The 57671-nt window shown below is 47.9% G+C and carries 63 protein-coding genes, 7 tRNA genes and 1 pseudogene (1 of these 71 only partly in view); 4 read left to right on the top strand and 67 right to left on the bottom strand.

The annotated features are described in order from the left end of the window. The 49 genes and pseudogenes from mobP3 to DW931_RS15980 all read right to left on the bottom strand — a co-directional run. Positions 1–2327: the 5' portion of a MobP3 family relaxase gene (mobP3, locus tag DW931_RS12915; RefSeq protein ID WP_002593792.1), read on the bottom strand. 550 nt of this gene lie to the left of the window's left edge; only the first 2327 of its 2877 coding nucleotides appear in the window; it begins with the start codon at positions 2325–2327; its stop codon lies beyond the left edge, outside the window. Positions 2328–2437: 110 nt separating this feature from the next. After that, positions 2438–3037: an alpha/beta hydrolase gene (locus tag DW931_RS12910; RefSeq protein WP_002593793.1), complete on the bottom strand. Its 600-nt coding sequence runs from the start codon at positions 3035–3037 to the stop codon at positions 2438–2440. Between the two features lie 24 nt (positions 3038–3061). Next, on the bottom strand, positions 3062–3382 hold the full coding sequence (locus tag DW931_RS12905; protein ID WP_002593794.1) for a TfoX/Sxy family protein: 321 nt from the start codon (positions 3380–3382) through the stop codon (positions 3062–3064). 43 nt (positions 3383–3425) lie between these two features. After that, positions 3426–3842 (bottom strand): YjdF family protein, encoded by a 417-nt coding sequence (locus DW931_RS12900; protein WP_002593795.1) that lies wholly within the window; start codon positions 3840–3842, stop codon positions 3426–3428. Between the two features lie 195 nt (positions 3843–4037). Continuing rightward, a complete protein-coding gene (locus DW931_RS12895) occupies positions 4038–4457 on the bottom strand; it encodes a nuclear transport factor 2 family protein (RefSeq protein WP_002593796.1) in 420 nt (139 codons plus the stop codon). A 156-nt stretch (positions 4458–4613) separates the two neighbouring features. Continuing rightward, positions 4614–5027 (bottom strand): hypothetical protein, encoded by a 414-nt coding sequence (locus DW931_RS12890; RefSeq protein WP_002593797.1) that lies wholly within the window; start codon positions 5025–5027, stop codon positions 4614–4616. A gap of 405 nt (positions 5028–5432) precedes the next feature. Next, entirely contained in the window at positions 5433–5696 is a 264-nt protein-coding gene (locus DW931_RS12880; protein ID WP_002593798.1) for a DUF6103 family protein, read from the bottom strand. 69 nt (positions 5697–5765) lie between these two features. Then, positions 5766–6044: a hypothetical protein gene (locus DW931_RS12875; protein WP_002593799.1), complete on the bottom strand. Its 279-nt coding sequence runs from the start codon at positions 6042–6044 to the stop codon at positions 5766–5768. A 113-nt stretch (positions 6045–6157) separates the two neighbouring features. Beyond that, positions 6158–7183, bottom strand: a complete 1026-nt coding sequence (locus DW931_RS12870) for a C40 family peptidase (RefSeq protein ID WP_002593800.1) — start codon at positions 7181–7183, stop codon at positions 6158–6160. Between the two features lie 53 nt (positions 7184–7236). Further along, positions 7237–7758: a gamma-glutamylcyclotransferase family protein gene (locus DW931_RS12865; RefSeq protein WP_002593801.1), complete on the bottom strand. Its 522-nt coding sequence runs from the start codon at positions 7756–7758 to the stop codon at positions 7237–7239. A gap of 14 nt (positions 7759–7772) precedes the next feature. After that, positions 7773–8816, bottom strand: coding sequence for an amidoligase family protein (locus tag DW931_RS12860; RefSeq protein ID WP_002593802.1), 1044 nt, complete (start codon positions 8814–8816; stop codon positions 7773–7775). Between the two features lie 15 nt (positions 8817–8831). Further along, positions 8832–10595: a DUF87 domain-containing protein gene (locus DW931_RS12855; RefSeq protein WP_242828547.1), complete on the bottom strand. Its 1764-nt coding sequence runs from the start codon at positions 10593–10595 to the stop codon at positions 8832–8834. Positions 10596–10678: 83 nt separating this feature from the next. Then, positions 10679–11278, bottom strand: a complete 600-nt coding sequence (locus tag DW931_RS12850; protein WP_002593804.1) for a hypothetical protein — start codon at positions 11276–11278, stop codon at positions 10679–10681. Beyond that, the gene (locus DW931_RS12845) at positions 11275–11535 is read right to left on the bottom strand and encodes a hypothetical protein (RefSeq protein WP_038292378.1); all 261 of its coding nucleotides are present in this window, start codon (positions 11533–11535) and stop codon (positions 11275–11277) included. The genes DW931_RS12850 and DW931_RS12845 overlap by 4 nt, the downstream gene beginning before the upstream one ends. A 68-nt stretch (positions 11536–11603) precedes the next feature. Then, positions 11604–11954: a hypothetical protein gene (locus DW931_RS12840; RefSeq protein WP_008400380.1), complete on the bottom strand. Its 351-nt coding sequence runs from the start codon at positions 11952–11954 to the stop codon at positions 11604–11606. Between the two features lie 110 nt (positions 11955–12064). Then, positions 12065–13786 carry a DNA cytosine methyltransferase gene (locus tag DW931_RS12835; RefSeq protein WP_182429142.1) on the bottom strand — a complete coding sequence of 574 codons (1722 nt, stop codon included), beginning with the start codon at positions 13784–13786 and terminating at the stop codon, positions 12065–12067. Further along, positions 13783–14157 carry a DUF4406 domain-containing protein gene (locus tag DW931_RS12830; protein WP_008400384.1) on the bottom strand — a complete coding sequence of 125 codons (375 nt, stop codon included), beginning with the start codon at positions 14155–14157 and terminating at the stop codon, positions 13783–13785. Before DW931_RS12830 ends, DW931_RS12835 begins: the two co-directional genes overlap by 4 nt. A gap of 15 nt (positions 14158–14172) precedes the next feature. Beyond that, positions 14173–15075, bottom strand: coding sequence for a conjugal transfer protein TrbL family protein (locus DW931_RS12825; RefSeq protein WP_008400385.1), 903 nt, complete (start codon positions 15073–15075; stop codon positions 14173–14175). Positions 15076–15092: 17 nt separating this feature from the next. After that, positions 15093–16112 (bottom strand): DUF4259 domain-containing protein, encoded by a 1020-nt coding sequence (locus tag DW931_RS16500; protein WP_008400386.1) that lies wholly within the window; start codon positions 16110–16112, stop codon positions 15093–15095. A gap of 10 nt (positions 16113–16122) precedes the next feature. After that, positions 16123–16455, bottom strand: coding sequence for a DUF3852 domain-containing protein (locus DW931_RS12815; RefSeq protein ID WP_008400387.1), 333 nt, complete (start codon positions 16453–16455; stop codon positions 16123–16125). A gap of 16 nt (positions 16456–16471) precedes the next feature. Then, entirely contained in the window at positions 16472–16942 is a 471-nt protein-coding gene (locus tag DW931_RS12810; protein ID WP_008400388.1) for a hypothetical protein, read from the bottom strand. Positions 16943–16950: 8 nt separating this feature from the next. Next, positions 16951–18654 (bottom strand): hypothetical protein, encoded by a 1704-nt coding sequence (locus DW931_RS12805; protein WP_044944801.1) that lies wholly within the window; start codon positions 18652–18654, stop codon positions 16951–16953. A 96-nt stretch (positions 18655–18750) separates the two neighbouring features. Next, positions 18751–19359 carry a DUF6550 family protein gene (locus tag DW931_RS12800; protein WP_008400391.1) on the bottom strand — a complete coding sequence of 203 codons (609 nt, stop codon included), beginning with the start codon at positions 19357–19359 and terminating at the stop codon, positions 18751–18753. Between the two features lie 74 nt (positions 19360–19433). After that, positions 19434–19979: a hypothetical protein gene (locus DW931_RS12795; protein ID WP_008400392.1), complete on the bottom strand. Its 546-nt coding sequence runs from the start codon at positions 19977–19979 to the stop codon at positions 19434–19436. Between the two features lie 22 nt (positions 19980–20001). Next, complete coding sequence (locus DW931_RS12790; RefSeq protein ID WP_118482085.1) at positions 20002–20412, bottom strand: DUF4320 family protein; 411 nt, start codon at positions 20410–20412, stop codon at positions 20002–20004. Positions 20413–20429: 17 nt separating this feature from the next. Then, positions 20430–21302 carry a secretion protein F gene (locus DW931_RS12785; RefSeq protein WP_008400394.1) on the bottom strand — a complete coding sequence of 291 codons (873 nt, stop codon included), beginning with the start codon at positions 21300–21302 and terminating at the stop codon, positions 20430–20432. A 2-nt stretch (positions 21303–21304) separates the two neighbouring features. Continuing rightward, entirely contained in the window at positions 21305–22234 is a 930-nt protein-coding gene (locus DW931_RS12780) for a hypothetical protein (protein WP_008400395.1), read from the bottom strand. Beyond that, entirely contained in the window at positions 22231–23676 is a 1446-nt protein-coding gene (locus DW931_RS12775; RefSeq protein ID WP_337367182.1) for an ATPase, T2SS/T4P/T4SS family, read from the bottom strand. Before DW931_RS12775 ends, DW931_RS12780 begins: the two co-directional genes overlap by 4 nt. Positions 23677–23870: 194 nt before the next feature. Continuing rightward, positions 23871–24683, bottom strand: a complete 813-nt coding sequence (locus tag DW931_RS12770) for an AAA family ATPase (protein WP_008400397.1) — start codon at positions 24681–24683, stop codon at positions 23871–23873. Between the two features lie 3 nt (positions 24684–24686). Beyond that, positions 24687–25547, bottom strand: coding sequence for a Flp pilus assembly protein CpaB (cpaB, locus tag DW931_RS12765; protein WP_008400399.1), 861 nt, complete (start codon positions 25545–25547; stop codon positions 24687–24689). A 149-nt stretch (positions 25548–25696) separates the two neighbouring features. Continuing rightward, positions 25697–26155: an A24 family peptidase gene (locus DW931_RS12760; protein ID WP_008400400.1), complete on the bottom strand. Its 459-nt coding sequence runs from the start codon at positions 26153–26155 to the stop codon at positions 25697–25699. Between the two features lies 1 nt (position 26156). Further along, positions 26157–26354, bottom strand: a complete 198-nt coding sequence (locus DW931_RS12755; protein WP_333491461.1) for a DUF6133 family protein — start codon at positions 26352–26354, stop codon at positions 26157–26159. Between the two features lie 90 nt (positions 26355–26444). Continuing rightward, positions 26445–26771: a SpoVG family protein gene (locus DW931_RS12750; RefSeq protein ID WP_002593823.1), complete on the bottom strand. Its 327-nt coding sequence runs from the start codon at positions 26769–26771 to the stop codon at positions 26445–26447. A gap of 87 nt (positions 26772–26858) precedes the next feature. Further along, entirely contained in the window at positions 26859–27419 is a 561-nt protein-coding gene (locus DW931_RS12745) for a YodL domain-containing protein (RefSeq protein ID WP_008400404.1), read from the bottom strand. A gap of 16 nt (positions 27420–27435) precedes the next feature. Further along, positions 27436–27996, bottom strand: a complete 561-nt coding sequence (locus DW931_RS12740) for a hypothetical protein (RefSeq protein WP_008400406.1) — start codon at positions 27994–27996, stop codon at positions 27436–27438. 4 nt (positions 27997–28000) lie between these two features. Next, the gene (locus DW931_RS12735; protein ID WP_002593826.1) at positions 28001–28279 is read right to left on the bottom strand and encodes a hypothetical protein; all 279 of its coding nucleotides are present in this window, start codon (positions 28277–28279) and stop codon (positions 28001–28003) included. Continuing rightward, entirely contained in the window at positions 28276–28476 is a 201-nt protein-coding gene (locus DW931_RS12730; RefSeq protein WP_243036951.1) for a hypothetical protein, read from the bottom strand. Before DW931_RS12730 ends, DW931_RS12735 begins: the two co-directional genes overlap by 4 nt. A 56-nt stretch (positions 28477–28532) precedes the next feature. Next, positions 28533–29513 carry a DNA adenine methylase gene (locus DW931_RS12725; protein WP_084770634.1) on the bottom strand — a complete coding sequence of 327 codons (981 nt, stop codon included), beginning with the start codon at positions 29511–29513 and terminating at the stop codon, positions 28533–28535. Between the two features lie 50 nt (positions 29514–29563). Further along, a pseudogene (locus DW931_RS16310) lies at positions 29564–30556 on the bottom strand (DUF5688 family protein). Positions 30557–30628: 72 nt separating this feature from the next. Further along, positions 30629–32302 carry an antirestriction protein ArdA gene (locus tag DW931_RS12710; RefSeq protein ID WP_008400411.1) on the bottom strand — a complete coding sequence of 558 codons (1674 nt, stop codon included), beginning with the start codon at positions 32300–32302 and terminating at the stop codon, positions 30629–30631. Then, on the bottom strand, positions 32289–32852 hold the full coding sequence (locus DW931_RS12705; protein ID WP_118482084.1) for a hypothetical protein: 564 nt from the start codon (positions 32850–32852) through the stop codon (positions 32289–32291). Before DW931_RS12705 ends, DW931_RS12710 begins: the two co-directional genes overlap by 14 nt. Next, a complete protein-coding gene (locus tag DW931_RS12700; protein ID WP_008400413.1) occupies positions 32821–33477 on the bottom strand; it encodes a hypothetical protein in 657 nt (218 codons plus the stop codon). Before DW931_RS12700 ends, DW931_RS12705 begins: the two co-directional genes overlap by 32 nt. Positions 33478–33509: 32 nt before the next feature. Next, a complete protein-coding gene (locus DW931_RS12695; protein ID WP_008400414.1) occupies positions 33510–33776 on the bottom strand; it encodes a hypothetical protein in 267 nt (88 codons plus the stop codon). 652 nt (positions 33777–34428) lie between these two features. After that, on the bottom strand, positions 34429–35613 hold the full coding sequence (locus DW931_RS12685) for a hypothetical protein (protein ID WP_243015270.1): 1185 nt from the start codon (positions 35611–35613) through the stop codon (positions 34429–34431). Positions 35614–35658: 45 nt separating this feature from the next. Next, positions 35659–36441, bottom strand: a complete 783-nt coding sequence (locus DW931_RS12680; protein ID WP_243015269.1) for a type II secretion system F family protein — start codon at positions 36439–36441, stop codon at positions 35659–35661. After that, positions 36392–37600 (bottom strand): CpaF family protein, encoded by a 1209-nt coding sequence (locus DW931_RS12675; RefSeq protein ID WP_347559450.1) that lies wholly within the window; start codon positions 37598–37600, stop codon positions 36392–36394. The genes DW931_RS12680 and DW931_RS12675 overlap by 50 nt, the downstream gene beginning before the upstream one ends. A gap of 120 nt (positions 37601–37720) precedes the next feature. After that, positions 37721–38725, bottom strand: coding sequence for a hypothetical protein (locus DW931_RS12670; protein ID WP_118626992.1), 1005 nt, complete (start codon positions 38723–38725; stop codon positions 37721–37723). A 35-nt stretch (positions 38726–38760) separates the two neighbouring features. After that, positions 38761–39336, bottom strand: coding sequence for a prepilin peptidase (locus DW931_RS12665; protein ID WP_182427989.1), 576 nt, complete (start codon positions 39334–39336; stop codon positions 38761–38763). Continuing rightward, on the bottom strand, positions 39333–39491 hold the full coding sequence (locus tag DW931_RS15980) for a hypothetical protein (protein ID WP_207664452.1): 159 nt from the start codon (positions 39489–39491) through the stop codon (positions 39333–39335). The genes DW931_RS12665 and DW931_RS15980 overlap by 4 nt, the downstream gene beginning before the upstream one ends. Before the next feature lie 375 nt (positions 39492–39866). Here DW931_RS15980 and DW931_RS12655 point away from each other — a divergent pair, with 375 nt between their 5' ends. The 4 genes from DW931_RS12655 (at position 39867) to glgB (ending at position 44126) form a co-directional block, all read left to right on the top strand. Then, positions 39867–40280: a metalloregulator ArsR/SmtB family transcription factor gene (locus DW931_RS12655; protein ID WP_243015268.1), complete on the top strand. Its 414-nt coding sequence runs from the start codon at positions 39867–39869 to the stop codon at positions 40278–40280. A gap of 81 nt (positions 40281–40361) precedes the next feature. Continuing rightward, positions 40362–40604, top strand: coding sequence for a YaaL family protein (locus DW931_RS12650; RefSeq protein WP_118482082.1), 243 nt, complete (start codon positions 40362–40364; stop codon positions 40602–40604). A 23-nt stretch (positions 40605–40627) separates the two neighbouring features. Continuing rightward, positions 40628–42175, top strand: coding sequence for an alpha-amylase family glycosyl hydrolase (locus tag DW931_RS12645; RefSeq protein WP_243015267.1), 1548 nt, complete (start codon positions 40628–40630; stop codon positions 42173–42175). Positions 42176–42179: 4 nt separating this feature from the next. After that, complete coding sequence (gene glgB / locus DW931_RS12640) at positions 42180–44126, top strand: 1,4-alpha-glucan branching protein GlgB (protein WP_118482081.1); 1947 nt, start codon at positions 42180–42182, stop codon at positions 44124–44126. Between the two features lie 116 nt (positions 44127–44242). On the opposite strand, the gene DW931_RS12635 is transcribed toward glgB, so the two are convergent. The 18 genes from DW931_RS12635 to DW931_RS12550 all read right to left on the bottom strand — a co-directional run bounded on the left by DW931_RS12635 (position 44243) and on the right by DW931_RS12550 (position 57671). Next, positions 44243–45415 (bottom strand): MalY/PatB family protein, encoded by a 1173-nt coding sequence (locus DW931_RS12635; RefSeq protein WP_118482080.1) that lies wholly within the window; start codon positions 45413–45415, stop codon positions 44243–44245. 260 nt (positions 45416–45675) lie between these two features. After that, positions 45676–46821, bottom strand: coding sequence for a PLP-dependent aspartate aminotransferase family protein (locus DW931_RS12630; protein ID WP_022360405.1), 1146 nt, complete (start codon positions 46819–46821; stop codon positions 45676–45678). A gap of 556 nt (positions 46822–47377) precedes the next feature. Next, positions 47378–47956 carry a pyridoxal 5'-phosphate synthase glutaminase subunit PdxT gene (gene pdxT / locus DW931_RS12625; RefSeq protein ID WP_118482597.1) on the bottom strand — a complete coding sequence of 193 codons (579 nt, stop codon included), beginning with the start codon at positions 47954–47956 and terminating at the stop codon, positions 47378–47380. Between the two features lies 1 nt (position 47957). After that, the gene (pdxS, locus tag DW931_RS12620) at positions 47958–48833 is read right to left on the bottom strand and encodes a pyridoxal 5'-phosphate synthase lyase subunit PdxS (protein WP_118482598.1); all 876 of its coding nucleotides are present in this window, start codon (positions 48831–48833) and stop codon (positions 47958–47960) included. Positions 48834–49197: 364 nt separating this feature from the next. Continuing rightward, a complete protein-coding gene (gene rsmI / locus DW931_RS12615) occupies positions 49198–50049 on the bottom strand; it encodes a 16S rRNA (cytidine(1402)-2'-O)-methyltransferase (RefSeq protein ID WP_118472982.1) in 852 nt (283 codons plus the stop codon). Positions 50050–50064: 15 nt separating this feature from the next. Beyond that, entirely contained in the window at positions 50065–50796 is a 732-nt protein-coding gene (locus tag DW931_RS12610; RefSeq protein WP_107001771.1) for a tRNA1(Val) (adenine(37)-N6)-methyltransferase, read from the bottom strand. Beyond that, a complete protein-coding gene (locus DW931_RS12605; protein WP_022360400.1) occupies positions 50786–51697 on the bottom strand; it encodes a stage 0 sporulation family protein in 912 nt (303 codons plus the stop codon). Before DW931_RS12605 ends, DW931_RS12610 begins: the two co-directional genes overlap by 11 nt. A 4-nt stretch (positions 51698–51701) precedes the next feature. Continuing rightward, positions 51702–52691 carry a DNA polymerase III subunit delta' gene (holB, locus tag DW931_RS12600; RefSeq protein ID WP_118482599.1) on the bottom strand — a complete coding sequence of 330 codons (990 nt, stop codon included), beginning with the start codon at positions 52689–52691 and terminating at the stop codon, positions 51702–51704. A 260-nt stretch (positions 52692–52951) separates the two neighbouring features. Then, entirely contained in the window at positions 52952–53569 is a 618-nt protein-coding gene (locus DW931_RS12595; protein WP_117796591.1) for a guanylate kinase, read from the bottom strand. Between the two features lie 98 nt (positions 53570–53667). Next, positions 53668–55260 (bottom strand): aminotransferase class I/II-fold pyridoxal phosphate-dependent enzyme, encoded by a 1593-nt coding sequence (locus tag DW931_RS12590; protein WP_243036950.1) that lies wholly within the window; start codon positions 55258–55260, stop codon positions 53668–53670. A gap of 92 nt (positions 55261–55352) precedes the next feature. Next, positions 55353–56456, bottom strand: a complete 1104-nt coding sequence (locus tag DW931_RS12585; RefSeq protein ID WP_147353631.1) for an MBL fold metallo-hydrolase — start codon at positions 56454–56456, stop codon at positions 55353–55355. 334 nt (positions 56457–56790) lie between these two features. Beyond that, positions 56791–56863, bottom strand: a tRNA-Lys gene (locus DW931_RS12580). A 3-nt stretch (positions 56864–56866) separates the two neighbouring features. Further along, positions 56867–56939 (bottom strand) — tRNA-Phe (locus tag DW931_RS12575). Between the two features lie 198 nt (positions 56940–57137). Continuing rightward, a tRNA-Met gene (locus tag DW931_RS12570) sits at positions 57138–57211 on the bottom strand. A 70-nt stretch (positions 57212–57281) separates the two neighbouring features. Beyond that, positions 57282–57363 (bottom strand) — tRNA-Tyr (locus DW931_RS12565). Between the two features lie 9 nt (positions 57364–57372). Then, positions 57373–57445: transfer RNA gene (locus DW931_RS12560), tRNA-Thr, on the bottom strand. Between the two features lie 18 nt (positions 57446–57463). After that, a tRNA-Val gene (locus DW931_RS12555) sits at positions 57464–57536 on the bottom strand. A 61-nt stretch (positions 57537–57597) separates the two neighbouring features. Beyond that, positions 57598–57671 (bottom strand) — tRNA-Asp (locus tag DW931_RS12550).

Below are 57671 nucleotides of genomic sequence, written 5' to 3'. Positions count from 1 at the left end.
GCATACGGATTTCCTTTTTCCGCTGACAGGCTGAGCCACTTCACAGCCGCTTCCACATCCTTCGGTATTTCCTCCCCCAAAAGCAACAAACATCCCATCCGATATGCAGCATATTCATTTCCAAGTTCCGCTGCAGAGCGGAACCATTTCATGGCCTGATCCATATCTTTATTAAAATACACACCATCCTGGTATAATTTCCCCAACACATACTGGGCAGCTGAGTGCTCTGCATTTGCTGCTTTTGTAAGCCATTCCACTGCCTGGCCGCTGTCTCCACTTCCCGTTTCCAGCCAGAGTGTTCCAAGTGCATACTGAGCATTGATATTCCCCAGCTTTGCAGACTTTTCCCAATACCTGGCCGCCCCCTCATCATCTTTGCTGGTTCCCGTTCCAGTATGAAGCATCTGACCAATCCGGTACTGGAGTTTATCATCATGACTTTTTTCTTCCAGAACCACAAAACCGGAATACGCATTCTGAAATCTCCACTCTGCCTGCTGTAAATCCGGCTCTGTACCCAAACCATCCCTATACATCTTCGCCAGTTCCAGGCTGGCATAAGGATTTCCCTGCTCTGCTGAACTCATATATAGAGAAAACGCCCGTATATCATTTTGCTCCACCCCCCGGCCCCGCCGGTAAAGCCCAGCCAGCGAATACTGGGCATACTTATGATCCATTGCAGCCGCCTGAGAAAACCAGTGTGCCGCCTTTTCATAATTTTGTTCTGCTCCCAAACCAGAAGCATACATTTTCCCAATACGATATTGCAGATAGGGTTTCTCCTTTTTCTTTACGGATTCTTCTCTTACAAGAAATGCTTCCAATGCTTTCTCATACCATTTCTGTGCCAGCCCAACATCCGCATCCCGTCCCAAGCCATCCGCAAACATCCGGCCAAGGTCGTGCATGGCAAACCCATTCCCCTGCTCTGCTTCCTGAAGGAACTTCTGATATGCCTTTTCAAAATCCTGTAATGTAGAATCGCTGCCATACAAATAATTCCTAGCCTGTATATATCCATCTGTCCACCAGTTGGAACTGGATTTTTCTTTTCTGCCATTAGGAAAAAGCTCTTGCTTGAGTTCCTCCTCCGCATAGTCCGAATCTAGTTCCCCTGTCAGCTCTGCTACCGGATTTGGTTCTTGTATAAAAAAATCGTCCTTTGGTTCTGAGTATCCATCTTCATTCTCTTCAAACAAAAAATGATGACTGCCAAGCCTCAATGCTTCTGCAATCACCATATTTTTGATACTTTTTAATTTAGGCTGTTTTGATAAAGGCGGTAATTCTTCCGTCTGTTTTCGGTAGGTCTTCACAATCTCATCCTGCCATAGCCCCCATTCCCGGTACAGGGCAGACACCCGGTCATCTTTCTCCAACTCGTCTACGATGTGATCGACCAGATCCTTCACATCTCTCTTCAGGTAGCCATAAACCTTTTTCCCACCTGTATTCTGCAGCCGTTTAGAAAGCTGCATCATACTGGTTTCAATTTCCGAACTCTTAAGCGTCCCCGCCCGTATTTCATCTATCCATGTCTTCATTACAACTTCCGACCGTTCCTTTAAATCCATACGAGACTGCGCCTGTTCCTCATAAATATTTGCAAAATCCTGACGGAAAATATCATGCGCCAGCTCAGAACGCATGGCCTCAATCGACTGCTTTGTCAGATACCCTTCTCCATCTTTTACTGAGTACACCAATAGATGAACATGGGGATGATGGCTTTCATTATGAAATGCAGCGTACCATTTCAGATTGGCGCTGTCAATTTTCATATGCTTACACAGCATTGCCCGTTTGGAACGCAGCAATGCCATCCACTGAACAGCACTGTCATACCCTAACCGGGCTGCATCCTCGCGCCGAAGGGAAATCACATGGGTCCACACAATTCCCTTGTGATCTGCCACTTGATTCTGCACCTGTCCAAGAACCACCGGTTCTCCCTCATCTGTAAACAGACCATGCTCACCAATCTTTTCTACACGGGGACGATGCGCCAGATAATCCACATAATTTTTTCGCGTCGCTGCTATATCAAGATTTTGTTCCAATGCACAGAAAATAAATTCCGAGGCATTTTCGATTGTTGGTTTTCTTTGATAATCTTCATACTCCAGCATTTCTTTTGTCGCCGGAAAATCCTGCAGGAGCTGATGCACTAACTTCTTTTGACTCACCGTTGCTGGGAGGTGCTTTTTACTTGTATCAATTTTCTCTACCCCTTTCCGCGTTCCAATGTAATGGACATAATTTTCTTTCTGAGATGGTTTTGCATCTTTTAAATATCGGGAAGTAAAAATAAGTTTTGTCATGTTACTCCTTTTTAGAAAGCAAAAAGGAACCTATGGCTTATCACACACCATGGCTCCTTTTACTTTTTATCACATCTTCTTCCGTTACATAGTTTCAATATTTGAACATATCATGTACATTGCTTGATCCAGTCAGAAAGAAAGTCCATCTGCTCTTTCGTATGAAACCAGTGCTCCCCGTTTTCCATAACTGTAAGTGTTGCTCCGATTCTATCTGCAAACTCAGCTATTGTTTCATACGATGTCAGGTTATCCTTTTCTCCATACAGAATGTGCGTTGGAACAGTCCAGGTAACAGGATGCTCCCTCACATAACAAAGATAAGCCCAGGAAAGTGTTTCCCCAAAGGATGTCGGGATTTCTTTCTGTTTCTGCAAGTCATCTTCGGTCACATTCGCCCACTGCATCATATTCCGAATCAATCTTTCCATGTCTACAACCGGAGAAATAAAGTATGCCTTCTCTATTTTGCTGTCTGCCAAAGCACTCATAGCAAAGAAAGCACCAATGCTGTTCGCAATCACTGTTACCGTTTCATATGTTCCGCATAGGTTATCAAACAATCTGGGGAACTCTTTTTTCGCTTCCCAAGGTGACTGTGAGGAATAGTCAAAACCAATTACATCATATTCTTCAAAGAGCGCTTTATAATACTCTGCCTCTTTCGGATTTCCACCTTTACCATGTATATACAAAATTGCCTTGTCCATTTATTTGTTTTCCCTTCGCAATACCTATTTTTTCTTTTTGGGTTTGGGCAGCGGCAGTTCATCATACATCGCGTGGAACAGTCCTGTCAAAAATTCTTTCTGATCAACCTCCTCTACCAGCAGCATCTCTTTTGCTCCCTCATAAGGTACTTCATATACCGGATCTGTCATATAGGCAATTGCTGACTTTGTGGGTTTTACAAGCAGTCTGTCATCATAAATGCCTCCTACAATCTTGCCACGATAATAAATAATAAACTCTCCCATCATCGTCCGATATGTAATTTCATCCAACTCGGACAGCTGCTCTAAAACAAATTGTAAATAATTTTTACTTGATGCCATCGTTTACCTCAAACCAAATTTTGTGTAAGAATACATTACATTCTTAATGCCCTCGATGTTTCTCTTTTTTCTTTTTTTGTTTTAAATCAAACATTTTTTTCTCTTCTGCCAATTTGTCTTCCCGGCTTTTAGACTTACGCTGCTGTTTCCTTTGTTCCTGCTGCAGCTTTAGTGCTTGCTGAGATTTTGTTCCAACGCCCCTATCCAACATTTGTTTATGAATTTCACGCTGGAGCTTCTTTGGGTTTTTTGTTAGTTCCTTTGCAGTAACCTCCACAGATGGACTAAATTGCAAACGATCATATTCCTTTAGCACAAACTCCCAAATCTCATAGTCCTTTGGTTCAGTTCCAAATGTTACTTTGGAAACGGAAAGTTTCCCATTTTCAACTCTCTCAAAAATACCTACCCAAAATGGTTCCTCAAAAAACACTGTCAGCTTGCCTGTCCTTATACTCATGGCAATCCCTCCTTAATGATTGAAATGAGCAAAGAATGGACAACCCGGAGGGGCAGGTTACTTACCCTAATATGCAGGACGGCCGGGCTACCTACCGGCTCTGGTATGCATCACTGCATACGTTGCGTTTTTATCTTTACTTTTATAATCAAGCCTCCTCGGCCAGATTAACACATATAATTTTTCTGTTTCTGATTAAAACCAACTAGTCTTTTCATCTCTAAATTTAGGCGTATCACTATCCTCATAAGGATTATAATTGTTTAAGTTACATCCAAACTCCTTTAATGATTTTATTTTATTATCTGCTGTCCATACAATCAAGGACATTCCGTCAAATTCCTCTATATTCCCATTATTCATTTCATTTTTAAAATACCACTCTACAACCGTCTGGTTATCTTTATGAAAGAACTGCTTGATCTTCCACTCCATCACCTTGCCACGTGTATTCCATTCATTAAACCAATGTTTTACAACTTGACGGTTATTATATTTTGGACTCCAGCTTTCAGTATAAATCACGTCTTCCGCAAAAATGTCATCCATACCAAGATCCTGTTGTGTAAGCCACATTTTGAACCATAGTTGAATGATTTGTTCTCTCTCATTCAAAATTCTACACCTCGATTCATTTCTTAGTATATTATAATCGATGAGTTATTGCATCGTAAAGGACAAATCTATTTTTTATCTCTTCTGAAAATTCATCACACAACTAGAGGGAAGTACAAATAAATTCTCTTTCCATCGTTTCCTTTCCAACAATATCTACACATCCCGCTTTTGATAATGATACGCATCTTCAAACTTCACAGTTCCATTGATCCGTCTCACTTCATCAACACATTTTACGTGCAGCCTGTTTAAAGATTCTTCATCCACATCATGGGTGTAGGCAATTACCTGTGAGAGCTTGGACAATTCCACTGCTATCTTAAAGTCCATCCTGGCCAGACGGTTCTCACTATCCTGAACGGTTCCCGTAAGCACAGAAGCCAGTGACTGCAAAAAATAATTTTCTGCTTTTCCTGCAAGAAGATACCCCATATAGAATTTAAGTGCTTCTGCTACAAATTCGTTTCTGGAACGCACATTGGCAGTCTCCAACAACCCGTCTGCCTGTTCTAATATAGCTTTTTCAATATAAATCCCAACACGGACTTTCGCATTTTCGCTCCCCATCGTTCCCTCCTTACCAGGTATTCACAAAATCTCTCTCATTTCCTCCAAAATCCTGCCACTTTCAAAAATCCAGCACCATTCTTTCGACCGCCTTTTCCAAAAGTATTCAAACCAGATTTCCCGAACGGCTTTGCCGGTCGGTGTTTTCCAGGGGTAGGCTGCCAAAAGCAGCATACCCCCTTTAACCTGCACACGTTTCGACCCTGCCAACCACTCAGGAATCCCATATCCCCCGTGTTCTTGCTGTTTCCATAACCTTCTCTCACATTTGCCCAACACCGCTTAAAATCCTCGTATGGGTACCACGATGCCACCTAGCTGTCCAAAGCCCGACACAGGGGCACACAGGGGGCTACACGGGGATGTCATGGATGACTGGGGATTCCGTTTTCTTTATTCTGGTTATCATACGATTTCTGATTCTTCCAGCTGGGACTCCTCCCGTCTTACAGTCCGATCAGCTCTACGGGTACGTTCTCTGGTGGATATTTCTCTTGCCACCTTGTCATCAATATATTCACGGGTAGCCTGCGGGACATATTTTTCATACAGTTTCTGTACTGTATCATTTAATTCCCCCTGAAGATCGGTGTCCCTTTTTTCCATGTGGAACTTTAACGCATCCAATTTTTCTGTGTTAAAACTGACATTGATCGTAGTATTTCTCATTTCAAATCTCCTTTTTCTTTCAGAAAGCAAATCAGGCGGCTGCTCACACAGCCGCCCGATCTCGTTTCATCAGGTTCTTAAATAATGGATTAGTTCAATGGCATCTGCAAGACCCGCCTTATAATACCTCAAACGCTCCTGTTCCGGTATATCCATTTTAGCCATAAGCTGGTCATCCAACCATTGCCGGTCATCCTCTGAAAGGCTATTGAGAATTCGATCCATGCGGAGGACATGTTCCTTGGTCTCTGTGCAATAAGCGGGAACCTTGTCCTCTTCACTTTTTCTCTTCAGCTCCAGAACTCGTTCTTCGATTACCTGATTTAACTGATCCATAATCTCATCCATCGGTTACTTCCCTCCTTTCAGCCACACACAATACCGAACTTTTTTCTAAAAGTCGATATCACATATCCATAAACTGTCCAGGCAAATCTGCACAAATTTCATTTTTAGCTGCCTCATTCCGGAATAGTTGCCAGCCTTCCAAAAGCATACAGATGGCTGTTCCAGTAAGGAGAAGTAAGGTCCGCATAGCCAATAGGCGAACCACAATGCAGCATCCTAGAGCCTCCAACATAAATCCCCACATGGCTGACCGCCCCTGCAGATGCATAAGTTCCCGTAAAAAACACCAGATCTCCGGGTCTAGCTTCCTCTCTTGACACAATCGCACACTGGTCATAAATCCCCTGAGCTGTTGTTCGGGAAAGGTGATACACCCCGGATCTCGTGTAGACCCAACAGATATATCCACTGCAGTCGAAACTGGTGTCTGGAGAACTACCGCCCCATACATAGGGATAACCAATATAACGGGTTGCCTCTGCCATCAGCGCGGAAAAACTCCCATCTCCCATAGCCTGTCCGGGAGGAAGACCATTTCCACCTGGTACACTCACACCGTATTTTGCCAGCATATAGATGCGCTGTACATTCGTTTTATCTTCCAGAGAAACCTCCTGGTTTAATTCTGCAGCAAGATTTCCGTAGACCATATTCAGGCTTTGGATTGGAATTGCAACTGTATAGGTTTCTCCCTCTTCATCCTCCCTCTCCTCATACTCTACAAAACAATCTGCGAATGCCCGATAGTCCCCCTCATCCATCCGAGGGTACTCCTTACCAAAAAACAGGGCATAAAAAATCGCTTTTACCTGGTAGGGATCTACTTCTTCGGCTTCTGCCATACCATTAATTTCATTTAACACCCCATCCAGTTTTTCAAAACTGTCCTGCATATTTTCGATGTACATCCGATACTCTGCTGGCACCTTTGAGGACAAATACCCTCCATGAAAGGACAGCTGGACAGCAGAAATGTTATGGTCTACAGTCCCAGAAAGCGTGCACATAATCATGGTGGCAATTAAAATAACAGGGGTTACTAATGCTGCAATAACAGAAAAAACCACAGTCCGCCCATTCCGGTCAGATAGGGTAAGCGCTACCAGTTTTGCTGTCACAGCGGCAGCTGAGACGGCCATAAAATCACTCCTTCCACACTTTTTATCGAGATATTCATCTGACGCATCAGGATTTATTTCATTCCATCATAGCCCCCCATATGAAACAGGCTCTGCTGATAGAAGTCTCCCTCTCTTTCCTGTTTCTGTACAAGCTGATAAGCATGTTCGATTGCGTCCTCCAGAAACTGGGTTTCAAACCCTGCCGTTTCGTACCCTTGCCAGATTACATTGGAATAATAGTCAGAGGGAATTCCAAATGAATGCCCTGGTGTCATCACATAAACCATGGCCGGAACAATTTTTCCATCCAGTTCAATCTCCAGCATCTGCTTATCATAGAAATTCGGATACCCTTCATAAAGATCCAGCGATGCCTCGTCTTTCTTCTGAATCTCCCAGACCAGTATCGGCACAGTACTCCCTGCTTTAGGTTCTACGGTTGCCACAGCCCCCCTGCGGCCTCCCCGAAATAACAGTTCGTAATCCTTTAATTCACTCTTTCCTACTACCTTCGCAGTCGGACAACGAAATGCCATCTGCTCCAGATTCAGATTGCTCCCATAGGCAATATAAAGTCTTTGTTTTCCTTTCAATTTGCTTCCTCCTGTCACATTCGCATACAAAAAGCCGGGGATTCCTGTGCTTCCCCAGCTGATTCTAATTCCTCAATTGGATGAATGGTTTCCTGTCTCTGGATCCGTTCTGCCAATTCCTTCTCCCGCTTCTGTCGCATTCTTTCCTTTTGTGCTTCCGCCTGAGCCGGATCCTTCCAGGCAATACAGCCCGGCAGATTTGCCAGCAGATGTTGACGAGCTGTGGCGAATTCTTCCCCATTTAATCCTAGCCGTAAAAGCCAAGTGCGGAATGTATACTTCTCATTGCTGGTCTGAGTTTTTCTTCTGCTGGCGCAGGACTGATTCAGCGCTTGGGCGCCAATCGCCAGACAAAACTGGATATAGGCCTTAATCTTGCCTGCATGAAGCGTCCCATTGAACAGACGAAATTCCACTGTTCCTTTCTGAAAAACAGAATGAAGGTTCAGACAATGATAGCGGCTATCATCATAATGCTGGTCTCTGCGGCTCTCCCCGTTATACCAGATCCGTTCCACTGCCTCCATACTCTTTGGTTTTCTTCTGTTTAATTCTTCCAAAAATCGTGTGTCTACTGGCTGACACCACCGATGCTGTCGATCCACGGACACCCCCAGAGCTTTATAGATCAGATCTTCCTTGGCTGCCATGATATTAGTGATATTACGAAGGGTTCTGGCATCAAACGGTTCCGCATTGATATGCACATGGATACCGCAGCTTCCATTCGTCAGTGCCCCATGCTCTTTCAGCTTCCGGATGATCTCCTGAATCGTCACAATATCCTCATAGCGACAGATGGGACTTACCATCTCCGTCTGATATTCTCTCCCTGCATTGATCTTTCTCCCATTCGATTTTTTCTGCGCTGTTATACTCCCATCACTCATAAACTTCCACTGCCGCCCCTCCGTGTCAATGGCTGCATAGGTATCGTAATAGGTTCCCAGATATTTGACTCTAGTTCCAAAATACTCTGCCGTTACCTCAGCCGCTTTCGCACGGGTAATGCCGGTCATCTCAATCTCAATGCCAAATTTCTGCTCCTTTAACTCCATTCATAGTCTCCCCTTTTAGCGTCCTCCTGCCTTTCCGAACAGTCTGGCTTTGTGTTCCGGGGCATTTACCATTAAGTTATATCGCTCATTTCCACATTTATACAGGCAGACTCCCCGTTGTGGATACCGGATCAGGTTATACTCACTATCCTCCAGCTGCAGGGTATCCGTATAAAACTTGGCATCAATGCTCCCCGCATTGAACAGAAACTGATGCGTCGGGATGGAAAACAGCGGCTTGGTATACTCCCTCACGCCATCCAGATTAAAATCCTCTAGGTTCTGGCTGGCTATGATAACTGCAGAATCTTTTTTTCGCACACGCTTCATAAAATTTCTAACATACTCTACTGCAGTCAGGTTGGAAAGGAACAGATAAAACTCATCCAGACTGGCTGCCGTATTGCCTTGTGTCAAAAGAACATCGCTCATAAACGAAAGCACATTAAAAAGCAATGCATTTTTAAGGCTCCTGCTGGCCTGTAACAGTCCTTTTACCCCAAAGGTAATGAAGCCATCATCGGTGATATTGGTATGTCCATTAAAGAACTTGCTCTCAGCTCCCACACACATAGAATTCAGCCCAAGAAGAATACTCTGAATCATTTCTGCTGTATAAAGCTGTCTTCTGTTTTCGTCAAATCCCTGATATTCTTCCTCAATGAACGCATAAAGATCGGAGAGAACTGGGTAATCCTCCGCAGCCAGGCATTCAAAATCACTTTCGTCTGTAATCCCCCATCTGGTATATAACTTCTGCAGCATGATCTCAATCACATCGATTTCCCTGTCGGAAAAATCCTTGTAGCTTCGGAAAAAGTCCTTTAAGAAACTGATATGCTGGGATAATCTGGACCGGATGCGAAAGGTCTGAGGTGCATCCAGATCCTCCGGGCTTCCCGCTTCGTCCCAGGTTTTCGGTTCCAGAGGGTTGATAATGAACTCCCCACTCATTAAGTCGATAAAACACCCTCCCAGATTATTGGTCAGATCTTCATACTCCATTTCCGGATCCAGAGCGCAGATATGCATTCCGGACTCCCTTAAATTCGTCAGCAGCAATTTAAGCAGATAGCTTTTTCCCTGTCCGCTGTTTCCCAGAATCAGGATATTGGCATTCGTCTTATCATCTGCTCTCCGGTTAAAATCCACCAGTACATTACTCCCAAATTTATCTCTCCCAATATAGAACCCATGAGGATCCGTCTTTCCTGAATAGTTAAAGGGATACAGATTCGCCACACTGCTGGCCGGAAGCACTCTCTCAAACTGATCCTTAAACAGGTTATAACCGCTTGGCATTACACACCGGAACCCCTGTTGTTGACGGAGGATCAGTCGGTCTACATTCAATTTTGACCGGATCAGTTCCGTTAGTACTTCTGTTTGAAGAAGCTTCAAATGCTCCAGATCATGGGCACACAACTCCAGATATACTGCCGTATGGAGGAGGGGTTCTCGGTTACGGTGCATCTGGGCTACGATGGTAGTTACATCCTGTAAATTACTTTCAGCCAAAACAGTCTGCTGTAAATCACTGGTATTGCTCCGATCCATCCGGTTTTTGTTGGCTGCATTACTGATGATCTTCCGCTCCTCAACGGGTGTCACATGACGGGTATAGATCCGCAAGGTTACACCATCTTTCTCCCCTAAATGTGAAAGAATTGCCTGCTCTTCCGTAGCAGTCGGGTACTCCCGCAGTGCCCAGACACAACGATAGGTGTTACCGCAAATAAAATGATCTGTTTCAAATTTAATGACAGACGGGGCAATCATATCCAGAAATTCCTGGATACGCACATTATCTTCCCTGTCATCAACTGCTGTTCTTCCTTTTTTCAAGTCATCTCCTCCTCACTCTAAATCTCTGGTATGATCCACCGCTCCCCGTCAAAGTCTTCAAACTTCTCTGTGGTCACGTTCTGCTCATAGTAAACAGCCAGGATACGTTTGATATCCTCTTTATCTGCCCGTTTAACAGAAAAACTCTGTTCCTTCAGGGATTTTTCAATCCTGGAAAGGTACGGAAAAATATCCGATTCCTTTTCATCTTTTAACCGCAGCATAATCAGAAATTCACGGGCTGTCGCCATCTGCACCTGAATCCGGTCCAGATGGGTCTGATCCTGTTCCAAAAGACGGCGTATGACTGGATTCTCTTCCTGCTCCATCTGACTTTTCAGAAACCGCTTGTTGTCTTCAAAGCTTTCCCTGCTGTTTAGACACAGCATCTCAATCTCTGCCACTCCTTTTAGTACAGTCATAAGAGCATAGATTCTTGCCCCGACACTAGATTCGGACAAAACAGAAATATTCGTTGGTTTTACAATAAAATACACCAGCTCCCCCTGTCCGTAGGTCACCAGACTGTAGTCTGTAATCTCCTTTGCACCAATGAACTGCCGTGTGGAGAGGCGCTTCTCTGCCTCTTTTTTCGCTTTTCGTTTCTCCCTGCTCATTCATACCTCCACTCAAAAAATTGCTGACGCATAAAAAAATACGCACAGGCATACCGGATAAAATCCAGAATGCTGGTATCTTCAAAGCGGATCGTCAGAAATCCATATACCCCTGTCAGAACACAAGGGAACATAAATCCCGCCTGCGTAGCTGCTAAAATGGAGACCAATCCGCAAATACCAAGAATCCCAATGTCCCGAAGCTGCCATAACCAAAGTGTTGCTTTTGATTTCAAATGGTCCGGATAAATATACAACCGATCACCTCCAAATAATAACCGCCGGCATGATGAAGCTCTGCCGGCGGTATGTTCGATCCTTCCTCTTATTCAGTTTCCTCAAGTTCTGCCTTTCCCTCTGTCTCCTGCATCTCTCCAGATACTACATGTTCTTCCTGCGAAAGTACATCTTCAATCAGTCCGATCACAAATTCTTTCTGGCTCTGTCCTGTCTTTTTGAGGTATTTTTTTAACCTCTGAAAAAACTCCTCTGATACCTGAAATGCCAGTGTCCTGGTTCCGTTTGCCATCTCTCTTTCTCCCTTCTCAAAGTGGTCTTTTAGAATCCGTTCCATATACTCGTTCAGCTTGATTCCCCATTCTTCCTGTTCTTCCCGAACTTTCTTATGCAGGGATTCTGGAATCATGGCGCATAAATTTTTCTTACGCTCTTCCATTTGACTCTCCTTTCCTCGTTTTTACAAACCAAGTATATCCATAAAGAGATGAGATAGCTATGACGATACCCAACAAAGATTGCCTGAAAACGGAAGCAGAACTACCAATCTTATGGTTCTTTCTCCTCCTTCATCTTGCGCAAAAAATAAGCGATACCACGGAGAACAAAATCCACACACGGTATCGCTACGCTATTTCCAAGAGCTTTATAACGGGCACTGTCCGAGGCACCAGGGATATCTGTCCAGTGATCCGGAAAACCCTGCAACCGTTCACACTCCAAAGGCGTCAGTCTCCGGATCAGTTTCCGGTTCTCAACAATACATTTATCTTCGCTGACATATTGATTATTAATCCCCTTATGATCTGTATATCCAATGGTTCCTACCGTATTCTGATACGGCTCACACACCAGATCCGTAGCATCCTTATGCTGTCTGGCACTCTGAGTCGCTGTTACCCGATTTTGCAGAAATTCATCACTTCTCTGGCGGCTGAACACTGCATGACGGTCTGCGCTCGTAAGAGTATAGGATATATCCGGCTGGCATCCCAGACCATTTCCTCCATTTTGTACTTCCCGATCAATGATATTTCCGGCAATACAATAACTCTCCGGCATATCTGAAACCAGTGGGACATTGTTTCCTCCTGTTCCATACCGGGCTGACATGGTAGGGGCCACCTCATGCGGACCTGTATATCTGGCATCAATCCCGTGATTCTCAAACAGAATCTGGTAATTGTTCCCGCCGGTTTCTGCCTCCTCTGTAAGGGCTAGATCCGGAGTTTCCTCTGCCCCAGCACTCCCCTGCTGGATGCCCATCACCAAAGGCGGATGACCACTCATCCCTGCCCGCAGGGTTGCTGTTACATCGACCGAAACATCCATACGCTCTCCTCCTTGGTCATTGAGGCACAGACACTCTTCTTTTTCTGCACTTTCAAACTTCCTCATCCCCCCTGCCACAAAGGTCTGCATCCGCAAATTGGTCGTTGCCATCAAAGCTCCGGATATTCCATTAAGGTTGATTGTTTCTTCCCTCTGATCAATATGAACCGCAAAAATATCCACCTGTTTTTCCTCTGCTACTCTACTCCCGCCTGAATCCGCAGAGCTGTTTCCAGCTGCGGCGGTAACTCCTTTCCCCTGATCTTGGCCCTCCGCAGGATCCCCAGGCAGGCGTTCCTGCTCAAATAATATCTTTGGTGCGGTGAGTCCTCCAAAATCTGCGACAAGGAAGATTCTACGGCGGCGCTGGGCGACTCCCCAGTATTGAGCATCCAAGACTCTCCAAGCCAGGCTGAATTGATCTCCCAAAATGGCAGCCCCAGCAGATTCCCAGCGCCCGGTGTCAGGTCGAGGCACATGACAGGTACTGTCCTTGATATGGACAATCTCCTCGATGACCGCCCGGAAATCTTCTCCATTTGCGGAACTGAATGCTCCAGGGACATTTTCCCAAACGAGGTATCGAGGTCGAATAAAGTCATCTGATACCCCTCGTCTTTCATCCTCTGCTCTCATCTCCTTTACTATGCGTACCTGGTCCATAAACAGACCGGAGCGCTCCCCTGCCAATCCTTTCCGTAATCCGGCTACTGACAAATCCTGACAGGGGCTGCCTCCGCAGATTACATCCACAGGCGGCAATTTTGCTCCATCCAGTTTTGTAATGTCCCCTACATGGATCATATCTGGAAACCGGAGTTTGGTTACCCTCATGGGAAACGGTTCTATCTCACTGGCCCATACCGGTACACCTCCACAGTGAACTGCCGCCAAAGGGAATCCTCCAATCCCGTCAAACAGACTCCCCAGTGTCATCATCCGCCCATCTCCATTCCCTTTTGTATCGGTACTTCACATAGTTCCCATCCAATCTCCTGTTCGCTGACCCGTCTAAGCGGAATCTGAAGCTGCCTTGCTGCACGGATTTCCTGCTCCATTCCTGAAGACAGTTCACTTCCACACACCCAGACTTCCTCACACACCTTCAAAATCCGAAGCCCCATATCTGTTCCCAGCTTCCTCTCTTCTGGGACTCCATCATCCAGCATCTGCGGATATAACAGATGGGAGGCAATTGGCGTAACCCCCTGGTTCATGGCATAACGACAGGCTGCCTTTGCAAATGCTACATTCCGCTCAACATCTCCAGAATACGGAGATGCAATATACACCAGTTTGTTGTGTTCCATCCTTCACCGTCCTCTCTACTTAGAAACCACTTGCACAACCGTCCTTGTTAGGTTCATAGCTCCCTGCGCTGCATAGACTGCTCCCATCACATTTGCTTTGGTTCCCGTTTCCAACCCAAACTGCCCCGCAATCCGAGGAATCTCACCTGCCGATAACATAAGTCCCAGACCAAGCAGTGCCTGATCCTTAACGACCATCAGACCTGCGATCAGGACCGTCGCCTGTAAAAATGCGGTCAGGCACAGACCGATTACCTGCTTGCACCAGCCAACAAATCCATCAATATATCCCCTTGGCACACTGAATAAATAAAGGCTCCCTACTGCAATCTGGATCAGCAGGATCCCGCCCCGTTTTAAGTTCGCAAAGAACACTTTGATTACCGCATAACCCATGAGGATCAGGAGAAAAATCATAAAAATCGGGCTGCTGATACTTCCGATTCCACCAAAAACTCCAGATGTGGCAGCTTCTTGCCAGGTAGCAGCATCCTGAAGAGACTGCACAATCCCTGCCGCAACTGTCCCAATATCTTCTCCCAATCCTGTAATACCGGCTGTAAAACTCCCCTGAAGTGAAATACTGAGCTTATAAAGTTCCACTGGAACAGTCGTAAAAAGGCTGGCTGCCAGGAATCCTTTGATTACATTCAGGGCAGTATCGCGTATGCTTCCCCTGCCATTCTGATATTCAATTCCGCATTCAAAGGCTGCCACTACGATTCCCGTCACATAAAGTGCCCATGCCAGATAATAAAAAAGAAGCACAACAGACTGTACCCAGCTCATTTCAAACAGTTCAGCCCCCATGCTTCCCATCTGCATGAAAAAATCCCCCAGAAATCCAACAATCTGACCATACAGCCAGTCAATGATCTGTCCCAGAACCGTGTCTGCAACAAAATCCCAGATAAACAAGTTTTAACCACCTCCCCTTAACACATCTTCTGTCCCATTTGCATAGTTTCCTCCGGTTCCTGAAACACTTGCAGATAGGTTTTTATCGCTTCGCTGAGTACTTTATAATCCTCTTTTCCGGGCTGATATACATACCAGCCGATCTCCTTTCCATAGGACCAGATGTGGGGATTTACCCCGTCGCGAAAATTGGGATTAGTCGTTTTTTTCAGCCCCCACACATCTCCAAATTTCACAACCATGCTGTCGATCATTCCTTCATTCCGATTCAAAAGGGTCACTTTCAATCGGTCATAATGATCCGCAACCATGCCTGTCTGAAAGTTGATTTTGACACGGATCTGATCCGTCAGCCTTCCATAACAACAATTCCCGACAAACCTTGGTTCTGAAAAGTTCGCTCCCGTTCCAAATAATTTTTTAAGTTCTCTCTCAAAAAACGTCATGCTTTCCTCCTCCGACCTATGTGGGTTCTCACGTTCTTCCCCTTCTTTCTTTCCTGCCATTTTTCCTGGTTCCACCTTCTGGCAAACGCTTCCTGTCCATAATGCAACTGTTTCTCCCTCTCTTGTAAGCAGTTCATCCATCCTTCCAATCAGTCTTTCCATATGCGCCTGCCAGTGCTTCCAATCCCGTTCCTGAAACCAACCGCCCCACAAAACTCCCGACTTCTCCTGCTCTTTTGCACATTTACGGCTGTAAAAAAGAGTTTCCGACAGATATTCCCTTACCCACTGAAGGGATTCTTTTGATGCTGTAAAAGAAGACAGGGAGGAAAACTTTTTATCCCCCCTGATTCCATCCAGTGCAGAAAAATCCTTCTCCTGGAATTTTACAATTAGTTCTGCCACTGCCATTGGGCTTGTATGAGACACCCCTTCTGACACTTCCGGAGGGGCATTCCAAGAATCTGCCCTCAACCAGTCAATCATCTGCTGAAGCTTCACATCTCCTTGTTCCGGAAGATGGTTCCGTATAAGACCAATGGCATCCAGCCCAGTATCAGACTCAAACGCAGTAATTCCCCAACATCCCATGACATCCCTCCTAAATTCCGAGAATCTGCCAGATATAAAGCGGTGCAGTTAGGGTAAATACCAGACAGGCAAACAGAATTGCAGGTGCTGCCCATTCAAACTGTCCGTGCTTCCGATAATCAAAGTATGCCGTTCCCAGTTTTCCAAAAAAGAACACGGCAAGGATCAGATCTATAGCGGGAAATACAACATGATCGACAACTGTTTTAATCTGTTGGGATGCCGTCTGCCAAGTTCCCTCAATCGCACCGGCTACATCGCCCGATGCATATACCGGAACGCAGAACAAAACTACCAGTACGAATACCATGCACATAACTGCTGAAATTTTCTTTGTTCTCATTTATTTTTCCTTTCTACTAAGATTGTGTGAGTTTCAGCCCCATTCTTTGCTGTCTTTCAAGAAGAGGAGCCAATTCGATAATATCCGGATGTTCCTGAAACTTTAGATCTCCCCGAAAGCCAACTTTTAAACTGCTAAACCGCTTTGCCTCCTCCTGCAAAGAAGTAGGTGCATCTAGTGGAAGTTCCTGATTCCACCGAACCCATTCCCCATTTTGAAAACGTGGCTGCAATCTCAAAATCACATAGGATTCCGGAACAAATACAGGATAATACCTTAATACTCCTCCAACTCCATAGTAAGGCTTCCCTTCCATCATCACTGTCTTTTGCATTAATTCCAGTGTATCCTCTAAAGATGTACAAAACCAGCACTCCTTATCACCCATCCTTCGTATCCTGCCATCCCGCAGAATATCTTCCAAATGGTCACGGGTTGTGTAATGATACAAAAATCCCTTTGGTTTCTCCGTCTGTTGATATGACATACTTCCTCCTACTCTGGTTTCTGTGGTGCGATATGCCAGTCACTCCACAAGTTCCCATCAATGGTAATAGAATCATTCAGATTCATGGAGAGCATTCCAGCCGGTGTCCAGCAATCCAGCAGCCAAGTATATGGCGTATAACTTCCGTCCGGATACCAAATTGGTGTAAAATGCGTTCTCCTCTCATAGGTACTGTAACCATTTTTCTTAAACTCATGGGTCATATCATAGCCGACATTCATCCGCTCCAAAAGCCTCCAAAACCTCTCATACTGAAATTCCGGAAAATAAGTCACCGCATTCTGCGCAGATGTCACTGCAGAACTCTGATTGGTGCTGACATGAGTTGTTACCTTTTCCTGGAATCCATAACCGGATTTCATCGTCCTTCCCGTAGCAGTAGGGGACTTTTCATCGGTTGTAATTCTCATATCTGCAGTCAGGCTTGCGGAATATCGGTCCAGATCAAACTCCCACCAGCCATGGTCACACCAGTACCCGTCATCATCCTCATCCCCGCTGTGCCATACCCAGTATTCCCTCCACCATGGTCTCCACACACCCCAGGATGCAGAGGTTACTTCTGCATTGGAAGGAACCGAAGGTCTTGTAAACTCGTCATTCCGGTCATCCGCATTGGGATCTGGCGGTGGATTTTCATCCAGATCCACAACCTTGATGTGAAGAGTTCCTTTACTTGTTCCTCCTCCGCCCCGCACACGGACGGTCATCGTCATAGTCTGAGGCTGCTCCGGTGTTGTCCAGCGGATCCAAGCCAGCTGACTGTCGCCAGACGGATAATATACCTCCCCTACCTCATAGCTTCTTCCCCCTACGGAAAATGTTACGGATACCGGATGATCCGGATCACTCTGCCCGCCGCTTACCTCTACTGCCGTAATCACTTCCGTATTCGTCCGATATTCATAATCATAAGTCGTGATTTCCGGTTCTTCTGGAGGCACATCCCGGAACCGTACAATACCAAGACCCAAGGAACTCTTTATTTCACTGTTGGAACGGACTCCCGATGTCGGACCGCCCCAGGCCGGATATCCCAGATCTGGTGTTTCCAAAAACATGGAAAGCGGCAGGTTCTGAAATGCCACTGTTGGAAGGACAGTACGAAGCCCACCACTTAACATCTCATCATAGAGCGCTGCCTCTGTTGCTGTAACCGCAATCAGGGTTCCCTGAAATTTAAGGAAACTGATCGGCTCCAATAAGAGCCTATACTCCCCTCCCACCAGTGTGTCAAAGTCCATTCCGGTTAGTCCGGCAATGCTACGCACCACCTGTTCATCTGTAAAATAGCTTTTTATCTGCTCAATATTAGCTTGCCCCAAGCTTTTCGAGCTGATGATCCTTGGTAGGGGCTGTGCCGGATTCACATACTCATACGGATTGGTGTCGATCATCAGGGCACTTCCTTTGGTATATGACATTTTACTGACTTTCCCAAAGGAGTAGGTAATATTGGGATGCTTATTTGTTAAGTCAATCGGTCTTGTTACCGGATCATGGCTCTCTGCCCGGATTACGGTAACCCGCACTCCTTCATTTCCCGGTGACCAGGAATTCTGGATGGTCCCCTGTCCCATACTTCCGCCACCTCCATCCAGGTTCCCGTCCCCTACCGCATAAACCTGGATGGAGAGTATCAAAGACAGTAAGATTGAGACTGTAAAAAACACATATTTCTTCTGTTTCAAGTATCCTCCTTTCCAACCACGGGAAGCCTTGTTTCCTTCCCTGGTTTCTGGGAAAAGAAAAAACACCACATTGATGCGGTGCTTCCTCTTTCTGTCTTAATCCATAATGCCAATCTTATTCCCGTTTTCATACATATCTTCTGCTGCAGTTCCAGAGCCTCCTCCTCCATGATTTTCTACCCAGCCGAATCCTGGAACATAGATCTGGTTCCCGGAAGTATCTCCTGCCTGCGGCTGTTCCGGATCTGCTACCGGTTCGGACGGTTTTTCTACCGCTTCATGATCCACCGGAACCGGAGGGGTATCCTGCTTTGTACCATCCGGTTTTTGTGTTGGATCTGTCAGGATCTCCTTGCTTGGCGGTTCTGGTTTGGTTGGTTTCGGTTGGATACTCTGCGTTGTCTGATCAGTCTGTGGCGCCCGACTGTCCACCGCCTGAGTGTCTGTTTCCTGATTTTCTCCGATTCCCTGATGAATCACAAGGCTCTCTTCTTCTCTGGACACTACTTTACTTTCCTCTTCCTTCTTTTCAAAATCTCCAGGATCTACAATCAATTCTGTTTCCGTTTCCCCTGTTCCTGGCAGAACATCTTTACCTGACGGTTTCGAACCAAACTGCATTCCTATGGCAGCGATCAGGCCGATTCCTATGAGCACGCCACCCAAAATTGCCAGATTCTTTTTCATCTTCTCTGTCAGTTTCATAATTCTGCTCCTCCTTTATCCTGTTTTGTTATGCACAACATACTATACAATCCTCTCAAAGTCCAGGTCATTCCCTAGAACACCTCTGTATATCCAGCCTGTACCTTCAATGTGATCCACATGGATGGAAGAATCCGGCCGCCAAACCGAACCGGAACCTCCAGTCTAACAATAGCATCTGCCTCAAACCGCTGCGCATGGGCTGGATCTGATGGGGCCAGAGGTGCATTCCGAAGCGTCACTTGCAGGCTGTCTATGGCAAACTCCATTGCAGTTCCAGTATCCGCATACTTTATATGCCTGCCGCCAGACAATCGGGTCCCTATGGTTTCATCCAGATAATCATAAATGTCCCCTTCATTCAGATCTTCTTCCCAACTTCCCTCTCCAAAAGGAACATAACTGCCAGAATATCCCTCCCTGACTCCATGATACACACCTGCATAATTATCATTGACTGTGGAGATGACAGCATCCTCCACGGCTTCCCGCACACCTGCCGCAATAATTTGAAGCCGGAAATACTCACTAATCCCACACATCAGAATAATCAACGAAAGAACAATCCCGATGGTCATGGGAAATGAGGAGGCTCGCCTGTCTCTCAGTATCTCTTTCATCCGTTTCCGCAATCCCTCCACCTCATTTCCAGTAAACTTCTGATTTTCCAGCTGCCTGTGCGCGAAGCGTAACCGGAAAAGAAGCAAACTCGCCAAACAGACCGATATTTGTATCCATCGTCAGGGTAACGGTAACCTCTTCATTTAACTGGATTCTTCCATGACTGGACCATAAAATGTCCGGATAAAGCCCTGTTTTTTCTGACAGCACAGCGGCACGGCGGCTTGTCTCTGTACCTACGCGCCCGCTTACCTCTGCTTCACGCACCAGTTCTGTAGCGAAGGTATCCAACTGCTGTTTCTGAATAAAAATCGGAAGCACACGCATGGCAAGGGCAAGCACCATGACCGCACACAAAACCAACACGATCACATCCACATATCCTTCGCCCCGTCTTTCTGACAGTGCTCTCCATAAACGATGACTCCTCATCCTCTCCTCCTTCCTGTCTAAAACATTCCTCCGAGGCTCTCCAATGCCACATAGCAGATAATCGCCAGGTAAGTCAGCAGAAAACATACCAGCATGACAAAGGAAAAAACACGGATCTTAGGAGGGATTTTCTGTGCCTGTGCTTTTAATCTCTGCAGTTCGATCTGCTTAAAATCATGAGCCAGCATCTGAAAATACACTGTGCTGTCATCCCCTCGAAGGACACCAATCAATCCACGTACCACATCGGACAGCATGGGCGAGTTCAGTCTTGCCTCGAATCGTGTCAGCGCCGCTTCATAATTGGAGGAACGCATATCCGCCAGAAGAATATCTAACTCTCCAGTCAGCGCTGGTCCCGCATTCCCCTTGAACCGCTCCAACATACCGATCACATTACGGCTTGCTTTCAGTTCCTGTTCCATAGTCGCCACCATTCTCGGAAGCTCCCCCTCTATCTCTTCCCGCTTTGCCTTTAAGGTTTCATCCGCTTTCTGATTTTCCTTAAAGTAAAGAAGTAAGGCCAGCACAACCACGACAGGAACTAGAAGTGGAAAAAGAAATATGCAGGGAATCGCTCCCAAAAGAACTGCGCCTGATTTTACCAGAGCATACGCCTGATACACTTCCGGGGTCATATTCATTCCACTGGCTTTTAACACATTCTGCATCCTGCTTCTCTTATATGCATCCATCCGGATGAAACCAGACAGTCGCACTGCTAGGATCATAAAATAAGTTTCCAATGTCTTTGCCGCTTTCCGCTCCTGTTTTACCGTACCCAGCATGGCCTTCGCCGCACCCATGGTAGGTAACTTTAGAACAGACGCAGTTAAAAAGAAAAGTCCCAGAGCTAAAAACAGCCCGAATAAAAACAACAAGCCTTCCATAGCTACCTCCTGTATTCAATGGGACGGGTCAATTTCACTACAAAGCCAGCGGATATAAAAATAGCCGCTGCAGTAGCAGCCAGAATACACTGTCCCAGTACCGTATGCATCAGTACATCATACCAATCCTGATTCAGCAGATACATAAGAGGAATATTGCCTACTACAAACACAACCATGATCATAAACTCTTTTCTTGGTTCTGCGATCATGTATTCCAGTTCTGCGTTCACGTTCCGCATATCCGACAGCTTTGATACGATGGGCGGCAGTGTAGTCTTTAAGCTCCGGTCATGCTGGCAGTCACTGACCGCATCGCACCACTCCCGAAACACCTCATTATCAATCCTTCCCCGCAAAATCCGAAGGGCGGCCTGAACATCCGGATTTACCATTTTAATCTGGATGAGAAAATCCTGAAATACTCTGGACACTGGAGGATTTAAATATGCTGTATTCTCCTCCACCGCCGTCACAATATCTTCTGTCCTCAGATATGCTGTGGTAATGACCGAAAGCGCCGTTTCCAGTTCTGCAGACACATCCCTTTTATAATGATTGGCAGTCAGTTTCACATACCAGAATGGCAGAAATAAAAAACCCACTGCCATCACCGGAGCCAGGAAAAAATTCCCTAACAAAATGGCAATGGATCCCCCAGCGCAAAACAGTGCCAGAGCAACTGCGCAGATGAAGGAAAACCGGTTCCCCCTGCCCGTCATTTGAAGAATGTTCTGTGCTTCCTTCAGTTCCCTGCGCAAAATCCCTGATTTTTTTCTTCCTGATGATTCCCTGATGTCTTCCCGCAGACTTCGTTTGGGATTCAATAAAAATCCAAACAGGCTGTCCGTAAACTCCACTGGCTTCATTTCCAGCAGTAAAAATACACCCACGATCATTCCTGCACACGCCAATAGCTGAATCGCCGTCATCCGTTCTCCCCCTCTCTATCCTTTTTTACATTCAAAAGTCCTGCCAGCGTTTCCTGCGGCATTCCATTCTCCATCAGCCGTCTTGCCAGACTGTCCGAAATTGGGTTGATTTGTCTATGATGCCCCACAATTACAAACTTTCCATCCTCCACTCTGTTTTCCGTAATCTGATATTGAAACAGCGGACGGTATCGTCTGGTTCCATCTGCCAGAATCTCACACTCCATGATTTCCATTAAACGGCGTTCCTTGTTTTCCAGCTGTTTGCAAAATGCGATGATCGGATAGGCTTCCGTTACAAATCCCATCAAAGTCTCATCGCTCATATCCACAGCACGTTTACACAGGGAAACCATGCGGCGGTAGGTTGCCTCACAGCTCATGGAATGGATGGTTGTCACAACCGCAACACCGGTTCTGGCTGCCTCCTGTGCCGCATTCGCTTCTGGTCCACGCATTTCTCCTACCACAATAATATCCGGATTAAAGCGTAGCGCCATATCAAGAAGTGCAATCTGATCTACTCTCTGCCTCTCATTCTCGCTGTCACGGGTCAAGGTATGAATCACGGAATTGACTACCCTCCCATCCTTTCTGCGTACCAACGCCAGCTCCCTTGAACCATTCTCAATACTGTAAATACGCTTACCGTCCGGAATTGTGGTCAGAAGCCAGCCTAACAGTGTGGTTTTTCCGGAGCTTGTGGCTCCCGCCACACACACAGAGATTCCATACCGGATGCACTCCGATAAAAAATCCAGCATCTGACTGGTTGCCGTTCCTCCCTTTATAAAGTCCTGTTTCTTCATGCTCTGGGGATTCACAATTCGGATCGAAGCTGCCACCCCGACATCCTCATCAACAAGAGGTGTCTTCAGTACAGCAATACGGATATTTTTACTTAAATGTCCCAGAACGCTTGGACTCGCATCATCCAGCACCATTCCAGACACATGCAACATACGCCGAATGACATTGATGGCATGTTCGGGGCTTTCAAAATGCTCTTTCAATTTTTCTGTCACTCCACCAGAATACTGGACCTCCACATCATCCCAGGCATTTACATCGATCTCCTCGATTCCTTCCCCGTAGATGTACTTTGTGAGAAAACCGAACTCTGCCATTTCTGAATAAATCGCATCAATCAGCTCATCCGTGGTTTTTCCCGGTACTTGTATACGGTTATCCTGAATATACTTCCCGGCAAATCGGCGGATCTGTGCTTTTATTTCTTCGTTTCCATCTCCGGTTACCAGATTACTATATTCTTTGGAAAGATACGCCTGTATCTCCTGCAGCACGGACTGAAAGTCACGCCCTTCATCCTCCGATGCAAAAAACAGGTCATGGGTACGTAGAGAACGACCTCCCGTTTTTTGAGTGCGCAGAGGATCCTCTATGTCCTCCTCTTCTGACCAGATATCCTCCTTTCCATGCATCTGTCCTTCACAAGTCTGTTCCGACAGGCTATCATTTTGGAGGTTTTCTTCTGTCTCCTCCCCTCCATCCAAGCCATCCAAAGAAGCCTCCGTTTCCATGATCTCCTCCGGAAGATGTCCAGAATCCTGTCGTGTTTCTTCCCGAACAGCTTCGGGAAAACCCGCAGAAAACGCGGCTTTGCTGCGTCTTTCCCCTAACATCCGAACACCTCCTTTGTGATTGCTTCCATGGTTTTTCTAAACCCTTTACTGTCCTTTAGTACCAGTTCTTTCAGAAGGTTCCCTTCCAGAACCTGTGCCTTTACTTCCTCGGAATGAGGGATCTGGAATGCCACATTGCCGAGCACCCGTTCAATGTGTTCGCTGGCCTCATTGGGATATACATTGCTCGCCACTTTATACTGCTTTTCTGCATCCCACTGACTGTCCTTAAGAAGCGGAAGCTGGCTGGAAAGATAACTGATGGATTTCAGATCACAGTTTACCAGCCGCAGCACTGCATCTGCCTCCATCAAGGCAATGGCCGAAAGAATGTCATTGGCAATACAGCTTCCACAATCAACGATGATATAGGGAGCGATCTTTCTCAAACACTGCAGTAATTCCTCTGCCTGTGGCCGCTCGTAAGGTGGGTATGTGTATTCATTTTCCCCCTTCCTCATTCCAAGGATTGTTAGATGGCGTATTTTTTTATGAGTAATACAGTTATGGCGTACCAACGATTCCGACACATGGGTTGCTGCCAGAACACTCCCCAGAGAATGCTCCTCTTCCAGGTCTCCAGGAGGACAGATACAGGGAAGCATCGGTGTATTCATATCACACAGAAGGAGAGCTACATCCTTCTTCTGCATGGCAAGACGCGCCGCCAGCTTCACTGCTGTCGTGGTTTTACCAGATCCAGGACTTCCCCAGACTGCCAGCATTTGATTCTCATTTTCCGGTTCCCAGTCAGGAGAGCTGTCCCCGGCTCCCCTGCTGAAAATACTGTTTTTTAGAAAATTCAAGGCTTACTCCACCCCGCTTTCCTCTGTTTCGCCCTGTCTGGTTTCCTCCTGCTCCTCTGCTTTGGTTTCCTCTGGCTCCTTATCAGAATGATCCAGTGCCTCGTTTTCTTCCGCTTCTCCTTCCATATCTTCTGGAGGATACAGTTCCGTTAACATCTGGTTTTGCGCTTCCAAAAACTGCCCTGCACTCTTTTCATCCCCGCGATACACCAGAGATAAATGCAGTTTTCCATCTGCCTCCAGTTCTGCCAAAACCATTGACTGCTCTGGTGTTACCAGCAAGGTAACGGTTCCAGGCAGCTCACGATCCGCTCCATCTTCCAGTTCTTCTCCCGTATTTGCGTCATATCCACTGTTTGCAGTCACAGCAATGACCTCCACATACTGAAGTTCCGCAGGAATTACTGTTTTTCCCTGCTTTCTATAATCTGGAGCTATGACTGACACAATATCGCCGCTCTTTAGCTTTCCGGACAATCCATTGGCAAATGCCTTAACCGTAACAGAGATTGCCTGCTTTTCTCCTGTCAGATGATAGAGATAGGCATTTTCTGCCGCCGGCTCTTCTGCAATCTTGGATGTCAGGATGTAATCTCCTGGCGCCAAATCTGCAGATGCAAATGCCCCAACTACAGTATCCGAATGCTTTACTACATCATCCGGCAGGTTATAACTGCCAACCTCTATGGTCTTTACCATGTCAGAAGTAATTTCTTCTCCCACTGAAATTGGTTTTACTACACGGACAATTTCCGTCTTTTCACTCATAGCCTTATTAAACAATGGTGTAACTGCAAAGCAGATGATCAAAGACAGCACGATGCAAAGCACACCAAGTACAGTCCTGTTTTTCAAAAATCGCATTTCATCTCCTCCAACTCTTTTCCTTATTTTGATTCCTTTTTAACCAGTGTTCCACTGACTGCTGTCTTCCTATTTTCTGTTGTGGTATACGATGGCCGCAACCATTGTAAGCGGCACTGCAACACAAACCATGATCCATAATTTCTTCTTCATATCATCCATCCTCCTAATCTCATACAATAAACAGCTGCCGCTCCTCCTGCCAGAAACGGTCCCACAGGAAATGCTTCTTTATCTCGTTTTCCCTTGAACCGATTCCACAGGCAGACCATACAACCATACATCACAAATCCTGTCAGTCCTAAACAGGAAGCAGTCAGGCTTGCCGGAAGTCCCAGTACCAAGCCGGTTGCTCCTGCCAGCTTGATATCACCGCCGCCCATTCCACCTTCCCTCTTGCAAAATAATGCAACTATGAGGTATGGCACTGCCCCTAAAGCTCCAAGCAGCTGTCCGGGGGCAAAGTTCAGAAAGGAAAGCAGGGCAATCCCTGCCTGGAATCGGTCCGGAATAATCCGGTACCGAAGATCCCAGGCAGAAACCGCAATAAGCAGCGAGAAAAAAAGCACTGCCTGTACCGCCTGAAGCAGCGATATCCTGATCTCCATATCAACCGCTATAGTCAAACATTTCCTGCACCCTGCGTACCAGTGTAGGAAGTACGGTATCATTAAACAGTGCATAAAGACCTGCCAGAAGCAGTGCTCCCAGCACAACTGCGATCAGGATCTTAATGGCTGTGTCCACATATCCCTCACCGGATGTATCCTGAAGCTTGTTTTTTACATTCCACATATGCATAACCATTGCATTTCGATAATTTACCAGCTGTCTTTTAATATTCTTCATTTGATCTCCTCCATTGATTTTCTGTTTTTGTTCTCTGTACCCCTTAAATCAGACCATGTTCTGCCCTGGATTTTGAGGGGGTGCTGTCTGTAAGGTAGATGCCTGTGCCATGGACAGTGCCTCTCCATAAGCTCCCAATACCGCCTGTTTCAGCTCGTTGCGGAATTCCTCCGTCACAGGAAAACAGATATCCTTGTATCCATCCTGTGTTTTCCGGCTGGGCATAGACATAAAGAGCCCATCCTTACCTCCCTCGACGATTTTGATTCCCCGGACGGCAAAACATCCGGCGATTGTGGCGGATGCATAGGCTCTGATCCCGCCCTGTACTCCTGGTGGATACATAGATGTAATCCGAACGTCTAAATCTGGCATACTGATTCTTCCTCCTTTGTTTTTTTCTGCTCATAAACCGTTCCTTTCTGGATCTATTTCAGTCAAGCAGACAGACAAAACTGCATGCTAAAACTGCATGGTGTGTATGAATTCCTCCGCCAGTTGCGACTCTGTAAAATCAATTCTCTTAAAGTCATAACGATCCACATAAAAAAAGGAACTCCCTGTTTCATCATAGAGTTCCAGCACATCACTAATGGATAGCCCATGACCTGTATAACCGGACGGCGGATGATACCGGAATTTATCATAGAGTTCTTCCAGGTCATTGGTGTCAGATGCCCCTTCATAGACTTTGATATAAAAATCCGGCTTGGGGGAGCCATATTGCTGCTCCATCTGGAAAAGTGCAAGGAACTTCATATGCACATCCACATCTCCTCTCAGTTGCCAGATGCGTACATCTTTTAGCCCCTTTGCCGATTCCATATCTTGCTGGCTATTTGCCAACCGGTCGTAGATCCCGTCCTGCCACTGAATTTTTTGGATATTCCTCTGCTTACGCAGGAAGCTTTCTAATGCTTCATTCTGAAACATGGGATCCACTACTGCACATCCTTCCGTCACACGACCTACCCGGTTCCCATAATACCGGATCACTCCATTTTCAATCTGAATCTGCTTCATTTCCCTTCCCTCATTTCTAAATCATCTCCATCCCCCCGTCCTTCTGTACCTGTTGAAACTGTTCCAGACTCTGCACATCGGGAAAGATCATCCTTCCCTCTAACATTTCCAGTACGGCAAAATCATCCCTGTCGCAGATCAAAATCCGATACTGGTAGTCCTTCTGCATCATTACATAGCTCCATACTTCCTCTGGATTTACCAGCCATACCCCTGACGCATAGCGTCCATCCGGCAGAAAACTGTATCCAGAATATTCAGGGGAATGTCCATGTAAATCCAGCGCCCCAAATGGACGGATCTGGGAGAGCTGGAGTCGTTCCTTTTCCCCCAACAGTTCTGGCCGCAGCACACCAACCACATCCCTGTTCCAGCAGTGCCATGCCTCCCCAGTAGATAGGGAAACCAGATGGGCAATGGAGTGTCTGGGATTTTCTGTTTTCTGGATATTCGTACAGAAAAAAAGCTGCCCTGTGTAATGCTCTGGTAATACCTTTGAGGGAAGAACCACCACCCGGTTCTGGATAGATGCCTCCTTTTCTGTCTGCATACAATCCTTTTCTGTGAATTCCTGCATGATCTTACCCCTCCTTTTTCTGCAGCAGTCTGCTCAGTTCTCCGATTAGATCCAGTCGGAGGCTGTCCGGCATAAACTGAAATGCAGTACGGACATATGCCTCCACTGCCTCCGGAGACTGATCTCCCACCTCGATAACCTCTACCTTCCGAACTGTAATTTTTCCACCCGCCATTCCCAGACAAACAATATCCCCATACTCCAGCTTTGCCGCTTCCCTCATAGATTTTGGAATCAGGACACGTCCCTTTCCATCCACTAAACGATACATCGGTTTACTCATCTGGTCCTTTTCTCCTTTCCCATCAATGCCTCCACTTCATTGGGTTCAATCCCCAGTTCATCGAACACCTTCAGATAAGGTTTGCAAACCGTCTGTACCGGAGCCTCAATACCAATCAGAATCACTCCGGGGACTGTTTCTATCATCAAATCACAATCAAGCGGAATCCCAGCCGTCAGTAACAGTTCACTAGGCACAGAAAGGACACCGTTTTCCTTTTTTTGCACCATTGTTTTTCTCTTGTTTTCTGTTCTCATAGCACCTCTCTTTCCGGACAGATTTCTTCCCGGATCTCATAATGATCCGTTTCTCCATCTCCCCACATTCCAAATAGATCCAGCTGTCTTGGTTTTGACCGCTCCCTCTCACCAGGATCATAATTGGTAATAATGACCTCTGGAAACTCACAACCGCCCTCATACCTCTGAGCCAGGTTATTGATGCGGGTAACAGCTGTAATAAAATATCCTGCATACAGTTCCCGGATGAAATCGCAGTCATTGTAACTGACCATCCACTTCCCCCTGCTCCCTGTCAGAGTGTCTCGGAGCCGTTTGTGATCCTCTTTTCGGAATACCACTGCATAATGACCTTCCGTCTCATAATAGGGCGGATCGCAATAAAAAAAGGCACTATCCCGGTCATACTGCCGAATCAGTGCCTCAAAGTCTTTATTTTCTATTACGGTATCTGCCAGCCTGCGGGATGCCTGCCAAATGGTGTCAAAGCAGTTTCTCACATCAAACGGACGGCAGCCAAAGGACGTGCAGCCACTTCCATAGCTGTACCGAATTAGTTTAAAAAATGCAGCCGCCCGTTTTACATCGGTTACCTCTGCATTTTCCAGCAGGATTTTTTTCACTTCCTCATAATCCGGCGGCATCAGATGCTTCTCTGCCAGCTCCAGCTCCTCAATTAAAAATCGGGTATCCGGTTCCTGCTTTTCAATAAAATTACGGATTACTGTAAATTCATCCCTGCTGTTTAACGGAAGAAATCCGAGTTCCTTAAGGAATGCCCCCGTGCGGTTCTTGACGCAATAAAACAGATTTGCCAAGTTAGAGTTATAATCATTATAAATCTCCATACACCGGTCATCTGGTGGTTTTCCAAATAGTACCCAACCACCTCCGCCAAACACCTCAATGTACCGGTCATAACTTGCAGGAAACATCGTGTAAATCAGGCTGCGGAGTGCTTTCTTTCCGCCAACCCATGAAATAAAACTGTTGATTCTGCATCCCTCCTAACATCCACAATACTCATGAAACATATAACTGAGTCCTACGAAAATACCGGTGACATCCCAGGTTCAAAGTCCAGCTTCTCTGCCTGTTCTACTGCCTTTTCCAGTCTTTGGGCTTCCCTATCAAATCGATAAACTGAATTCCCCAACTTCTCCTGTGGGGTCACGGCTTCCTCATTTACAGCTTCAACCATCGCATTCAGTTCAGTTACGCTTACATTCTCTGTTTCTTTTAGAATAATCGTTTCATGAATCGATGACGGAATCACGATCAAATCTGATCCCAGCTTTTCTGCAATAAGAGACATCACTTCTTCGTCACACATATAAACCGCCCCATTGACCTAATTTGAATTCGTCAGAACATACATCATTGCATTGGGATCCACATCCTCTAAATATTCCAAACTACCTGCTTTTACATCTCCCAGTTCATCAGAATACATTTTTGCCAGCATATCCTGTAAATCCAAAAAACAAGGAGGATTGCTCTGCTTCATGTTTTCCCAGGCATCCTGCTTTAACTGCTCCTCACTGACTCCCAACCACCTCAGCCTGTCATAATTAATAATGGCACTTCCGGCCTTTTCTCCATCCACCAACACATGAAATCCATAAACCAGTGCCAGATCCTCTCGTATTTCATGAGGACAGCTTGCCAGAAAATCTATATTTTCCTGTGCGTTGCGGACATAGACGGTCAGACTCTTCTTTATCGTTTCATAATCCCATTCCCTGCTTGAAATGCCATCTATGCTTATCTCTGCTTCCTGGCACTTCTGATAATCCTGAGCAATTTTCTGCCACACATCCTCCAGTTTCTTTCCATCCTCAAGTTCCTGATAATAGGATTCCAGATATAAAAGCGGAACGGATGTATAGCTTTTAGTGCCTGGAAGGTATACTCCCTGCAATTTGATGTTGTTATTTTTTAACACCTCCATGATTTCCACTTTTCTTTCCTGAAAAGATTCCGGAAAAAATCGTTTTAAATTCTTTTTTGTTAATTTCAAAAATTCTTCATATGTCATTTTCTATTCTCCTTCACACCTCATTCTTATTAGTTTCCTCCATTTGATCATCAAGCACGTTCAACGCTTCCCTTACTGCATTTTCATTCCCTGTTCTGTGTTCTGCTGTGTCTGTATTGGAAAATCTTCATTACGGGTAATCATTCCGTAGGTTGTCTGCACACTTTCCAACAGCCCAAGCTGACGTTCCCCATATCCTTGAAAATCAAATGTAGCAAATGCTGGATCATCAATATTGAACTCCAATTCCCGAAACAGATACCTTGCATACGAAGCCATGGAATACATCTGTGGATCATAGGAATAACAATCCAGGTTTTCCGCAATCCGAAGAGCCTGTTCCAAGCTATCGCATTGCTCTAGTTCCAAAGCTGCCTTGAATTTGCAAAGCGTTCTATCATCAGGAAATTCCTGAAGCTGTCTTGCCAGTTCATTCAATGTCTCAATGTCATCTGTCTGCTTAACGGATAATCCATGCACTGTGCTGATGCTCTCCGTAATGATACAGTCATCAAAAGTTCTCTCGTTTAATCTGTTCAGCGCCCACTGAAACCCCAAATCTGTAGTTGGAAGTTCCAACCAGGTTCCCTGTTCTTCTGGATATTGAGATCCGACCAGGCGAAGAGAAAAAATCCCTCCGGCCACTCCGTCAATATCGGGAAGGTGAATTCCATCATAAATATCTTGATACGAAAGAGCATTCTCAAATACATAACCTTTTGAGGTAAATATGCCCATTTCCTCCTTACGCTGATCCATCCCCACTCTTTGCGGATCCAATAATTCTCTTATATCCACTTCAAGCATATGGATCCACTCTAATCTGTCTTCCTCTAGGTAGAATTCTCCCAGTTTCCTGTCATCTATAATGCCTCGGAGGAATTTAAAGCACTCCAGGTTATAACAAAGATTGAGTAACTCTTTTATCCCAACTAGAACATCTATATTTTCTTCCTGACGCATCTGAATGGCGGCTTCATAAGTTTCTATCTGACTGGAGTCCATATGAGTAACCAGACAAGCTAATACATTGACTTCTTCTAAGGTAACAGACGCTGCCTTTTCCAATATATTCTTAAGAAAAGATGGCCAGTTCCCCAGAAGTTCAATCCGGTAAGGCTCATTTTCATGAATAAAGGCTCTCATCTTTGCATCCTTCAAAAAAGCGGGTTCTGCTGGAAGCCTCAGCTTCGCCCCTTGATAACTCCGCTCTGGGAAATATGCTTCTGAATAAATGGCAACATCCAGGGCTGGTTTTAATGTATGTGCCGTCCCTTTCAAAACCTCTTCCGGACATACAAAGTAATCCAGTCCCTCATTTCCAAGAAAAACCATAAGTTCTCCATCTGGTACCAGGATCCTTGTCTCTTGCATTTCTCTGATAAAGCCTCCAGCAGCAATCATTCCCCATGTTTCTGCTAAACTCTGAACCTCCTCATGTGTCAGTTTATCCTGTGAGTCTGCCTGCAGTACACTCCATAATCTTCCCTCATAAGCTTCCAGATCCAGTGATAGGCTAACCGGCTTATGCAGCCTCTTTGCATTATTAAAGTATGTCATCAATTTCTGATTTCTTTTTCCCAACAATCCTACACCTTCCATATGGTCGCGTATAAAAGACGAATAGTTTTCCATCTCATAAGCGGTCAGATGAATACCTTCCTCTGTACTATTCAGAGAATATATCTCTCCTTCTATGGGGCTGAACAATCGAAGGGTATAAAATTCTCCATCATAATGCTCCAAAAACAATCCCTCCTTTCTGAACGGCTGGTTCCTGCTCTTCTCCTTTCAAACCTTCTTCTGTGGTCAGAAAGAATTCATCTCCACTGTTCCAAAAGCTGACATACAGTTCTCCCTCTGGAATTTTGATTCCCCGCTGTTCAAATCCTTCTCCCCACCCATCACTTTCCTGACCTTCCCAGTACTCCTTTACTGCTTCAATCTCCCTTTCAGAAAGCTGGTTATGACTTTCTACTTCCAGAACTCCCCATAGTTCCCCCCGCCAGACTTCCACGGTAGGCTTCATACTGTAAATTTTTTCTTCTAACTTTGGATCATCCAGATAGACCGCCAGCCCCCTATCTCCTTCTTCCTCAAGATTTTCCTCTGCAATCCGTTTCAGGATCTCCGTCTCATAGCTGCACAACTCAGCTGGAAATACCTCCTCTCCGTATTCCTCCAAATTTCCCCAGTCATCTTTTGTATACATGGTAGCTATCAAAGGACTGAAAAACCGAAGTACAGAACGCTCCGTTGTTTTTTCACTGATGCTGTCCGATTTTACTCCTGTCAATACTTCTTTCCTCCTCTCGTAAAACTCTGCTTCCATGCCTGCGAATCACACAGGCCGTCATAATCCATTCAAATACTCGGTCGCTCACCAACTCTGGATCTGTAAGTTCTGATAAACGAATATGACTGCTTCCCTGATACAGATCCCTTGCCATATGAAACAAAACGTAGCCATCCAAATCAACACCGTGGATATGAATTTTGGAAAAATGAATCCCCTCCTGGTCAATTGCCGCTAAAGCTCTGCTACACAAAAATCGATCTGCGGAAAGAAGATAGACCGCAGAACAGGTCGCTGCTTCTTCAATGGCTCTGTTACACTTCTCTCCCATAGCCAAAAACCGTTCTCTATGACCACTTTGAAAAAAGCACGGATTTCTTCTCCCTGTCAGACGGCACACGCGGCTTACAAAGGTGCTGACAGCCACTTCCTCTGCCAACACCTCCAGAAGCTCATAAAACGGGACACAATCGGTAACACGGCGTTCACACGGGCTTCTCTGATTTTCCAGACAACCAGAAAGGTGACTGATAACCATTCCGCTCCTTCTTGGACGAAATCCTGGTATATGCTGCATTTCCTTTTCCAGCCCAGCATAACGTGTATCACTCATAAATCGAATCATTGTCTCCTACCTCCTCAATATCTCAATTTCTTCTACCCTAATGTCATTCCTCCATATCCTTGTTCTTTTGATTCTAATAATGTTTCAACCGCCTCCTCCCTTGTACGAAACATTCTCCACGGTGAAACTCGATGATAAAGTCCAGTATGACTTCGTACTCCAAAATACCTCCCGTCATAACTCTCTACCGTATATTCGCAGGTACTTTTTTTTGTTTTGTTTGTGATCATCACACAGGTATCTCCCTTATTCCATCCATAAGGAAAGCCCGAATCTTCTTTTAGCTTTTTTTCATCCATTTTCTTCAATTACCACACTCCCCTTTTCTTTGAACTTTTTAACGCCAAAAAGCCAACCATGTTCTAGTAAATAAAACATGATTGGCTCATCTGCTTCTAAATATATAAATACCAGTTATCCCCTTAAATCTTTTTCTCCTTATGATTTATCCACAAGGTTGTCCAGACTTACCTTTTAAGATCACACCTAAAGCGACAATACGAGTACAGATTCCAGATGTTGGCTAATATTGGATAATCTTTTCGATACTTGAACTTTGTTCTATACCTTATATTTTGTCTGGTGCACCAGCAATGAATATCCTTCATCATCATCGAATCTCCCATACCTATACGCTCGCCTAATATATTAATCTTATACTCATCCATCTCTGTTTTCGCAAATAAATAGAACCATACATTATAATATCTGATTCTATACACCTTGCAATCATCACTGTACTTCATACACACTCCTGTTTATACTGTTTCTCTATTTCCACTATTTCCACTGTATCTACATAATATATAGCGTGAATTATGGGGTAAATATTCCCACCAGAATCAGCACTAATTCAATGACCCCCACGCCATCCTCGTCCATCAGAAACGATTTTACTTCTCTTACCAGATACGCTTTATCCATATACTTTTTCTCCTTTCTCCCCATTTTTCAGATCCCAAACGCCAGAAACGCCGGGACTGAAACCATCACCATAATAATCATCAACATCAGAAACAATGGAAGCATCAGCTTTGTGGACGCCTCTTCCCCCCGGCGTCTTGCCAGTGCTTTCTCTTCTTCAAACGCCGACTCCATCTCTGTCTCCAGCGCCTTTCGAAGTCCTTCTGCCCCATTTCTGACATTCTGCTCCAAAAGCCCGGAAAGCTTCCGGTACGGTCTCAGACGGCAGCCCGCACCAAATTCCGCATATGCCTGCAGTTCCGGGACACCGCGCTGCATCCGGTGATATGCCGCTGCCATTTCCCGGTATGCCGCCCGCTCCGTCTGTGTTCCCGCCCGGCATGCCGCCTCGTATTCCAGCACAATCCGTTCCCATGCCCGGCGGACCGGAAGCCCCGCCCCGGAAAATACGGTCAGCTTTGACACAATCTCCGGGTAGTCTTCCATCAGTTCCCGCTTTTTCTTCTTTTTCTCCTCACTCTCCTTCTGTTTTTCATAAAGAGGAAGCAGAATTGCCGCCGCAATCCCCAGCACCGGAAACAGCAGATATTCCCTGTCTCCGCGCACCCGGTAAGATAAATTCTTCCCCTCATACATCTTTGGCAAAACCAGCTGACCTTCCGTTCTCTGCGCCTCATCCATCTGCTTTAACAGCTGCTTAAAACCTGCCTCTTTTTCCTGCTGCTTCGTCCGAAGCGGCGGATATAGCATGACCGGAAACCGGTACTCCCGGCTGAATGCCCCCGCCTGCAGGGATGCGGTCAGTTCTGTCTGAATCCCCTTCTCCGGGCATTCTTCATTTAAAACTGTCCCATCTGTCTGAATCCATTCCGCATCCTCCGGTGTCCAGCGGACCCGGATGCCCTCTTCTTCCAGCCAGCCAACGAGATGTAGATCTTCCCTTACCTCCTGCAGGGACGGATTGTTTCCCCGAATTAAATCCGCCAGTTTACCTCCCGCCTCCAGCAATGCTTTTTTTGCATCCTCTTCCGCATATTCCCGCTCTCCGAGCGCAATCTCCACCGGAATCTCCTTCTCCCACAGTCCGCGCACCCACACTTCCTGCTGCCGTTCCCCTTCTCCGTATGCATAGCGGTTCAGCCGGTTCCCCTCTTCCAGCGCCCCATCCCTTTTTTCCACCAGATATCCCACAACTGCCAGAATTATCCCCAAAAGAATGCATAAAACCTGCTTTTTCCCCATTTTCCCCATTATGTTTCACACCTCAATCTGAAGAATTTTCCCCGATACCCTCCATGCCAGCAGATAGACCACCAGACACCCGGTCATCACCACCCGCCCCACCGCTGTCTCATACATCTGTGAGAAAAACCCCGGCGATGACAAATCCACGTAGAGCACAATCAGGTACGGCATCAGGTTCATAATTCTCTGTTCAAACTGCTTTTCTGCCGTCATCGTGAGAATTTCCTCCCGCACCTGTATGCGATCCGAAATCACGTGAACGACATGGTGAACCACGCTTGCCAGCTCACCCCGGCTCCGTTTGGATACAGTAAAAATAACAGAGAAATTTTCCACCTCATCCAGACCACTCCTCTTTGCAAAGGAAGAAAGCAGCACCTCCACGGTCCGGTTCATTTTAAGCTGACTTGCCAGGTATGAAAACTCACGGGTAATCATCCCCTCTTTTCCGTATTGTTCTTCCAGATCGCGCACGCTCGCGATAAACGCATTTTCCACCGAATAGCCTGCAGCCAGCGCCGAAGCCACAATCTGAATCGCTTCCTTAAACTGGAGCCGCAGTTCCTCTTTTCTCCGGCGGCAGAGCTCCCGCCTCTTAAAAAACGGCCGCAGCATCCCCGCCGGAAGCATCAGAACGAACGCCAGAAATGAACGGTAGAATACATACGCCGTCACGGCGCACACCGCTGTTCCCTCCAGAAGGTAACGTATCCACTCCTGCCCCGTCAGGTGGTAAACCCGGTAATCAGAAAGCACTTCCTCCCGCGAATCTGCGCCGCCCTTCAAATCTGCCAACCTGGATAAGTGCTCCTTCCACCTGTCCGGAATCAGCCTCCCCGCTTTCCTGAAACTGATAGATGGGAGAAAGGCGGATTTCCCCATTTTCATAGCCTATCACCTCCGTGATCTCCAGTACCTTCCGGCTCCGGTCCCGCATCCGCCCGACATGGACCATCAGATCGAGCGCTGAACCGATCTGGCTCCGGACCGCCGCAAGCGGCAGCTCTGCCGCCATCAGAACCATTGTCTCCAGTCTTGAGAGCATGTCTTTTGCGCTGTTTGCATGTCCGGTTGAGAGCGAGCCATCGTGCCCCGTATTCATCGCCTGCAGCATTTCCAGCGCCTCGCCGCCCCGGACCTCCCCAACGATGATGCGGTCCGGACGCATTCGGAGACTCGCCCGGATCAGATCGCGCATGGAAATCTCCTGCGAACCATCCCGGTTATCCACCCTTGTTTCCAGGCTGACAAGATTCTTTACATGGCGGATTTGAAGCTCTGCCGAATCCTCGATCGTGATGATGCGTTCCTCCTGTGGAATATAGCCGGACATGGCGTTTAAGATCGTCGTTTTTCCCGATCCGGTTCCGCCGCTGATGAAGATATTGAGCCCCTGCTCGACCGCTTTCTGCAAAAATGCCGCTGCCTCCCGGCTGATACTTTTTAACTCAATCAGACGTTCCATCGTGATCGGTTCCGGGAACTTCCGGATCGTTAAAATCGGACCATTTAACGCCACCGGTGCCAGCACCACGTGAACACGCGAACCATCTTCCAGTCTCGCATCCGCAATCGGAGACGCCAGATTGACCGTCCGGTTGACACGGCTTACAATCTGCTGAATCAGATCCTCTAGCTGCCCTACCGAATCAAAGTGCTTTTCTAATTCTTCCACACGCCCCTGCCGCTCGACAAAAATGTGCTCCGCGCCATTTACCATGATCTCCGTGATCGTCGGATCATCGACCAGCTCCTGCAAAATATCCAGCCGTCTGAATGAATCAAACAGCTCTTTTCTCAAACAAAGCCGCTCTTTTAACGGCAGATACGCCCCTTCTGCCGCTTCCAGAATCGCCATGTCGATCAGGTCGCGCAGCTCCTCATCCTCCACCTGCATACGGCTCTCCATCTGCTCCATCAGACGCTGCCTCAAAACCATTTTCTGCTCCTGCATACTTCCCCCTGCCAGTTGTTTCTCTCACAACCGTTTACTCTTTAGAATGACTGGCAAAATCCCGCTCCATTTATCCCTGTCAAAAGACTTTGCCCCTTCTAATTTAACCCACAATGAACATTATCCGCCCACACTGCTTCCCCGCAGCAGCTGCCGTACATAATCACCCAGTTCTCCCCATAAAAGCTGGTCAATATAATCGCCCCGTCCAAAACTGCCGTGATACGGAAGCTTCAGGCGTTTAATACGTTCCCTTAGCATGCCATTTCCTGTCTGTGAAAAATACTGCTCCAGCTCCTTAAGCTTTGCCAAAGACACCAGATCTTCCCGGATCGGCATATAGATTACCCGGCACAGCTTCATTACCGAAAGCGCCGTCCTGCGCCCGCTTCCTATATCCACTACCAGCGTATCATACGCACTCTCCCCGGCAATTGCCCGTATAAGCCCCGCGATTGCCTCCTCTCCCGCCTGATCCAGATCCTCCGGATAGCGCACCGGCGGAATATAGTCCAGCTCCCCCATCGTGTGGACAACGCTGCTCAAACGAAGCGAATTATAGCTTCCACCGTTGTAAAAATACAGCAGATCCGACAAATCACTCTTATATTCTTCTTTCATCAAAACCGACAGACCGGAAAATTCCTCCAGGTTCAGATACAGCACCCGCTCCTCCTGTGCCAAAAGTTTTCCCATTGTCAGGGCAAACGAGGTCTTTAAACACCGTCCAACCGGCGAATACACCCCCAAGACCTTCGCCAGCCCCCGCCCGGACACCTCCGGCAGCTCCCCCGGGCTTTCCCCATACCAGGTCAGCACGTCGCGCACAATCGCATCGCTGGACTGGTATTTGTAAACACAGGGAACTGACGGACTGACCGTTTTTCCCCCATTATCCGATAAAAGAATAACCTTTTCCGCCCGGATGGACTCCTTTTCTTCCGCCGGAACATGCTCGCCCAACAACAGAAGCTTTACCGGGTGTTCCGCCGCAAATGCCCGCAGCCGCTCGATCGAGCTGAACGCCACCACCTCAAACGGTATTTTTTCCTTCTGGTTAACTACCTCTGCAAACCGCGCCGCATAGACCGGATCCACATCATACACCGCCAGAATATGCTTCATCGCACCGCCACCTCCCTAATCACAAGCCATTTTCCTTACAGATACCGAATCAGCTCCGCCCCAATCACTCCCAAAAACAGGCACGGTGCCAGACAAAAAGATGCCTCTTTTCCATCCCGCGCTTCCAGATAGTACGGCTCGACGCTTCCCCCAAGCGCGGACCGGTACAAATAAAACACAAGATATGTAAGCCGCTGCCTGGCAATCCCACGCCGGATAAGTAATACAAGTGACCATATTCCGGCAGCTGCCAGCCCGCACAGGAAAATCCGCCCGCCCTGCCGCAGCCCGGCGGCACCAAACAGGACGGCTGCCATTTTGATGTCCCCCGCACCTATCATGCGAAACAGATACAGAGGGAACAGGACAATCAGTAAACTCCCGCTACGAATCAAATATCCACAAGTCTCGCCAATCCCCATCATAAGCGCCGCCCCATATCCCGGCAGCCGCCCGTCCCATCCGGCCGTATATCCCATCTTCATCCCCAGACCAAACCGAATCAAAAGAAACAACAGGCCGCCAAGCAGAAGCATCCCATTGGGAATACGGCGTTTTTTCAAATCCCAAAACGCACAGCCGCCAGTAAACAACAGCAGCAAAAAGGTCAATCCATCCCCTCCTTCTCTTTCGCATACATGAAACGAACAATTTCTGCACAGTATGTCCTCTTTTCAAAACTCCTGCCGCAAACGATAGCTGCCAGTCCTGCGCCAGCTTTTACCGCCACCTTTTTCCATTCATTTCCTGTATGCACTTCAAACATTCCTGAAAAATTATCGAACATTTCTCTGAACTTAACTTTTAGAATCTTAATAATAGATCAACGGGAAATCCGGATTCCCGTGACAGATGGAAGAACCCATCCATGAATGTTCCTCCATTATGAACAGTTTTTGATCAAAAGTCAATCCCAAAACACCCGAAATATGCGCCAAAAACATCTCAAAAACTTTGTGCATCTGAACCCATTATTTTAGCTAGACAATTTCGTTATTTGAAAATAATTGCCAAAATATCTCTTTATTTTTTATCTATAAATACCCATTCCAGCATTTTCCTTTCCATTGACTGACGAAACAAAAAATGGTAAAATACTATTAGTTTAAATTTTTAAACCATTATAGAAGGAGGAGCCGCGATGAAAAAAGGAATAGAACTCAAACAGCATTTTCATACCTGTATGCCTCTTTTTATCGCGCTGGGCGATGAAATACGGCTGACGATCATCGAAGCGCTGACGGACGAAGCCCTCACGGGGCGCAAAAAAAACAACGATGTGAACAAAAATCAGCCTGATAAGAACAATGACCGTCCAATCAGCCTGCCCGCCCAGTCCCGTCCGCATGGCTTAAACGTCCGGGAGATCACCGAACAGACCAGCCTGTCGCGCCCGGCAGTTTCCCACCATTTGAAGATCTTAAAGACAGCCGGGCTGATCGATGTCCACCGGGAGGGAACCTGTAATTATTATTATCTCTCAATCGAAGACAGCACCCGGAAACTGATGCAGCTCGGACATCTGCTGGAATCCGTGCTTTCCATGGACGCCTGAACCAGGATGCATATCTTTCCATTTTCTGAATATACTGATCGTTGTACCAATTTATAGGATTCAGAAAGAGAGCATCAAACCATGAAGCACAACCGCACCCACTGCTCCGGTATCACCAGCACGGACATTTTTTCCGCCCACCCTGACCCAGAGCTGCTGACAGAACTGCGACAGACCATGAGCACGATCAACACCGTTTTCAACCATTTTGAAGAGGTCGTCGATCCGACTCTGATTGACTGCTATATCTACGAACTGAAAGCCGCACATCTCCGGTATCAGTTCCTTTTACGACATATTAAACAACAGGAAAATACCATTTAACCGACACAAGGAGGGCCTTTCTCATGACAGCCTGGTACGACAAAGCTATCTTTTACCATATGTATCCTCTGGGAATGACCGGAGCACCGTTTGCCAATCCCTACCCCGTCTCCGATGGGGCAGCGGATGGCACAAACAGGGACGTTTCCGCCGATTCCCGCATGGACGAACTGATGCAGTGGATTCCCTATTTAGAGAGCCTGCATATTTCCGCGCTTTACATCGGACCGCTGTTTGAATCATCCACGCACGGCTATGATACCCGCGATTTCCGGCTCATCGACCGGCGGCTGGGGACCAACGTCTCGTTCCGATCTTTCGTGGACTGCTGCCATGAGCATGGCATCCGCGTCGTCGTGGACGGCGTGTTCAACCACACCGGTCGCGAATTTTTCGCCTTCCGCGACCTGCAGGCGCACCGTGACCAGTCCCCTTACGCCGGATGGTACAGGAACGTCAATTTCGGCTGGGGCAGCCCGCTCGGCGATTCCTTCGGCTACGAATCCTGGCACGGCATCTGGGAGCTTCCCTGCTTAAACCACAAAAACCCGGAAGTGCGGAACTATCTGCTTGACACTGTCCGTTTCTGGGTGCAGGAATTTGACATCGACGGTATCCGCCTCGACTGCGCGGGCGATCTTTCCTTTGAATTTATGCAGGAACTGCGCCGGCTGGCAAATGAAATCAAGCCGGAATTCTGGCTGATGGGCGAAGTCATCCACGGCGAATACGCCCGCTGGGTCAATCCGCAGATGCTTCATTCCGTCACCAACTACGAGATGCACAAAAGTATCTATTCCGCGCACAACGACCACAATTATTTCGAACTGGCACACAATGTCCGCCGCCTCGAAGCGGTGGGGCGGGATCTCTACACCTTTGTGGACAACCACGACGAAGACCGGATCGCAAGCAAACTGTTAAATCCGGCACATCTTGCGCCGCTTTACACGCTGCTGTTCACTCTTCCGGGAATTCCATCCATCTATTATGGAAGTGAATGGGGCATTCAGGGACGCCGCGGACACAACTCTGATACGGAACTCCGTCCGAAAATCCTGCCGCCGAGACCGCTTGCAGAAGAAATGCAGACCAGCGACGGACAAAACACAGGCATCCGCACAGATGGCAACTGCCAGAGCTTTTCGAGCGCCACAGGCACAAACATACACGCAGGCGCAAACACCTGCTGCCAAACCACTTCAAGCACCACAGACTCAAACACAGATACCAGCGCAGACACCGTGACACCGCTTACACTTCTGATCCAGAAACTCGCCGCCATCCACGCCGCCGAACCGGCGCTTCACGGTGGGCGTTATCAGGAACTTCTGCTGACAAACCGGCAGTACGCATTTGCCAGACACGGTGACCACCAGGCGATCCTTACCGCTGCCAACAACGATGACAACGCCGCTTATTTACAAGTTCCGCTTCCATTCCACACGACAGCGGAACAAGCTACGGATCTGATTACCGGAAAATCGTTTTTGATCGATAAGAATACAAACAAAATTCAGATAGAATTAGAGGGTAACAGCGCTGTTATTCTCGGAATCACGGAGGGGTAACCTTATGAAAAAAGCAGCTTCCACTACTAAACGAACCACATCGAAAAAACAAAAGACAGAGGGACTCGGCGTGATCGGCGAGCTTGACCGGTATCTCTTCGGAGAAGGCCGCCACTACCAGCTCTACCACAAGCTGGGCGCACACCCTTATACATATCGCGGACAGGACGGCTACTATTTCGCGGTCTGGGCGCCGCACGCAGCCGCCGTCAGCCTGGTCGGCGACTTCAACGCCTGGAATCCGGATGCAACCCCGATGAAGCCGGTCGCAGACAGCGGCATTTACGAGCTCTTCGTACCGGGACTTGGCGTGGGACAGCTCTACAAATTCGCCATCACCACGCACACAGGAACGATTTTATTTAAGGCAGATCCATATGCATTTTCGGCAGAATACCGTCCTGGAACCGCTTCCGTGACCGCCGATATCCGCGGCTTCAAATGGAACGATTCCAAATGGATGGAATCGCGCGCGGGCACCGATCCGGTCAAGGCGCCAATCTCTATCTACGAGGTTCACTTAGGATCCTGGAAAAAGAAAAACCGCCCGGAAAAGGACGGTTATTACACTTACATGGAAGCCGCGCATGAGCTGGCTGACTATGTCCTGGAAATGGGCTACACCCATGTAGAGCTCATGGGAATCGCCGAACATCCGTATGACGGCTCCTGGGGATATCAGGTAACCGGCTATTTTGCCCCGACCTCCCGCTACGGAACCCCGACGGAATTTATGTATTTCGTCAATTACTTACATAAAAAAGGCATCGGTGTCATCCTAGACTGGGTTCCGGCGCATTTTCCGAAGGATGCACATGGACTTGCCGATTTCGACGGACAGGCGCTCTATGAGTATGCCGACCCGCGCAAAGGCGAGCACCCGGACTGGGGTACCAAGGTCTTCGATTATGCCAAAAACGAGGTATCCAATTTTCTGATCGCCAACGCGCTCTACTGGCTCGATGAATACCACATCGATGGTCTGCGCGTGGACGCCGTCGCTTCCATGCTTTACTTAGACTATGGGCGCCAGGACGGACAGTGGGTACCAAATAAATATGGCGACAACAAAAACCTCGAAGCCATCGAGTTTTTCAAACATTTAAACAGCGTGATCCGCGGCCGGAAGGACGGCGCCATCATCATTGCCGAGGAATCCACCGCCTGGCCGAACGTTACCAAGAGCCCGGAGGAGGACGGTCTTGGATTTACCTTCAAATGGAATATGGGCTGGATGCATGACTTCCTCGAATACATGAAGCTCGACCCGTATTTCCGTAAATTTAACCACAACAAAATGACCTTCGGCATCACCTACTGCACCAGCGAAAACTTCATTCTGGTGCTCTCGCACGACGAGGTCGTCCACCTCAAATGCTCGATGATCAACAAAATGCCGGGCGAATACGAGGATAAATTTGCCAACCTGAAAGTCGGCTACACTTTCATGCTCGGACATCCGGGCAAGAAACTTCTCTTCATGGGACAGGATTTCGGTCAGTTCCATGAATGGGATGAAAAAGTCTCCCTCGACTGGTACCTTACGAAAGAGCCGTTCCATGCCGACCTCCAGAATTATGTGAAAGGGCTTTTGACGCTCTACCACAAATATCCGGCGCTCTACCGCCTGGACGAGGAGTATGACGGCTTCCAGTGGATCAACGCCAACGACGGAGACCGCAGTATTTTCAGCTTTATCCGCCGCGATGAAACACAGAAAAAGAATCTTCTCTTCATCTGCAACTTCACCCCGGTAGACCGCGACGATTACCGCGTCGGTGTTCCGAAACGCGGCACCTACACGCTGCTGCTTGACCAGGAACACGGCTACTACAAGCGCGGCGATAAGATCAGCCATTACCGCTCCATCAAGAGCGAATGTGACGGACAGCCATACTCCTTCGCGTACCCGCTTCCGGCGTATGGAACTGCGGTGTTCCGGTTCTCATAAAATAATGTTCCTATGAAGTCAAAAAACCTGCCGCAGACAGACTGTTTATATGGGGGATACAGTCTGCCTGCGGCAGGTTTTATTTATACGGGTTCTGATTCGTGACCCAATCAATTTTATCCGCGGATCGCCGCTTCCAGCTGCTTCAGCGCTTTCTCCACCGTCACCCGCGGGCATGCGATATTGATCCGCTCGAAGCCCTCGCCGTCCGGTCCGAACATCGCGCCGCTGTCCAGCCACAGATGTGCCTTGTCCACGATCAGATGTTCCAGCTCTTTTTCATTCAAATGAATCGCCTTAAAATCCAGCCACAGAAGGTAGGTTCCCTCCGGCTCGATCAGACGGATTTCCGGCAGATGCTCTTCCAGATACGCCTTCACAAACTTCCGGTTCTCCTCCAGATACGCTTTTAGCTGTGCAAGCCACTCCGCTCCCTCTTCATACGCCGCCTGGCATGCTACCAGTCCCATCAGACCGACCTGGCTGTAGCCTGCCGCCGCGATCTCCTTTAAGAGTTTCTTCCGAAGCTCTGGGTTTGGCACAAAGATATTGGAAATCTGCAGTCCCGCCAGATTGAACGTCTTGGATGGTGCCGTGCAGATCAGGCAGTTCTGCTCAAACTCTGCACCCAGCTTCGCAAATACTGTGTGCGGATGTCCCTCGCGGGTAAAATCACTATGGATCTCATCGCTGACCACGAGCACACCGTGACGCAGGCAAATCTCGCCAACCCGGCGCAGTTCTTCCTCGCTCCAGACACGTCCGACCGGGTTGTGCGGACTGCAAAGCAGGAACAATTTTACCTTATTTTCGACGATCTTCGTTTCCAGGTCGTCAAAATCCATCGTGTAATAGCCATCCGTGATTTTCAGCGGGCTGTTGACAATCTTACGCCCATTGTCCGTAATTACTTCCGAAAACGGATAGTACACCGGCTGCTGAAGCAGTACGCCGTCACCTTCCTTTGTATACGCCCGGACAGCCGCCGCCAGCGCGAATACAACGCCCGGTGTCTTCACCAGCCACTCCGGTTTCGTCTCCCAGCCAAAGCGCTCCCGGTACCAGTTCTGGACTGCCGCAAAATAGCCCTCTTTTCCATCACTGTAGCCGAAAATACCATGTTTTACTGTCTCTTCCAGCCGCTCTAAAATCGCCGGAGCCGTCTGAAAATCCATATCAGCCACCCAAAGCGGTAAAATATCCGCTGGTTTTCCTCGCTCGATGGCAAAATCATATTTTAAACAGTTGGTACCATGCCGGTCCACCACTTTGTCAAAATCGTATTTCATGCATTTTCCTCCCAATCCATCGTTCCTGTCAATGAACGGTTTTCACTCTGGCATCCTGTCATCCATGCCCATATCCCACTGCCCATGCAAAACCGATACCAAACATATCTATCCTCTTTTGTAACTGTTCAGTACCTTCACAGTCACGCGCAAAAATCCATTAAAAATTGCCTACGGCAATGGGATTTTTGCCTGCTGGCCCATGTTTTCGTACGGTCAGCGCAGTAAATGCGCAGACCTACTGAACAGTTACCCTCTTTTTACGCTAACGCCTGCTCCAGATCCGCAATCAGATCATCCACATTTTCAATACCGACAGACAGACGTAAAAATGTCTCCGTAATTCCAAGACGTTCCCGGATCTCAACCGGTACATCGCCGTGTGTCTGCAGCATCGGATAGGTAATCAGGGACTCCACGCCGCCCAGACTCTCCGCATAGGAAATAAGCTTCACGCGCTCCAGCACCTTTCTCGCCGTCTCCTCCGTATCTGTACGGAACGAAATCATGCTGCCAGCGCCGCGGCTCTGTTTTTGGTTGATCTCATAACCAGGATGTTCCGGAAGTCCTACATAGTAGACATCCGTTACTTTTTTCTGCTCTTTCAGCCAGCTCGCGATCTTCATCGCATTCTCCTGCTGCCGTTCCACACGCACTGACAGAGTCTTGATGCCGCGCAGGACTAAGAAAGAATCAAACGGAGAAAGTCCGCTTCCGATCGTCTTAAACAGATACCGGATCTGCTCTGCCAGCGCCTTGATCGGCGTACATAAAAATCCAGCCAGCGTATCATTGTGACCGCCTAAAAACTTCGTGCCGCTGTGGACAACCAGATCCGCGCCCTGCGCGATCGGATTCTGCAGATACGGGGACAGGAAGGTATTGTCCACGATCAGAAGCAGTCCGTGCTTCGTCGCCAGACGGCTCATTTCCGCCAGATCGGTCACCTGCATCGTCGGGTTGCTCGGTGTCTCGATGTAGAGTGCCTTCGTCTGATCCGTGATCGCCTTCTCAACCGCCTCCACATCGGCTGTATTTATATAGGAAAATGAAAAACCGCGCTTCTTTTCCAGTGCCTCAAAAATACGGACGGAACCGCCATACAGATCCTCGGTACATACAAAATGGCTGCCACTGTCAAACAGCTCCATCATCAGCGAAATCGCCGCCATACCGGATGTGCAGGCAACGGTATCAACCGCTCCTTCCAGCGCCGAAACAGTCTTTTCCAGCTCGTCTCTGGTCGGGTTGCTCTCACGCGTATAATTATGACCGGTTGATTCCCCAATACCCGGGTGGGCAAAAGTCGCCGTCTGGTAAATCGGCACTGAAACAGCGCCAAAAGAATGGTTTTTAGAAGTTTCCGGATCTCCGCAAATACAAGTTGTCTCTATCTGATAAGCCACGATGTCATCCTCCTGTGTCTATTTGCTATATCAGCAAATTCGTTTTTTATATAATTTTCTTATTTCATATTGTTTTAATTGGTTTATCAGTGATTGTAATGCGGAATTCCTACTTTGTCAATAGGAATTCCATGCAGTCCGCCATTTTACCGGGCGTTTTCCTTTCTCAGCGCAAAAACCTATCAAGGTACATTTTTTGTTTTTTCACAGACCGCACCTTCCAAACAATTCAAGTCGAACGTCCGTGAGACTTGGCGCGTGATTCTGGTCAGCGAAGCTGACATATTCTTTACAGAATCACTGCGCATCCTCGCGGAGCGTTTATCTCAGTCGGAGAATGGACTCCCACTGAGACAAATTTGCTATTACTCACCACCTGAAGAGGTGGGAGTCTTCTCGACTGAGATAAAAAAACGGTCAGAATCAATGACATCTTCCCACATTTCAGAAATATATCATCCATTCTGACCGCTTTAAATGGCTGCAGTTCTCGCTCCCCTTACCAGTAGGTTTCACTTTTCATCAACCACACACTAATTTCTACCAAATTACACTCTTAATTTCCTTTGCAGACTTCCTCTAGAAAATACCGGTGCACCGTCACATCCTCATTCAATTCCGGATGAAATGCCGTCGCAAACTGGTTTCCCTGTCTGGCTGCGACTATCTTTCCGTCCACTGTCGCCAGCACCTTAACATTTTCCTGAAGCGAAGCGATGTACGGCGCGCGGATAAAAGTCATCGGAATCGTCCCCAGACCGGCAAATTCAGCCTCCGTGTAAAAACTTCCGAGCTGACGCCCGTAGGCATTCCGCACCGCCAACACATCCATCGTCGCAAAGCACGGCGTTCCGCCCTCGATCTCCTTGGCCAGAAGCAGAAGCCCCGCGCACGTTCCATACACCGGAAGCCCTGCCGCAATCTTTGCCCGAAGCGGCTCATAAAGCCCCAGCTCATCCAGGAGCTTACGCATCGCGGTACTCTCGCCGCCCGGCAAAATCAGTCCGTCCATCGGCCGCTCCAGATCCGGAAGCTGCCGGATCTCAAACGCCTCTGCGCCCAGTCTCCGTACCATGGCAATGTGTTCGGCAAACGCGCCCTGCACCGCCAGCACGCCTATCTGTTTTTTCTCCATCTTACTGTCCCCGCTCTGCCATCAAAATCGCAATCTCATTCTCATTGATACCAACCATCGCCTCGCCCAGATCCTCAGAAATCGCAGCAAGTAATTTTGCATCCTTGTAATTCGTTACTGCCTGCACGATCGCCGACGCACGTTTCTCCGGATTGCCTGACTTGAAGATACCAGATCCAACAAAGACTCCCTCTGCGCCCAGCTGCATCATCAGAGCCGCATCCGCCGGGGTAGCCACGCCGCCTGCCGCGAAATTGACAACCGGGAGACGTCCATTGTCATGTACATAGCGGAGCAGATGAACCGGAACTTTTAACTGTTTTGCTGCCTCGTAAAGCTCATCCTCACGCAGGTTCTGAACCCGGCGGATCTCCGAATTCACCGCACGCATATGGCGGACTGCCTGTACGACATCGCCCGTTCCCGGCTCGCCCTTGGTACGGATCATCGAAGCACCTTCCTCGATCCGGCGCAGCGCCTCTCCCAGGTCTCTCGCACCGCAGACAAACGGAACCTTGAACTGTGTCTTGTCAATATGGTACACATCATCCGCCGGAGATAATACCTCGCTCTCATCGATATAATCAATCTCGATCGCTTCCAGAATCTGCGCCTCCACAAAATGACCGATCCGGCACTTCGCCATAACCGGAATCGAAACTGCCTCCTGAATGCCGCGAATCATCTTCGGGTCACTCATACGGGACACACCGCCCGCTGCCCGGATATCCGCCGGAATCCGCTCCAGCGCCATAACCGCACACGCGCCTGCCGCCTCCGCGATCTTCGCCTGCTCCGGGGTTGTGACATCCATGATAACGCCGCCCTTTAACATCTGTGCCAGCTGTTTATTCAGTTCATAACGATTCTCTGCCATTTTTATTCCTCCCGTAGTTGAATATGATTTTTCTTTGTAAGCCAAGCGTCCTTACGATCCTTGCAATCAATACCCGAATCCACTGAATCATTCACAGGCAAGCGCCTCTTCTGCCTTTCTATTCTGCCTTGCGAAAAACAATTCACTGACATTCTGTATTTTTACATTCATTTCCGCATCAACTTAGTAGGAATTATAGCAAAAACTGTACTGATTAAAATATACACTTTTAAATATTTTAATCAGTACAGTTTGTTCTTTTCTCAAATCTTATTCTATTTTTCTTTTATCTGCACAAACCGGAGCGCCCCGGCATTCCACCAACGCCACTCCACTTACCCATTTTTCAGCTTTCCGTTTGTGTCTACGCTTCTTCCGCCTCCAGCAGCGCCTGGTACACATCCCGCTTCGAAATCCCGCGGTCCTTCGCCACCAGCTTCATCGCTTCCTTGCGGCTATTTCCCTGTGATTCATAATGTTCCATATGCTCTTCCAGGGACATCTGCTGCCAGCGCGCCTGATCCTCCGCCTCGATCTCCTGGACGGATTTGCCCTCGATGACGATCACGCACTCGCCCTTCGGCTCATTTTCCGTATAATACGCCACCGCCTGCGAAAGTGTCGTCCGAAACGCCGTCTCGTATTTCTTCGTCAGCTCCCGGCAGATAGACGCCTTTCTATCCCCCAGCGCCTCGTAAAGCTCCGTGAGCGTCCGCAGAAGGTGGTGCGGCGCCTCGTAAAGCACAATCGTGCGCGTCTCATTCTGAAGCTCTGCAAGCACCCGCTGGTGCTCCTTCTTGTCCGTCGGAAGAAATGCCTCAAAACAGAACCGTCTCGTCGGAAGTCCCGAAATAATCAGCGCCGTAACACACGCCACCGCTCCCGGAAGCGCGGTTACTTTAATTCCCGCCTCGCAGCACTGGCGCACCAGCTCCTCGCCCGGATCCGAAATACCCGGCGTCCCGGCGTCCGTGATGCAGGCAATATTCATGCCCGATTTCAGCTTCTCCACCAGCACACGCGCCTTCTCGACCTTATTGTACTCATGGTAGCTCGTCATCGGTGTATGAATATCAAAATGATTCAGAAGCTTAATACTGTGCCGCGTGTCCTCCGCCGCAATCAGATCCACCTGCTTTAACGTCTCCAGCACCCGGAATGTGATGTCATCCAGGTTGCCGATCGGCGTGGCACACAAATATAATGTTCCTTCCATCGTTCTCCTATTCCATTAATACCCGTAAATATCATAAATCTCATCCGTATACACGCCCGGCTCTTTGTACACAATGATCGGCTTTTCCACTGTCATCAGCGCGCCGCCGCCGCGCACCGCCTCGATGAGAACCATATTTGCCTCTTTATCTGCAAACGGATGGACAAATTTCATCCGCTTCGGCTCCAATTTCTGACTTTTCATCGCCATCAGAATCTCAATGAGCCGTCTCGGACGGTGCACCATATAGAGTCGTCCGCCGGGACGAAGTGCCGAAGCCGCCGCGCGCACGACATCCTCCAGATTGCAGAGAACCTCATGGCGGGCAATCGCCTTGGGAAGATCGGGATTTTTCAGCCCGTGGCTGTCGTTCATGTACGGCGGGTTCGTCGTTACCACATCAAAGGATGCCTTCTCAAACAGCGTCGGAACCTCCTTGATATCGCCCTGCACGATCGAAACCTTCTCTTCCAGCCTGTTGAGCGCCACACTCCGGGATGCCATCTCCGCCATCTCCGCCTGGATCTCCAGACCTGTAAAATGGCTTCCTTCCGTCTTTGCCTCCAGAAGAATCGGGATAATACCAGTTCCCGTTCCCAGATCAAGCGCTTTCTCGCCCGGCTTCACCGATGCAAACCCGGACAAAAGCACCGCGTCCATGCCAAAACAGAACCCGTTCGTCTTCTGGATGATCCGGTATCCGTTCCGCTGCAGTTCATCGATCCGCTCGCCCTCTTTAATTATCATCCAGCTTCGACTTTCCTTCCTTTTTCTCCAGTGCCTCCAGCGCTTTCAGCTCCGCATCGTTGACATTTCCCCTGTCACGGCGGCGCTTCGGCTTAAACTTGAGCTGATCCACACGGTAATCACGGATCTCCTTCTCATCCCGTCCTACCGTCACAACCACCTTTACCTGCTGGCGCAGGACGCTGACGCTGTGAACCTCGCCTTTCAGCCCGTCATCCGTTGTGACGTAATCGCCGACACTCGGCAGATGGCTGTTCAGATCCTCATACGTCTCTTCCTCGTATTTCAGGCAGCACATCAGACGACCGCACACACCCGAAATCTTCGTCGGATTTAAGGACAGGTTCTGCTCTTTTGCCATCTTAATTGAAACCGGAATAAACTCCGATAAATATGAATGACAACAGAGCGGACGACCACAGATACCGACGCCACCCAAAATCTTCGTCTCATCCCGGACGCCAATCTGGCGCAGCTCGATCCGTGTCTTAAAGACCGCCGCCAGATCCTTGACAAGCTCACGGAAATCGATTCTTCCATCCGCCGTAAAATAAAACAGCAGCTTATTGTTATCAAAGGTGTATTCTGCATCGATCAGCTTCATCTGCAATTCATGCTTGCGGATCTTTTCCTGACAGATCTGGAATGCCTCATGCTCTTTTTCTTTATTCTTCCGTTCCAGCTCCTCGTCATTCTTCGTCGCCATACGAATGACCGATTTCAGCGGCTGGATCACCTTCTTCTCATCCACCTCGCGGACGCCAAGAACCACCTCTCCGAACTCGATTCCGCGGGCGGTCTCCACGATCACATGATCGCCCATCTTGATTTCCATCTGCGCCGGATCGAAGTAATATACCTTTCCGGCCTTGCGGAACCGGACTCCGATTACCTTTATCATAAATTTAATTCTCCTTCATCGTCAAAAGCATCAGCTCCAGCGCCAAATCGGTGTTGACGTTAGCATTCAGCCGGACTTTTGCCTTTTCAATCGCACTCAATATCTCTTCCAGCCCCTCATAGGAACTCTTCTGGCAGCAACTGCTGACCGCCGAATACTCATCCTTAAAGATCAGCGAATTCATGTCCTTTGTGACCTTAAACATCAGAATATCCCTGTACCAGAGCTGCATGAAATCCAGGCACTCATACAGATCCAGATTGTCCTCCTGCAGCTTGCGGATATAATCCAGAAGCATCGGAATATCCATGTCCTTGATATTTTTAAGCAGCGTCAGCACCTCTCGGTACAAAAGTGCAAACTCCTCCGAAGAGGCGAGATGAATCGCTTTTCCTAAATTTCCTCTCGCAAACGCCGCATAAATATCCGCCTGACCATCCGAAACGCCCATTTTCCCCGTCAGGTAATCGCTTACCACCGAATCCTTGAGCGGACGAAGTTTCAACTGGATACAGCGGGACAGGATCGTCGGCAGAAATACCTCCGGGTTCGTCGTGATAAGCACCAACACCGCATAGGCCGGCGGCTCCTCAATCGTCTTTAAAAGAGCGTTCTGCGCCTGCACCGTCAGTTTCTCCGCCTCATCGACCAGATATATCTTATATGGACTGCTGTACGGGCGGATCGAAACCGTATCATTGATCTGAATCCGGACATCATCGACACCAATGCTCACAGGTTTCTCATGTGTCACCCAGATCACATCCGGATGATTGCCCGACAAAAACTGCTTACAGGAATGGCATTCCATGCACGGCTCCGTCCCATGTTTCTCGCACAAAAGCGTCATGGCAAATGCCTTCGCGATCGTCTTGCGTCCCATTCCTTCCTCGCCCGACAATATGTAAGCATGTGAAACTCTCTGATACCCGATCGCCTTCTGAAGGTGCTCTTTTATCTTCTCATGTCCAATAATATCGTGAAAACCTGCCATCTTGATGCTCCTTTCAGGGCTGGACTCTGAATTTTAATTCTAAAATCATTTCAATTGTATGGATCGGTTGGGATCCCTTCTATCATGCCCTTCTTTTATTATTTGTAAATCTCTATCATCTTAGTATAACACAAGATTTAACCTCTGCCTAGTGCGATGAAATTCCGAATTTGTTACTGTTCACGCATACGTGCCCAGTAACGGAATTTGCCGTGGCTTCGCATTTAAATACGGCAAATTCCTGCTGCCACCACGTTTTCTTACGGCACTTTCGGTTCCAAAAGTGCCAATCCCTGAGCCCGAATTTCCCTTACCAACGTATCCACACACGCTTCCAGCTCGCGGTTTTCAAACCGGTTTTCCGCCCGGATCCCACATTTTTCCATATTTTCGGCACTGAAATCTGCCTCATCCGCCAGGAAACGGCGGCACAGCTCCGCATACTTTGGCTCTGTCTGCTGCCGTTCCCGGTCAAGCGCACGCTGAAGGCGTTCACCGTCCTCCACCTCAATGTAAAGCGGCACCAGCACATCCGCACCGAAATAATTCCGCGTCCCCTCATACGATTCCAGCGTCCCGATCATGAAATAATCATGCGATCCCAGATCGATCTGCCCATCGTCCACCGTTGCATAACTCCACGGTCCATAAACAGTCTGGTAGGTTCTCTTTTCAATGATCTTTCCCTGTTTCTCCAAATCCGCAAGCCTTTTTCCGGTCACAAAATAATACTCCACACCGTCCCGCTCGCCTGCCCGGATCGGTCTGGTCGTATACGGCACCACCGTCCGGATCTGCGGCAGCCGCTCTCTCAATATCTTATAGATCGTGTCCTTCCCGGACGCGCTCTTTCCCATCACATAAAATATATGTCCCATCTTCCTATTATGCCTTTCCAGCCAGTATTTTCACACGCATTCCATCGTATATATAAATCCGATTTTTCTCTGTTTCTTATGGCAAATGTGCGAACCTGCTAAATAACAACCTCTATCCACAAATCCAATTTGTCTGATTTTTCACAAATTCCTTCCACCGTAAGTCCCAGCTTCCAATCCTCACGGATCCGCGCGATCTCCCTTGTTCCAATCCGCTCTCCCGGCATCAGCATCGGCACCCCCGGCGGATAAATGGTAACGCATGTCCGCGCCGCCCTTCCTTCCGCCTCCTCAAGCGGCACCAGCATGCCATCCCCATGCCATGCCTGCCAGGGGAGACACATCTGCTGCGGATAGTTTTCTGAATCATTTTCTTGGTTCGGTTTCTGATTCAATTGTGCTCCCGAAAACGGTTCCTGCCTGCCTTGTTTTGCATCTTTCAGCCCAACACTTTCCGCCTCCAGCTTTTCCACCCGCGCATCCAGCTCCAAAAGTGCCCGCTCCAGACGCGAAAATCCTTCCTCCGTATCCATAAACGAAGTCATCAGAAGCACATACCGCCCGCTCGACATCTCCGCCTCCAGATGGTACTCTGTCCGCAAAACCTCTGCCAGTCTGGTTCCCGTCATAAAATCTGGAAATAGCACCAGTTTTGACGGATCATATCCATACACACCTGCCGCACCACAGATTTCCTCTTTCAGAAGCCGGAAATGTTTTAGCTTCGCCAATTTTTCCCGGAGTTCCCGCAATCGGGCACCATACCGCGCCATCTCCCCGGCTCCTTTTTCTGCCATATACCGGACGCAGTTCTCCATCGACGCAATCAGAATATACGACGGGCTGGAACTCTGGTAAACCGATAAATACTGTTCCACCTTCTTCGCATCCAGAATCTGGCTTTTCAGATGCAGAATCGCCGTCTGTGTCAGAGATGGAAGCGTCTTGTGAAGACTCTGGATCACCAGGTCCGCCCCCTCCTGTAACGCCCCATCCGGGAAATAGTTCCCATCCCCAAACGGCAGATGCGCGCCGTGCGCCTCATCCACAATCAGCGCCGCTCCATGCCGGTGCGCCGTCGCTGCAATCCCCTGGATATCCGACACGATCCCCTCATAGGTCGGGGAAGTCACAAACACAGCCCGGATCTCCGGATGCTCCAAAAGTGCTCGTTCCACCTGCTCTGGCTCGATCCCTCCCGGAATCTGAAACTCCGGCACCTCCTCCGGATATAAATATACCGGTTCCAGCTGGTTTAAAACCACCGCGTGATACGCCGATTTGTGGGAATTTCGAGCCATGAGGATTTTTTCCCCCGGCTTCACCGCCGCCGCGATCGCCGCCAGAATCCCGCACGTACTGCCATTCACCAGATACCAGCTCCGGTCTGCTCCGTACACTGCAGCCGCCGAATTCATCGACTCTTTCAAAATATCTTCCGCATGATGCAGGTTGTCAAATCCATCAATCTCCGTGATATCCACCGAAAATGGATTCGGGACGGAAGTTATCCCCATTTTCACCTGGCGTTTGTGGCCCGGCATGTGGAACGGGTAGGCATCCGACGCCGCATAGGTGGATAAACGTTCTAAAAGCGGCACTTCCGGACGTAGGATGATTGTTTCCGACCGCATTTTCCTGTCTTTATTCACTTTTTCTTCTTCCTTCTGTTTCTCTCTTTTTTCGTTCATGTCTTATTTCTATCCGCTGCACCGCATCCCAAAAGCATTTCATTTCCCTGAAAACAACTTTTTAAAATTTTATTTTAATCTTTTATAAAAAACTACCGCAGTATCTGATCGCCATCCTTGACACAAAGATTTTTCTTCACACCTAATGTTACCATCCATCCACGGACAATCGGCGTCTTATACGAACCAGCGCCCGCGACGCCATCCTGCACATTATCCCAGAGCCAGTCCGGCGTCGGCCATAAGCAGACCTCCGGTGAAATCTCCTGATAGAGCTCCTCTTCTACGCCTCTCTGCCCATGGTGCGCCATCTGTAGCACATCCGATTTCAGTTCCTCCTGCGTATGATTGGCAAGAAAATCTTCCCCTGCCTGCCAGCCCATATCACCCAAAAACAGGATCCGTTTTCCGCCCATCTCCACGCGGTACGCGACCGAGCTGTTATTAAAACTATTTTCCGTGCAGGCAAATGGCTCGTTCATCACTGTGATCTCCGCGCCCGCCACTGAAATCTTCTGCCCTTTCGTAAGCGTCCCGCATTTTTCTGCTTCCGGCAGTTTCGCAATCGCTTCCGTGATCTGATCATAACACTCCAAATCTGAATCCCGTCTTGAAACCTGCTCCTGACCTAAAAATTCTTTATTCAGAAATGAATAGTACACCTTACCGATCGAGATCGGCATCGGATCCATGTTTAAAATCTCCGTGATCGCCCCCACATGATCGCTGTGCGGATGGGTTAAAAGCCATGCATCCACATGACCGCCCAACTCCTGAATAACCTCAATCAAATGCGGTGCATCGACATCACGACCGCCGTCTACCACGATCACCGCGCCTTCCTTCGTCTTCATAACGCAGGAGAGGTTCTGCCAGATATCCGCACACGCTAAAAGCCGAAGCTCTCCCCCGTCCAGATACGGCTCCTCCACGCCCGGCTCCGCCGCCTCCGCCGCAGCTAATGCTTCCATTTCTGCCGCCGACTGCTGTTCCCCCAGGTTATCTAAATCAATCGGCTGATCTGGATTTTCTCCATTTTCATCTCGGACAGTCTCCCGCTCTGTACTGTCCACGATTGCTACCGTTCCGGCTGTCTCCGGATAGTTCGTGAACCGGCGGCTGCATCCGCTCAAGTTCAAAAGGAACGTCATGCCAAGCGCCGCTGCATATAAATATTTCCGGCGTTTCTGTTTCATCTTGTTTGGCTCCATTTTTCTTCTCCATTTTAAAATTTCTGCATTTGCCTAGTTCTATTCTTACTTCCATTTTGGTTTTCTATTTGCTTCTGTTTTCAATCAATTATAACAGTTGCCATATCCGAAAACAAGAAATTATATATTCAAGAAAGACTCCTGTCTGAATGGCTTTTTTACTTAACATGAATGTTAAACGAAGTTTCCTATTTCTTCTTCGCGCGAGTGCGCATCATTGGCACGTTAGTGCCTTTTTTTGTAATAGGGAATTCCAAGGAATTTCCTATTACAAAAAAAACCGCCACACTGTCTCCAGTGTGACGGCTTCTCATCTTCATGAGGCATCGGGGATTCGAACCCCGGACAACTTGATTAAAAGTCAAGTGCTCTACCGACTGAGCTAATACCCCATATGCCCAGAACCGGAATCGAACCAGTGACACGAGGATTTTCAGTCCTCTGCTCTACCAACTGAGCTATCTGGGCGTAATGGTTATTTGGTTTTATGCGGATTAAAAGTTTGCTTGTCGCATCTTTTTAGTCCGAAGTGGCTCAGCTCAAGACCTGCGGTCTTTCGCTTACGGCATTCGCCGTATACATCTAAAAATATATCTGTTAAAAAACATGCAAGCATGTTTTTAACTTCTATATTTTTATCTGTGCACTTCTCATTGCATAAAAAAATTGCGGGGGCAGGATTTGAACCTGCGACCTTCGGGTTATGAGCCCGACGAGCTTCCAGACTGCTCCACCCCGCGCTAATTCTTACTCTATTATTTATTATATACAATTTCTGGAAAAATACAACCATTATTGTAAAAATAATAATGGATGGAGGTGGATTCGAACCACCGAAGCGAGACGCAACAGATTTACAGTCTGCCCCCTTTGGCCACTCGGGAACCCATCCATTTTAAAAAGCCGATGATCGGACTCGAACCGATAACCTGCTGATTACAAATCAGCTGCTCTGCCAATTGAGCCACATCGGCATAAAACATTGGTAACAATGGGGCCTACAGGGCTCGAACCTGTGACCCTCTGCTTGTAAGGCAGATGCTCTCCCAGCTGAGCTAAGACCCCATCTACGATACTGCACCAGTCCATATTCATTTTTCAAAGAATTGAAATAGTCGTATCTAAACGACCCGGATGGGGTTCGAACCCACGACCTCCGCCGTGACAGGGCGGCGCTCTAACCAGCTGAGCCACCGGGCC

The sequence above is a fragment of the Clostridium sp. AM43-3BH genome, assembly GCF_003479985.1.
GTDB classification, from domain to species: domain Bacteria; phylum Bacillota; class Clostridia; order Lachnospirales; family Lachnospiraceae; genus Otoolea; species Otoolea fessa.
This window is presented reverse-complemented; position numbering and strand designations above follow the sequence as displayed.

What these genes read in the sequence shown, in the direction of transcription:
- DW931_RS12875 (WP_002593799.1), bottom strand. Translation starts at nt 6,044, where the DNA reads ATGGATGAGATTATGGATCAGTTAAATCAGGTAATCGAAGAACGAGTT.
- DW931_RS12850 (WP_002593804.1), bottom strand. Translation starts at nt 11,278, where the DNA reads ATGAGCAGGGAGAAACGAAAAGCGAAAAAAGAGGCAGAGAAGCGCCTC.
- DW931_RS12860 (WP_002593802.1), bottom strand. Translation starts at nt 8,816, where the DNA reads ATGGAGTTAAAGGAGCAGAAATTTGGCATTGAGATTGAGATGACCGGC.
- DW931_RS12900 (WP_002593795.1), bottom strand. Translation starts at nt 3,842, where the DNA reads ATGAGTATAAGGACAGGCAAGCTGACAGTGTTTTTTGAGGAACCATTT.
- DW931_RS12775 (WP_337367182.1), bottom strand. Translation starts at nt 23,676, where the DNA reads ATGCATGGAAAGGAGGATATCTGGTCAGAAGAGGAGGACATAGAGGAT.
- DW931_RS12880 (WP_002593798.1), bottom strand. Translation starts at nt 5,696, where the DNA reads ATGAGAAATACTACGATCAATGTCAGTTTTAACACAGAAAAATTGGAT.
- DW931_RS12645 (WP_243015267.1), top strand. Translation starts at nt 40,628, where the DNA reads ATGACAGCCTGGTACGACAAAGCTATCTTTTACCATATGTATCCTCTG.
- DW931_RS12655 (WP_243015268.1), top strand. Translation starts at nt 39,867, where the DNA reads ATGAAAAAAGGAATAGAACTCAAACAGCATTTTCATACCTGTATGCCT.
- holB (WP_118482599.1), bottom strand. Translation starts at nt 52,691, where the DNA reads ATGGCAGGTTTTCACGATATTATTGGACATGAGAAGATAAAAGAGCAC.
- DW931_RS12650 (WP_118482082.1), top strand. Translation starts at nt 40,362, where the DNA reads ATGAAGCACAACCGCACCCACTGCTCCGGTATCACCAGCACGGACATT.
- DW931_RS12830 (WP_008400384.1), bottom strand. Translation starts at nt 14,157, where the DNA reads ATGGAACACAACAAACTGGTGTATATTGCATCTCCGTATTCTGGAGAT.
- DW931_RS12800 (WP_008400391.1), bottom strand. Translation starts at nt 19,359, where the DNA reads ATGAAACTGACAGAGAAGATGAAAAAGAATCTGGCAATTTTGGGTGGC.
- cpaB (WP_008400399.1), bottom strand. Translation starts at nt 25,547, where the DNA reads ATGCGATTTTTGAAAAACAGGACTGTACTTGGTGTGCTTTGCATCGTG.
- DW931_RS12855 (WP_242828547.1), bottom strand. Translation starts at nt 10,595, where the DNA reads ATGATTGCCCCGTCTGTCATTAAATTTGAAACAGATCATTTTATTTGC.
- DW931_RS12750 (WP_002593823.1), bottom strand. Translation starts at nt 26,771, where the DNA reads ATGCCAGATTTAGACGTTCGGATTACATCTATGTATCCACCAGGAGTA.
- DW931_RS12595 (WP_117796591.1), bottom strand. Translation starts at nt 53,569, where the DNA reads ATGGGACATATATTTTATGTGATGGGAAAGAGCGCGTCCGGGAAGGAC.
- DW931_RS12840 (WP_008400380.1), bottom strand. Translation starts at nt 11,954, where the DNA reads ATGGAAGAGCGTAAGAAAAATTTATGCGCCATGATTCCAGAATCCCTG.
- DW931_RS12695 (WP_008400414.1), bottom strand. Translation starts at nt 33,776, where the DNA reads ATGGATGAAAAAAAGCTAAAAGAAGATTCGGGCTTTCCTTATGGATGG.
- DW931_RS12760 (WP_008400400.1), bottom strand. Translation starts at nt 26,155, where the DNA reads ATGGAGATCAGGATATCGCTGCTTCAGGCGGTACAGGCAGTGCTTTTT.
- DW931_RS12795 (WP_008400392.1), bottom strand. Translation starts at nt 19,979, where the DNA reads ATGAAAGAGATACTGAGAGACAGGCGAGCCTCCTCATTTCCCATGACC.
- DW931_RS12810 (WP_008400388.1), bottom strand. Translation starts at nt 16,942, where the DNA reads ATGTCATATCAACAGACGGAGAAACCAAAGGGATTTTTGTATCATTAC.
- DW931_RS12870 (WP_002593800.1), bottom strand. Translation starts at nt 7,183, where the DNA reads ATGGCCGTCTCAGCTGCCGCTGTGACAGCAAAACTGGTAGCGCTTACC.
- DW931_RS15980 (WP_207664452.1), bottom strand. Translation starts at nt 39,491, where the DNA reads ATGTTTGAAGTGCATACAGGAAATGAATGGAAAAAGGTGGCGGTAAAA.
- DW931_RS12890 (WP_002593797.1), bottom strand. Translation starts at nt 5,027, where the DNA reads ATGGGGAGCGAAAATGCGAAAGTCCGTGTTGGGATTTATATTGAAAAA.
- DW931_RS12835 (WP_182429142.1), bottom strand. Translation starts at nt 13,786, where the DNA reads ATGATGACACTGGGGAGTCTGTTTGACGGGATTGGAGGATTCCCTTTG.
- DW931_RS12790 (WP_118482085.1), bottom strand. Translation starts at nt 20,412, where the DNA reads ATGAGGAGTCATCGTTTATGGAGAGCACTGTCAGAAAGACGGGGCGAA.
- DW931_RS12605 (WP_022360400.1), bottom strand. Translation starts at nt 51,697, where the DNA reads ATGATAAAGGTAATCGGAGTCCGGTTCCGCAAGGCCGGAAAGGTATAT.
- DW931_RS12755 (WP_333491461.1), bottom strand. Translation starts at nt 26,354, where the DNA reads ATGGTTATGCATATGTGGAATGTAAAAAACAAGCTTCAGGATACATCC.
- DW931_RS12740 (WP_008400406.1), bottom strand. Translation starts at nt 27,996, where the DNA reads ATGCAGGAATTCACAGAAAAGGATTGTATGCAGACAGAAAAGGAGGCA.
- DW931_RS12590 (WP_243036950.1), bottom strand. Translation starts at nt 55,260, where the DNA reads ATGAACGAAAAAAGAGAGAAACAGAAGGAAGAAGAAAAAGTGAATAAA.
- glgB (WP_118482081.1), top strand. Translation starts at nt 42,180, where the DNA reads ATGAAAAAAGCAGCTTCCACTACTAAACGAACCACATCGAAAAAACAA.
- DW931_RS12675 (WP_347559450.1), bottom strand. Translation starts at nt 37,600, where the DNA reads ATGCAGGAGCAGAAAATGGTTTTGAGGCAGCGTCTGATGGAGCAGATG.
- pdxS (WP_118482598.1), bottom strand. Translation starts at nt 48,833, where the DNA reads ATGGCAGAGAATCGTTATGAACTGAATAAACAGCTGGCACAGATGTTA.
- DW931_RS12735 (WP_002593826.1), bottom strand. Translation starts at nt 28,279, where the DNA reads ATGAGTAAACCGATGTATCGTTTAGTGGATGGAAAGGGACGTGTCCTG.
- DW931_RS12635 (WP_118482080.1), bottom strand. Translation starts at nt 45,415, where the DNA reads ATGAAATACGATTTTGACAAAGTGGTGGACCGGCATGGTACCAACTGT.
- DW931_RS12815 (WP_008400387.1), bottom strand. Translation starts at nt 16,455, where the DNA reads ATGAGAACAAAGAAAATTTCAGCAGTTATGTGCATGGTATTCGTACTG.
- DW931_RS16500 (WP_008400386.1), bottom strand. Translation starts at nt 16,112, where the DNA reads ATGGGATGTTGGGGAATTACTGCGTTTGAGTCTGATACTGGGCTGGAT.
- DW931_RS12610 (WP_107001771.1), bottom strand. Translation starts at nt 50,796, where the DNA reads ATGATAATTAAAGAGGGCGAGCGGATCGATGAACTGCAGCGGAACGGA.
- DW931_RS12700 (WP_008400413.1), bottom strand. Translation starts at nt 33,477, where the DNA reads ATGATTCGATTTATGAGTGATACACGTTATGCTGGGCTGGAAAAGGAA.
- DW931_RS12910 (WP_002593793.1), bottom strand. Translation starts at nt 3,037, where the DNA reads ATGGACAAGGCAATTTTGTATATACATGGTAAAGGTGGAAATCCGAAA.
- DW931_RS12905 (WP_002593794.1), bottom strand. Translation starts at nt 3,382, where the DNA reads ATGGCATCAAGTAAAAATTATTTACAATTTGTTTTAGAGCAGCTGTCC.
- pdxT (WP_118482597.1), bottom strand. Translation starts at nt 47,956, where the DNA reads ATGGAGAAAAAACAGATAGGCGTGCTGGCGGTGCAGGGCGCGTTTGCC.
- DW931_RS12670 (WP_118626992.1), bottom strand. Translation starts at nt 38,725, where the DNA reads ATGAAGCATATTCTGGCGGTGTATGATGTGGATCCGGTCTATGCGGCG.
- DW931_RS12780 (WP_008400395.1), bottom strand. Translation starts at nt 22,234, where the DNA reads ATGACGGCGATTCAGCTATTGGCGTGTGCAGGAATGATCGTGGGTGTA.
- DW931_RS12745 (WP_008400404.1), bottom strand. Translation starts at nt 27,419, where the DNA reads ATGAAGCAGATTCAGATTGAAAATGGAGTGATCCGGTATTATGGGAAC.
- DW931_RS12785 (WP_008400394.1), bottom strand. Translation starts at nt 21,302, where the DNA reads ATGGAAGGCTTGTTGTTTTTATTCGGGCTGTTTTTAGCTCTGGGACTT.
- DW931_RS12585 (WP_147353631.1), bottom strand. Translation starts at nt 56,456, where the DNA reads ATGAAACAGAAACGCCGGAAATATTTATATGCAGCGGCGCTTGGCATG.
- rsmI (WP_118472982.1), bottom strand. Translation starts at nt 50,049, where the DNA reads ATGGAAGGAACATTATATTTGTGTGCCACGCCGATCGGCAACCTGGAT.